The sequence below is a fragment of the Wolbachia endosymbiont of Trichogramma pretiosum genome (genome assembly GCF_001439985.1).
GTDB lineage: Bacteria > Pseudomonadota > Alphaproteobacteria > Rickettsiales > Anaplasmataceae > Wolbachia.
In genome coordinates this window covers 545,105-602,775 of the sequence record NZ_CM003641.1, presented here as the reverse complement: position 1 = coordinate 602,775, position 57,671 = coordinate 545,105, and the positions used below count along the sequence as shown (strand labels likewise).

Genomic DNA, 57,671 nt, shown 5'->3' with positions numbered 1-57,671 from the left:
TCAGAGGTAGTAACTAAAGCGAATTTGTAATTATTTCCCACCCTTTCTAGCTTTAATTGTGGCCATTCAGATAAGTCGTTTAGTATACTTGCCACGTCATACTTCAAATCCCAAATGTGAAAACTCAGATCAATATTGGTCTCGATGATAATGTAAGATACACTAGGCAGGGTAAATGTTGTTTTTGTTATTTAATTTTACTTGTGCAGGCATCCTACGACCAGTTCTATTATTACAATCTTTTTGTAGGATACCTTCCTTTTCTAGTTTAAAACGTATTTCCACCTCCCTTTGCGATTAGATATAATTAATTTATGGGTATTAATTCTTGATTAATAATGATGATTAGTAAATATAATTATATTTTACACTAATTTAATTATAAATTAACTTGTGAAAGAAAGTTATTGTTTTACAACTGGGCATAAAAATGCTTTATATTATCGAATTTCTTACTGCTCCAGCTCTTTCATCTTATAGATGATGTTGTTCCAGTGCTTGATACTGAAATCCAGTTCTTCCATAATCTCGTTGGAAACGTTTTCAGTATAGGGATAAATTTTATTAATCTACAGAAAGGTCCTCACCGTAAGCATAAAGAAGCCAGTTAAATTTATCAAGCAATTTTTTTTATGAAACAGCTACTTCTTCAATTTGATTGAAGTAAAAAACTGGTTTCCATTGCGGTAAATAAGCAACATTATTGAATCTTTGCCGTCTTTCTTTACTGCTGAATCAATTTGTTTTTGAAAATCATTAGTATTTTCAATATTGATTCCATCTAGTTGAATAATTATATCACCTTTCTTAATAACACGTAGTGTAGAATTACCACTACTATCCACACTAGTAACTACTACACCCTTTGTGGGTGCATTATTTTTTAGTTCTTTTGGCAAATTTGAAACGGTTAAACCACTTATATCACTAGATGTTGATTTACTTTCTTCTTGATCATTACCTGAATTATCGTTTGCAGATTCCTCGATTGCAACCTTGATATTGACCTCCTTACCTTTTCTAAGTAACTTAACCTGTACTTTGTTTCCGGGCTTAGTCCGTGAAACCATATGAGGTAGTTGCGTCATTCTATCAATTTTTTTGCCGTCAAACTCTAATAGTATATCACCTACTTTGATTCCTCCTTTCTCTGCAGGACTGCCCTTTACTACGCTTGCAACTAATGCACCTTTGACATCTTTTAAACTCAAGGACTCAGCAAATTCTTTTGTCATAGGCTGAACTTGCACGCCAAGCCAACCATGTTTTATTTTTTTACCACTTTTTAATGTATCAATAATTGAAATAGCTAGATTAGATGGTATAGCAAAGCCTATACCCACGTTACCGCCAGACTCAGATGGGGAATAAATAGCAGTATTAATACCTATAACTTTTCCATTAAGATGAAATAGTGGTCCCCCTGAGTTACCTCTATTAATTGCAGCATCAGTTTGAATAAATTCATTCATAGTACCAATACTAATGTCTCTAGATCTTGCAGATACAATTCCTGTACTTACAGAGCCACCCAAACCAAAAGGGTTGCCTATTGCAATAACTGTATCACCAACCCTTGCTTTATCAGAATTACCAAATTCAACAAAAGGAAGATCTTTATCAGAATTAATCTTAAGCACAGCAAGATCAGTTTTTGCATCATAGCCCAAAACTTCTGCTTTGAAATAAGTATTATCGTTCATAGTAACTGTAATATCTTGGGCATTTTTGATAACGTGATAGTTGGTCACTATGGTTCCACTTTTATCTATAATAAATCCAGAGCCAAGTAACGTCACTTCTCTATTAATGCTAGGAGCTCTATCGAAAAATTGATCAAAATGCTCGAAAAATTCTCTAAAGTCATCAAAGAAATTATTTCTTGGCATAAAGGGAATTTTAGTTCTACTGTTATTTTCTTGCTTAACTATTTGCTCACTTGAAATATTTACAACTGCTGGAATAAGTTCTTCCACTATATCAGCAAGCCCTTTATTACAACTACATACAGGATCTGCAACTGTTTTTTCAAACAGATTAGCATATGAAGAAAATGAAATTAAAAAATATGCAAATATAGATAAAATAAATGCTTTACTTTTCATAAACTATTTCCATCCCTTGTTCAAAATATCTAAGAAATTATTATTTGGTGAAAGTACAAATTTAGTATTACCCTCAGCAAATGATTTACTGTAAGCTTTCATAGAGCGATAAAAGTTAAAAAACTCTTCATCAACCTTGAATGCCTCATTATATATTCTAGTTGCTTCAGCATAACCACGGCCTCTTATTTCATGTGATTCTTTTACTGCACTAGAAACAATTCCCCTTTTTAATTTATCAGCTTTTGATCTAATTTCTTGTCCAGCTTGTTCTCCTTCTGCTCTAATTTCTTTTGCTTCCTTTTCTCTTTCAGTTTGCATGCGGCGGAATATTGCAGAACTATTTTCTTCTGGTAGATCTGCTCTCTTAATTCTTACATCTATTATCTCTATGCCAAATTTTCTGGCTTCAGAATAAACTCCACGTTGAATTAATTGCATAACTTCTGATCTCTTTTCATTTAATAAACTAATTAATGAAAATCTTCCTATATTCTCCCTTATGTGAGCTTCTATGACAGGATATAATCTTCTAACTAGCCCTGATTCATTTTTTACAGTTTGATAAAAAGTAATAGGATCTATTATTTTATATTTTGCATAAGCATCTACTATAATACGCTTTTGATCTGCAGTTATCACTTCCCTTGGAGTTTTATCAGGACTTAAATCTAAAATTCTCTTATCAAGAAATTCTACGTTATTTATAAATGGCAATTTAAAATATAAACCACTGTCCCTAACATCTTTTACTACTTTACCGAGTTGTATAACTATTGCTTGTTTTGTTTCTTGAACAACGAAGATTGAATTAGATAATGCAATCAACAACACAACAAATACAAAAGCAAAAACAATTTTAATATTACTACTCATGACTATTTTCCTAGATTTGTAAGGGGTAAATAAGAGAACATACCTTTTAGATCGTCTGTTATAACAAACTTATCTACCTTGCTAAAAATATTTTCCATAGTTTCAAGATAGATACGATTCTTAACAAGAGAAGGATTTTGTCTATATTCTTCATGGAGAGATAAAAAGCGATTTGCATTACCTTTTGCTTCATTTATTATTTCATTCTCGTATGCTTCTGCATCTAATTTTATCTTTATTGCTTCACCTTTTGCACGAGGTATAATATCATTACTGTAAGCGTATGCTTCGTTTATGGTACGCTCCTTATCTGCGCGAGCACTTTGTACATCCCTAAATGAGCTAATCACCTTTTCTGGTGGATCAATTTTTTTCATTTGAACCGATAAAATCTCTATACCCATTTGATATCCATCAAGAATCTGTTGCAATAAAATTCTAGTATCTCTAGAAATTTCAGCCCTACCTTGACCTTCGAGTGCAAAAGAGATCGTATTCTTACCTATTATTTCTCTCATAGCACTTTCAGCAGCATTTTTAACGCTAAAACCAGGTTTATAATCCCGTACTTTGAATAAATAATCTTTAGCATCCCTTACTCTCCATTGGACCTCAAAGTTAACGTTGACTATGTTCTCATCTCCGGTAAGCATCACTCCTTCACCACGATCTGTATCTCGCCCATAAGAGCTGCTTATCCCAATTTCTTCACGATTTACTTCTTTAACGTTCACTTTAAAAACCTTACCAATAGGGTAGGGGAAGTGATAACGCAAACCAGATGTTTCTGTATTGTAATATTTGCCAAAAGTAAGTTCTATACCTTCCTCACTCGGATGGACAATATAGAAACCAGTACAAAAATAAAACAACAAAACAATAAAAATGACAAAATAAGGTTTTTTACCCCTATTTCTGTTTAAGCCATTAAAAAAGTATCTTATATCAGACACAGCTTTACCTAGAATATCTTCATTACCTGGACCTGAAGGTTTATTTCCAAGGTTCCAAGGATTACGCTCATCCATAAAAATTATTAATTGTATAACTAACACGCTGATATTACTTAATCTTATCAAAAAATGCAAAACTATTTTGTTTGTAAATCAATGATCAGATTGAAGGATGTGATCATACACCTCCTTTTTTCTATATGTTATGGTCAATTCTACAGAATTTCTAGCTTTTTTTGAATTCTTTATTGTCGTTTTTGATAGGTATCGTTAGTTGTATATTAATTATCAACATAAATGAATTGTGTATCTGAGTTTTGAGATGACGAAACTAGAGTTGTATAATCTATACATATTTGTGATAACTTCTCACCTTCGCTCAAATAACTTTTCAATGTCGCGTAGTTTCATTTCTATATAGGTTGGCCTTCCGTGATTACATTGTCCAGAATAAGGTGTCTTTTCCATTTGCCTCAATAATTCATTCATCTCCTCCAATTTCATCTTTCTGCCTGCTCTTATTGATCCATAACAAGCAATTGTGGCTAGTATTTTATTCACCTTATCCTCTATAGGTAATGTATCTTCTATTTCTGTTAGTCTATCAACTATATCAATGAGTATTCTCTTTATGTCTACTGCCCCTAAGATTGCAGGAACTTCTTTTACTATGATTCTATTTTCTGATTTAATTTCAATCTCAAAACCCATCTCAAAAAGTTTATCTTTATAAGTTTTAATCATCTCCATTCCAGCTTGATTTTTGATTTCAACCATTTCAGGCAAAAGAAGTTTTTGTCTTTTTATACTTGATTTTTCCTTTAAGCACTCGTATACCAGTCTTTCATGGGCTGCATGCTGATCTACTATAATTAGTTTTTCTCTTACCTCAGCAATAATGTAAGTATTGTAGATTTGACAGTGTGCAAACCCAAGTGGATGGTCCCCTATTAGATCGGTTTGTTTCCTTTCAGAAATTGTAGTTTCTGCTCGTGGAGGAGATTTTTGCATACCAGTATAATCAAAAGATTTTGAATGCTCTGATAAGCTTTTTGTCTCTATGTTCGGAGAAGTAAATTCTCTCATTAACTGGTTTTCAAAAGGATCCGGCCTTCTTCCATAGAATTCATTTTTAAGACTAGACCTACTAGAAGGATCTGATGATAGATGATTCTTTGTTGTTCCAGTCTGGGCCAATACAGTTGCTACAAGATCTATTCTCTTTGATAGCGCTTTTATTATCCCCCTTCTCACTATTTCATATATTAGCCTCTTGCTCTGAAACCTTACCTCTGATTTATTTGGATGAACATTTACATCAACTTGATCATACGGTATCTCTAAGTGCAGCGCTGCGAAAGGATATCTATTGTTTGGAATAAGGTCATGATACGCATAACGAATTGCACCAATAAGTAGATTATCTTTAATTGGTCTACCATTAACAAATGTATAGATCTGAGTTGAATTGCTACGATTGATAGTAGGTTTACAGATGTATCCTGTAATTCTAATACCATCTTCTTCTTCATTAATTTGCAAAGAGTTTTCATGAAATTCTTTTTCTACTTCGCATAGCCTGCTAAATAATGAGGTCTGCTTAGCATACTTAAGAAGCTTCTTATTATCGGAGATAAGAGTAAACTCAATTCCATAATTGATCATTGCTAAGTTGTTTACAATATCAACAATGCTTTGTGTTTCTGCCCTTTCGGTTTTGAGAAATTTTAGTCTATTTGGTGTGGCAAAAAATAAATCTCGTACTTCAATATATGTTCCTATCGATAAAGGATAAGGAACAATCTCTCCTATTTTTTCTCCCCCCTCATACCTTATAGACCATGCTTGATCTGCTTTGCTTGCCTTAGATGATAATTTTATTCTGCTTACTGCTGCAATTGAAGGCAAAGCTTCTCCTCTAAAGCCAAGATGCTTGATCTCTATCAATTCACTGTCACTCAATTTTGAAGTAGCATGGCGCGTAAACGCAAGTTCTAAATCATCCTTTTTTACTCCGCTACCATCATCGATTACAGTAATGAGGTTACGCCCACCACTTTCTATCTTAATTTCTATCTCTGAGCTTTTTGCATCTATTGCATTTTCCACTAATTCCTTTACCACACTTGCAGGCCTTTCTATCACCTCTCCTGCTGCTATACGATTTATGGTTTTTATATCTAAAAGAACTATTGCCATTATAATATTGGTTTTTCTTTTACTGCTTGAGTTTGCTCCTCTCTCCATTTTTTTAATCTATTTGCAGTTTCACTATTAGAAATCGACAATATAGATGCAGCAGTAATAGCGGCATTGTATGCTCCACTCTCTCCTATAGACATTGTTGCAACTGGAACACCTTTTGGCATCTGCACTATAGATAATAGACTATCTAGCCCATTTAATTCTTTGCTATGCACAGGAATACCGATAACAGGTAAATAAGTAAGCGATGCAGTCATGCCAGGTAAATGAGCCGCTCCTCCTGCACCAGCTATAATAACCTTAAAGCCTTTTTCTTGAGCAGACTTAGTAAAATTAAAGAGTCTCTCTGGTGTTCTATGTGCGGATATTATAAATACATCATGTGAAATTTTCAATTCTTTTAATAGGTTAATAGCATGCACCATAGTGCCATAATCCGACTCGCTTCCCATAATTATAGCAACATCCTTTTTCATTTCTCTGTATTAGACATGACTTTATTTACTAACCAAATAGTCTTTTAGAAGCAACAGATATTTAAATTAAATTACTAATATGATATAGCATTCTCATTAAATATAAACTTTAAAAATTGAAATGAATCCCTACATTAAAATACAGAGGTACAAGCTTCGGATATTAAGGGTCTATTCATAATCTTTTTAGAAGCAAAGGGATGGAAGCAAGAAGACGATTTGTAGGCTGGTATTGATTTATCGTAATTGTCTACACTTTTATATCAGAGTGTTAGAGACTTACCTTTTGACAATAGGGCAAAGATCTCTACAGTTAATACTTTTACTTGTTTCTTTGTAACTACTTTTTTATATATGTTTCAAAACACTTTCTTTGCTTACGCTATGTTTTTTACTTCATTTATTAAAATGATCTTGCCATTTTGAAAACATTGTTGATTCACTGAAGACACTTTTTAGGACCTGTAACACTATGTAAAATACATCCTAAATATTCTTGATTTTGTTTCTTTCTACAGAACTCTACTCAGTTTTTCTCTTATTCATCTTGCTCTGTTTTCATAATTTACATACTCTATCTCCGGCTTTATTCCTTTCTTGAGATCACGCACAGTCTCTAAAACAAGTTTGTAAAATGATTATTTCTGTATTTTAAACTTTGCAATTTCAACTTATTCTCTTTAAGTAGTAAGTTTTTTACAAAATAATAATTTGAAATTACTAGTATTCTGATAAAAATTATAGTCAATTTAAAACTTTGAGTATCAGATATTTATTGACAAGTTATGTGCTATTAATATATTGGTATATTGAATGTTGTGATGTAATATTTAATAAAGCTAGTTGATACGCGAGAGTAAAAAATTATGGAAACAATATCATTAAACAATCTGGATAGTGAAGCAATAAAAACAAAGTTGCTTGGCATGATAAGTAAAATTATAGGAAGAAATACTTGGACTCAAGCTTGTGCTGCTGAGAAGCTTGGTATTGATCAACCAAAGGTGTCACAAATTAAAAGTGGTAAGACAAGTGGTTTTTCTTTGGAGAGACTGTTGGGTTTTTTGAAAAAGCTTGATCATGAAATAATAATTACAATAACAGAAAATCAATCAGTAAAAGCCAAGGAAGAAAAAGTAGAATGTAGAATTGGATCTCAATAGATCTGAAGTTGACATCTTATTTTTTGTGATATAGTATAAAGCTTATCAAGGTATTATTTTATGGTTGAGTCTATTGTAGAAAAGTGTGTAGAACGGGTACACAACCGTTTTAAATTAGTTCTGCTAGCAAGTCAAAGAACTTATGACTTGAGTACAGGGGCAAGCGATCCTGTTGAAATGGTTAAGTTTAAAGATCATAAGGATACGATAGTTTCTTTATATGAAATAGCGGAAAAGAAGGTGAGTACTCGTGAATTGTTTAACCTTTTGGTCAAAAGGTGCAAGGAGTACGTGAAAGGAAAAACAGATAATACCTATATTAATAGTCCAGGTAAGCTAGCAAATTTGTTAAATTTTTCTGATCATCAACTTGACACAAGTCTGGATGTAAGTCAAGAAAGCCACGATGATGAAATAGATGATCAAGATAGTGGTGAAGAAGTACCGATTTAGAAATCTGCAGAGGTTATAATAGTTTATAAATGATTAGTATTGCTATCTATGTGCTTTTGTTCTGTATGGGTGTAATGTTATACTGTATAGTATTTAGGTCAAGTGATGTTTGCAATAAGATTTTAGCATTCAATAATTTATCAACACAATTAGTTTTACTCATAACAGCAATATCGATTGTTCTGAATGAACTTTTTTTAATTGATATAGCATTACTATATGCTAGCATCAGCTTTATATCAACTATAGCCCTAATGAGATTAATGTTGTTTTGATAATTTATGGTAGCATCCATTCTCATATTTTTAGGTGTTTGTTTAATAGTCATTTCAAGCGTAGGAGTAGTAGTATTTCCTAATTTCTATACTAGACTACATGCTGCAGGCATTGCAGATTCTAGTGGCGCAATGTTGTTGTTGATTGGTTTTGCTTGGCAAAATCAATTTTCAATCACTACTATTAAAGTTATATTATTGATTTTTATAATATGGATAGCCAATTCAACTAACAGTTATATTTTAGCTCGTACTTATTATAAAAGTAAAGACTATTAAAGATAGGTTAAGATGCTGGAAATACTGAATCTAATATTACTTTTTCTGTTACTAACGGTTGCAGTTTTTATAGTTCTTTCGAAATATTTAGTTGTAAGTGCTGTTCTAACTTGTGTATTTAGTGCACTTATTGCACTTATGTACTTGATTATGAATGCGCCAGATGTTGCGATTACTGAAGCTTCTGTTGGTGCAGGATTGAGCACAGTCTTTACGTTTGCAGCACTCTCTTTGGTAAAGAATGACAAAGCAAATTTATCTCATAGCCCCACAACACTTTTTTTTATGTTGTTTTTGACTGCATGTTTATCATATTTTATGGTTCAATTACCAGATTTTGGCAGTCATAATGCTCCAGTTCACTTGCACGTTGCTCCTTATTATGTAGAAAATACTGAAAAAGCTATTGGTATTCCTAATATAGTGACAGCTGTTTTAGCAAGCTTTCGTGGCTATGACACATTTGGAGAAACTATAGTAGTTTTTACTGCTGCACTTTGTATAATGTTAATATTAGAAGAGAAAGAAAGTGATTAAAGATCCAGTATTAAGTGCAGTAACATTTTTGATGATACCTTTTATCATCTTGTTTGGTTTATATATACAGTTTCATGGTGACTATACTCCAGGTGGAGGTTTTCAGGCGGGGATAATTATTTCTTCTGGAATAATATTATATTCTATGTTATTTGATATACCTACAACTTTAAAAGCAATACCTTACTCTATTATCAAATTTACTAACGTACTAGGTATTTTAACCTATGGAGGAGCTGGTATTATAACAGTTTTATTTGGCCAAAATTTTTTATCCTATAGTATATTGTTAGCTGATAGTAGAACAGGTCAAAAATTGGGTATTTTCTTAGTGGAAATGGGTGTATTGCTTACTGTTTCTTCTTCCATGTTAATCATATATATAAATTTTGCTCGCAAGAAAAAACAATGACTCTATATAATTATGTAGGCATTACCATATTAATGGTGCTAGGTTTCTATATCATTGTAAATGATAAAAACTTAATCAAAAAGATGATGGGATTAAGTGTCTTACAAGCATCTGTTTTGTTGTTTTACATATCTTTAGGGTATGTAAAAAGTTCTTTACCTCCTATATTGACTTCAAATTTTCACTTATATACCAATCCTATACCTCACGTCTTAATGCTTACTGCTATAGTGGTTGGAATTGCAACATTTTCAGTTGGATTGTCCATGGTAGTAAGAATAGAGAGATTAGTTAATTAAGAAGAGTGCGAATAAATTGATGTTGTCTTAAGCTATATGAAGTAGCAAGTAACTATAAATTAAGAATAAAACTATAAACTTGCCAATTGTAAGTTTATTTGATAAATAAAGAGTAAAACTCTAAACTGTAAAGGTAATGATGTCAACTATTAATGGTACGGAAGATAGGAAAAAGATCATCAAAGATCTTGTAACCAAAAGTATAAGAAAGGGCGGTTTTATCACTTTTGATGATATAAATGATAAGTTGTCAGATGAAAATTTTTCAACTGATTTTATAGATGATACTATAGCTTTATTGCAAGACTCTGGAATTAACATACTCGAAAGTAGTGAAGATGAGGAAGAAGCTCCTTCTAATGATGATGGTAATAAGCTTGATGATGAGACATCGTTGAATGCTACCACAAACTTAGTACAAAATGATGATCCAGTAAGGATTTATTTACAGGATATGAGCTCTGTAAAGCTTTTGTCACGAGCAGATGAAATTAAGATAGCAAAAAAAATTGAATCTGAAAAGCATAACATGTTACGTGCAATAATTGAAACATCAGTGGCATTCAAAATAATCAAAACATGGCGTGATGATTTGAGTGGTGGAACTTTTTTACTGAGAGAAATTATAAATCTGGATGCAATTTATAACTCTGATTTTAATATCGTAGACAAAGAAGAAAGTGAACTTGAAGATGTTAGAGATTGTGTTAATGATGAGGAAAAAGGTAATGATGAAAAGGGAAATGAGAGTGAAGACATAAGTTCAGCTAACTTAAATATTTCTGTTCTTGAAATGGAAAGTGATTTATTGCCAAAGGTTATCACGGCATTGGATGAGATCATTGCTTTAACAAATGAAGCATTGGTATTGAAAAAAAATTCTAAAGATTTCTCTAATGAGCTAGAAAATTTATATAATCAAATATGGTCTGTAGCATTACAAATTCAGTTTAGTGATGCTGCTATTACCAGAATTACACAAAAACTTTACGAAATAAGTAGACTAATCACGTTTGAAGAAGCTAATCTTATTACTGAAGCTAGAAAATACGGTATTGATAGAGAAAGTTTGTATAATGTTTATGATGATGTGCTTTTAGAGCACGAGTTTAGTGAAATAATTTTTCTCAAGATTAATGAAAATCAATCTCTTTTAACAGGTGAATTAAAAAATAAATTCTTAAGTTTTACGAACGATAGCTATGAGTATATAGCTAGTGCCTTAAGCAACATTAAGAGTTATGTACAAGGAGATAAAGTTCGGGATTTTAAGAAGGTAATCAAGAGAATACAGAAACATGAACAAGAAGTCTCTCAAGCAAAGCAAGAAATGATTAAGGCTAATTTAAGGCTGGTAGTTTCGATTGCTAAAAAGTATTCAAAAAGAGGCCTTGATCTGCTTGATTTGATACAAGAAGGTAATATTGGTCTTATGAAGGCTGTGGATAAGTTTGATTACAAACGTGGGTATAAATTTTCGACTTATGGTACTTGGTGGGTAAAACAATCAATCACTAGGGCAATACCTGAACAGTCTAAAGTAGTTAGAATACCAGTACATATGGTGGAAATTATCAGTAAAATCAACAAGGCATTAAGAAAGATGACTCATGAAATGGGTAGAGAGCCTACATTAGAGGAATTGAGTATAGAATTGACGATGCCGCTAGAAAGAATACGTAAAGTTATGAAGATAGCAAGAGATCCGGTAAGTCTTGAAGCTCCAACAGGAAAGGATGATAGTAGTACCTTCGGTGATTGTATAGAAGATAAGCGAGTTTCTAAACCAGAGGATGCTGCAATACTTGCCGACTTGCGTGGCATTACGACCAATGTTCTTGCAACTTTAACACCAAAAGAAGAAAGAATTTTAAGGATGCGCTTTGGCCTTGGTAAAGATGGAAAGGAGCATACCTTAGAAGAAGTAGGAAAAATTTTTAATGTTACACGTGAAAGAATTAGGCAAATAGAGGCAAAAGCACTACGTAAGTTGAAACATCCAAGCCGTGCTAAAAAACTTAGAGGTTTCTTTTAAGGCAGAAGGGCTGCTCAAAAAATAGGTAAAATTCAGCTAGAGTTCTATAATTTTACCATATTTTTCTTTTTTTATAGGCTTTATAGAGCAGTATGATTAGATGTTGAATGTTATGGCAAATAAAAATAATAATTCTAATTCAAAGTATAAAAATTTTTATGTTCTGGGTGATAGTTTATCTGATATTGGTGTAATTATTGAAATTTTAATAACTTCTCCTTTGTAAGAAACGTAAAACTTAATGCCCTTTTTTATTAAGGAGGATTTTTAGCAATGGCCTTACTTTTGTTGAATACGTAGCAAAGTATTTAGGTTTAGAAGAATTTGAGTCATCATGGAGATGCTCATTTTTTGGTCGATACTATGAACAGCAAGATCATAACTATGCGGTTTTATATGCAACAGCATCTGAAATTCTTAACCCTATTTTTCTCATTTCCTCAATAAATTTCGTTTAGTTAATCAGCTAAATGCAGTAATTAAACATCATCCAGACGTAGGTAAGGGAGATTTTATTTTTCATTATAATCGAGGAATAATATTATGGGTGCCACTGCTTATAACAATGTTAAAGCAGATAAAAGTATTGAAATAAAGCGGTTAGTGAAATATGTAATGCATTTGGTTCTAAATTAATATGGTGTAAAGCACGTGATTGTTGCAAATGTGACTGAGGTTGGTTTGATACTAGCTTTAATAAAGACGAAAAGCAAGAGAGATGGCTGTAAAGCTTACATAGAGTTTCAATACAAAATTAGCTAATAATTTAGATTATATGAAGAAAGGTGCAGATCTTGAAATAAAAGCATTCGATCTTAACTCTAAAATGAAAAGTATGCTTGTTAAATATAAGAGCAAAGGGTTAAATGATCGAGATGCATACCTATCAAACATCGTAGACCAGTTTGGGGTAGGGTGATTTGGAAAAAGTATGAAGATAATCTTGTTGATCCTTAAAGGAAGGCTTGATACTTACTATAATTCTGGATGCAGCACAGAAATACTAAAGGATTATTTCTTTTTTTGATTATTTTTATCCAACTGCAGAACCTTATTGTGAAGTTGGTAATGAAATGTATGAGTTGATAAAAAATTAGATTTCTTTTAAACATCTTTACGGTTTGTAGCAACTATCTGCATACAATAGCTATTGCGATTTATACTTTTTTGTCATTTTAGCGCTAGAATGACATTCTGCTGGTGAAGTTTATTCTTTGATATATTAACTCTAAATATAGAGAAGTCTTGCTAAATAAAAAGGTAAAAGGAAGCTCTGAGTAGTGAAATTTTACTCTATATTACTGTAAGTGGTGCTGTAATAATGTTCTAACAAGCGCAACTTGGCTGAGTATAGAAAAAATTAAAAAAAACACTATAATTTTACGTAATCTACCGATAAACACTTAAGTTTTTACTGGATTTTATGATTGATCCTACAGTCAAAAACAAATTTTGAGTCATAACTACTTTTAGTGCCGTAATAAAATAAGGAGGTTTGTCAAGTAGAGTTCTTTATTTCATTAGATACGCTGCCAAATTGTTATGCAAGTAAATTTTTTTAGTTTTCGTATATCCGAAGTAATTCTTGTGCATTGGACCTGATTAGAGTCGGACATTCTCTATCATTTAATAATGAACGCAATATTTCAATTGCACCTTTAATGTCGTTACTGTGTATCTTTACTATAGCGATAGCTTCTTGGCTTGAATAAGGGTACACTGCATTTGATTCTAAATTACTAATTTTATCTCTATTTATTTTTTCACTGCTTGAGTGAAGTAAGCTCATTACTTCTAAGTATTGTGCTAACTCACGCAAAACATCAGGAGAGTTTTTATCGTCTGCCAAATCATTATAAATAATAGATGCAATGTCTGTTGGCATTGAATCTGAGATATGATTGAATGCGCGTTCAAAATTTGCTAAATACTCCCAATTTGAATCTATTTCTTCTAGCAGTGACTTATTATCTCTTTTTAAGAATAATACTTCGTAAAATTTGTCACCTGCATTTATAGATTGTTTTGTGTTATCAATGTTACACAATGAGTATAATGTGATGCCAATTAACATTGGCGCGAGTGCAAGCAGAAAGATGTATTTTTTCATGGTAATATTCCAAATAGTTATATATTTATACATTAATGCTTTTGATTTGCAAAAACATATTGACATAGTGATTATATCACACAATAATGTTCTTAGAGTTGTTTGAATAGTTGGAGATTAAGATATTTCTAAAGTAGAAATAAAGACAGCAGTATTAAGCTAAATTATTTTTGTCGGATTTATCCGGCGTACCTTCAACCTTTTATAGGTTGAAGTCTAAATTTGAGAGTTTGATCCTGGCTCAGAATGAACGCTGGCGGCAGGCCTAACACATGCAAGTCGAACGGAGTTATATTGTAGCTTGCTATGATATAGCTCAGTGGCAGACGGGTGAGTAATGTATAGGAATCTACCTAGTAGTACGGAATAATTGTTGGAAACGGCAACTAATACCGTATACGCCCTATGGGGGAAAAATTTATTGCTATTAGATGAGCCTATATTAGATTAGCTAGTTGGTGGAGTAATAGCCTACCAAGGCAATGATCTATAGCTGATCTGAGAGGATGATCAGCCACACTGGAACTGAGATACGGTCCAGACTCCTACGGGAGGCAGCAGTGGGGAATATTGGACAATGGGCGAAAGCCTGATCCAGCCATGCCGCATGAGTGAAGAAGGCCTTTGGGTTGTAAAGCTCTTTTAGTGAGGAAGATAATGACGGTACTCACAGAAGAAGTCCTGGCTAACTCCGTGCCAGCAGCCGCGGTAATACGGAGAGGGCTAGCGTTATTCGGAATTATTGGGCGTAAAGGGCGCGTAGGCTGGTTAATAAGTTAAAAGTGAAATCCCGAGGCTTAACCTTGGAATTGCTTTTAAAACTATTAGCCTAGAGATTGAAAGAGGATAGAGGAATTCCTGATGTAGAGGTAAAATTCGTAAATATTAGGAGGAACACCAGTGGCGAAGGCGTCTATCTGGTTCAAATCTGACGCTGAAGCGCGAAGGCGTGGGGAGCAAACAGGATTAGATACCCTGGTAGTCCACGCTGTAAACGATGAATGTTAAATATGGGAAGTTTACTTTCTGTATTACAGCTAACGCGTTAAACATTCCGCCTGGGGACTACGGTCGCAAGATTAAAACTCAAAGGAATTGACGGGGACCCGCACAAGCGGTGGAGCATGTGGTTTAATTCGATGCAACGCGAAAAACCTTACCACTTCTTGACATGGAAATCATACCTATTCGAAGGGATAGGGTCGGTTCGGCCGGATTTCACACAAGTGTTGCATGGCTGTCGTCAGCTCGTGTCGTGAGATGTTGGGTTAAGTCCCGCAACGAGCGCAACCCTCATCCTTAGTTGCCATCAGGTAATGCTGAGTACTTTAAGGAAACTGCCAGTGATAAGCTGGAGGAAGGTGGGGATGATGTCAAGTCATCATGGCCTTTATGGAGTGGGCTACACACGTGCTACAATGGTGTCTACAATGGGTTGCAAGGTGCGCAAGCCTAAGCTAATCCCTAAAAGACATCTCAGTTCGGATTGTACTCTGCAACTCGAGTACATGAAGTTGGAATCGCTAGTAATCGTGGATCAGCATGCCACGGTGAATACGTTCTCGGGTCTTGTACACACTGCCCGTCACGCCATGGGAATTGGTTTCACTCGAAGCTAATGGCCTAACCGCAAGGAAGGAGTTATTTAAAGTGGGATCAGTGACTGGGGTGAAGTCGTAACAAGGTAGCAGTAGGGGAATCTGCAGCTGGATTACCTCCTTAGGCTTTGTACGTAATTCACCATTTCAAATAATGGTGTCATTATGTACTATACTGCTGTCTTTACTTCTACTTTATTTTTTAATTTCTTGATAATGAAATTTTATGAGTAATAGGCCTCTTTCCCCACATTTACAGGTATACAAACTACAAGTTACTAGTTTTTTTTCTGTCATGCATAGATTGACTGGTATCTTGCTATTTCTTTTGTTAATCATACTTTCTTGGTATTTTATATTGCATGTTTACTCCCCTAATTTAATTATAGTAAGGTGCTTAAATGCATTGTTGTCCTCTCCTGTTGCTAAATTAGCTTATATCTTATGCTTTGCAAGCTTTATGTATCATTTTCTTAATGGTATCCGTCATTTATTGTGGGATGCTGGGCTTAATTTAGAAATTGCTAGTGTTTTCAAGAGTGCTATGTTATTAACAATAATGCTATTTCTTTCTACTGTGGCTTTTTTATTTGTATTTATATGAGTCAGTCTGTAAATTCAGTATATTATTGGTGGATCCAGCGTATTTCTGCGGTGATTTTGTTATTTTTATTTCCTTGGTTTATTTACTCATTTTCTTGTACGTTTTATGTTGATGCCCCTTTACCTTTTAATGAAAAATTATTTCAGTCTATTAATCACCCACTAGAGCTTTTATTTTTTGTTATACTGGTGTTTTGCATTTTTTGGCATGCAGTTCTTGGAATGCAGGTAGTGTGTGAAGATTATATAGACAGCGTACCTCTAAGGATTTTTACAATTACATGCATAAAATGCTTATCAGGCATTACTTGTATAGTCCTTGCTTTTACGACTTTTTTCTTTTATAGGCATATTTTCTTGTAAAATTGTTAGTTTTGTGTTAATATATTATTAGTTTGCTAATTTTATTATTGAACTATAGCGATTTTGGTTTGACAATATGTTCTTGGTGTTAAAAAAAGCGGTAACAGATTTTATACTTAAAGCAAAAGGTTTATTTGCTTCATCTGAATCTCAAGTTTATGTCAAGGATCTTAGAAGGGTAATGACCTATACAGATGGAAGAAAATGCAAATACCCAAACAATTACGACCAGATTGTAGAATCTGGGAAAATTATAGAAAGTAAGAATAGTGATGGTGGGACTATATATAAACTTTCATATAGTGAGAGAGGTCGAAGGCGGTCAAGCTATGAATTAGCTTTTGTCAAGGAAACGGACGACAGGTCTTATTTTACTATTGACTTTTTAGTTAATCGGGGGAAAAAAAAGGATGTTAAGCATTATGATGGCTACTATAAACCATTTGGGTTTTTGAAAGTCGATCTTGAAAAATATATTCCAATTTTTGAAGCTAAAAAAACTAACGATCCTAAATATCCGTTTGAATTAACTCACTTTTCTGTGCCAATAAAAAAGGTGAAAAATGGAGAGGGTAAAGTTCGTGGATTTGTTGATAAAAAGGGAAGAAATGGAGAATTACTATACACTAGTAATTATAAAAAATTAAGCACTCATTTTTCAGAAATTAGAGATCAAAATGGTAGTCTAGAGCTAGATAAAAGTCTGATGTCTGTTCCTATTGTTTTTGTTGCAGGTTTGGCTAAGATTTGTGCTAGAATGCTGACTTTTATTCCTATTAAATTAGGAGAGAACTTGATAGCTAGAAAAAATCGAGCTGCAAAATCTTTTGGTTATCTTTTTTTCACTCCTGCAGTGGTAGTAAAAAATTTAGTAAGTATGGGAGCTACAATACTTAAGGTTCCAATTTTATTATTTGTAGAAAATGAGAAAAAGTATGGTGATGCTTATCTTACTATGTTGAAACACCAATTGAAAGAATGTTGGAAAGAGGTAAAAAGTGACTTTAATTTTATTAAAGGTGAAGAAGGGCTAAAGCTGGAGCAGAAGGATCATAAGCCACTCAGCATAGTGGGCACATGGGATGAGCTTGACGCTAGAAGTCCATGTATTGAAAGAGACTTAGAAAAGGCGCTGAATAAAAGTAGTGAAGGTATAGATAAATCCAGAGAACCAGGTGTTAGAGAAAGCTTAAAGGAGAAGCCGCAAAACAAAACTGATAAAAAAATACCTGCAGCCTTTAATCAAAAAAGCAGCATTCCTCATATTGATAGAGAGATAGAAAGAAGGCAAGACTCATCACGAAATGTAGGGATTCCATAATACTCGTAGTCAACCATCACTTTAAATTACTTTTTACTTTAATCATCTCATAATAAAAACTTGTATGCATTTTTCCGTTAGTATAAGATATTAATCAAATATTAATATCTTAATAAATGTACCCTGTAATACTGTGTGGTGGTAGTGGCAGCAGACTTTGGCCTCTATCTAAGCCAAAGTAATTTCAGAAAATATTTAGTCAGAATACTATGTTTCACAACACTTTGTTGAGGCTAAAAAGAGATTATATGCAACCCATCATTACCACAAATATACATATGAGTCATTATTGATGCAGGAATTACATGTATTACAGGAATGTAAAGTAGTTTTTGAACCAGTTAAAATTGGGACAGCGGAAGCAGTACTAATTGCTGTGCTTCTCTTCGATAGGAACGAGACAATCTTAGTTCTTCCTTCAGACTATTTTATAGGTGATTTGAATAGTTTTTATGTTTCTATTGAGAAAGCGTCTAAGCTAGCCTCTGAAACTGACTCTATAGTCACTTTTGGGGTAAAGTCTCATGAATTCAATTCTGAATACGGCTATATAAATGCAGTATATGCTCAGAAAGAAAGATGTCATATAGTAAAAGATTTTAAAGAAAAACCCGAGCGTAAGGTAAGTAACAATCATTATTGGAACTCTCGAATATTTGTGTTTAGAGCAAAACGCTATATAGATGAGATAAAAAATTGCTCCGACTCTCTATAATTTATGTTGTAAAAGTATGAAGCATTTTGTACCACGAGAGAGATTTCTGTATTTAGAACAGCAAAATTGTGAACGAATGGGTGATACATCTATTGATCACCTAGTGATAGAAAAAGTAGAAAACATTGTAATGATAGAAGACAATTTCGATTGTATGGATGTTGGCACTTGGGGTTTAGTTTTAGAGTTAAGTAAGAGATTTAATAAGAATTTTGAGTCGTTTCAAGATGTAACCAAAGGAAGAGAGACATTTTTGATGACAGAAAATGATGAAAAATTTACTAGGTAGAGTTTATAAAAAGCCAAGTAAGAGCCTAATGTTGTTCATTAATAAAGTTAAGGAAGTAAAGCCAATAAGGAAAGAGATTAAGCCATGGGGATTTTATAGTGTAGTTTTAATGGGAAAGGATTTTCTTATAAAATATCTTTTTGTAAATCCACCAAGCTGCACTTCTAAGCAATTTCACCACTATATAGGTGAGTACCATATAATACTATCAGTAGTTGGATATGTTAGTTTAGATGATAAAACATATGCTATAACGAAAATCATGTAATAGAGATTGCAAGGAAAGTGTTTCATAAAATTGAGAATAAAAGTACAAGATTTCCTCTTGAGATAGTTGAGTTTTAGGTAGGAAAGTTTTTATCTGATCATGATATAGTAAGATTGGACGATATATGGAAGATCTTAATATAGAATATTGAATATATTCTATAAGCTTGCTAAATTTAGACAGCCCAATTTGAGGTAAAGGAAAAATTACAGTTATATGAAGCATAAAAAGTATGATATTTAAATCTTAGTATAATGTCTATTGCCTTTGAATTTACTATGGCTATTCGCTATTTGCGAGCAAAGAATTCTAGATTTTGCTCTATAATGGCCTTGTTTTCTATTGTTGGTATTGCTCTTGGAGTTGCAACGCTAATAGTAGTAATGTCTGTAATGAATGGATTCAGAGCAAAGCTGCTCGACTCTGTACTTGGCATTAATGGACATATTAATGTTTACTTTGATAGAAGTATAAATTCAGATTACCACGTAGTGTTAAAATCTATTGAGAAAATCCCAGGTGTATTAAAAGCTACTTCTATGACCAATGATCAAGTGATCGTTGCAGCAAATGGTGGAATTGTGGGTAGCGTAGTCCGTGGTGTGTCAATTAAAGACTTACTTAATAATACTACCGTTAAGAATAATGTGATTATGGGTAACGTGGAAAAATTCGATGAAGGTATCATAATAGGGGCAAGATTAGCAGAAGCTTTGAATGTTGATTATGGTGATAACATTATGCTTATATCACCTGAAGGATTTGACGCATTGTCTGGTGAAATACCAAAAATGAAAGAATATAAAGTTGTAGCAATATTTGATATGGGTATGTTTGAGTATGATAATGCTTTGGTGTATATGCCCATAAAGTCAGCTCAAGCTTTTTTTAATTATCAAGGTAATGTGAGAAGTATAGAAGTGTTTGTAGATGATATTGCTATCGCTAATAAGCTAGCAAACGCTATAGCAAAAGAAACAGGAATGAGAGCCGAAAGTTGGCAATCTCAGCAAAGCCATTATGTTAATGCTTTAAAGACTGAAAGAAATGTGATGTTTTTAATTCTCACTTTAATTATAGTTGTAGCAGCATTCAATATTGTTTCAAGTTTGATGATGATAGTACAAGAAAAGAAATCTGCAATTGCAATTATGCGTACATTTGGTGCAACAAGCGGAAGCATTATGCGCATATTTTGTGCTTGTGGATTGCTCATTGGTTTTACAGGAACTTGTCTTGGCTCTATTATAGGGGTTGTTTTTTCTCTCAATATTGAAAGTATTAGATTGTTTTTAGAAAACATCACCAACATCAAGCTATTTGATCCCATGATATACTTTTTTTCAAGTTTGCCAATGATATTAGTTTCTCAAGATGTAGTGAACATTTCTGCACTTGCATTGTTCTTATCATTTTTAGCAACAATTCCTCCTGCATTGCAGGCAGCTGCACAAGACCCATCGGAGATATTACGTTATGAATGATACTCGAAAAAAATGCATAGGTTGGTTCTTAATTGTATTGTTATTTGCCAGCTATATTACAATAAATAACATAATATTTTTTAAAATAAATCAGCAAGAAAGTGAAGAAAGTGTAAGTGTTTTAACGAAAAAGATAGATGAACTTAGAATGTTGCTTGAAATTAATCAATCTAGGGTAGAAAAAAGGATATTTGACTTAAAGAGAAATCTTCACACTCAATGTGAGCAGGATGATGGTAGTTTAAGGCATAAGAACCTCGCAAAGTTGCTGCTACTTGTGATTAAGATGAAGAATTCGTTATTGCGAGGAGCCAAGTTTGATAATCATATAAATTCAATAAAGCCTTTGATATCAGAGCTTGACGATCCAGAAATAGAAAATGCAGTAAATGAATTGGAAAATTTGAAAGAGGTAGATACTTTACGCGGGTTGAAATTGTCTTTTGCGAAGAACATGACTGCTATTAACTACAATAAAAGCAACTTGTTTAAAAAAATCATTTCAAATTGGATAAAGATAGATGATCGTAGTGATCCACTCAGGTTAAAGCTTGCGGAAATTGAAGAATTAATAAGCGATAATGATTGGCAGAACATAGCCACCGCAATAAGTGACTTAACATACCCAGAATTCAAACCATGGCTTAATAAATTGAATGGTTTTATTGTAGCTTTCAAGAATACTTCAATAATATATTGTCACTTATTACAACACATCTCATGATTTATTTTATAATTTTTGCTTTTTCGTTTTTATTTGGCATATGGATCAAGGTAAGTGGTGAAGTAATAAAATTGGAATTAGGCAATTATACTATAAGTATTGATCTATATTTCGTTATTCTTGCTTGCGTAGTCTTATTATTTTTATTGATTGCAGTTGCACGTTTTTGTTCTTCTATTTCATCAACATTTGCTAACATAAAAAATAGAAGAAGAAGTAGGGAAGAATTGCTTCTCTTTGAAGCTTTCTTTAGCTTAGACTTAGGTAATACAGAGAACACCAACAAGCTAATTAAAAATCTAAATGAAGAAAGTGATAAATTATCTTTAGTAAAGCTCTTTAATTTAGGTAAAACGGGAAATTACAGCTTTTTCAGCCATAATTTAACGAGTATTGCAAGTAAAAATCGCAACTTAGCTCTACTTCTGATCAATAAACTGATTATTCACCTAAAGCAAGAAAGGTTAGTCTTTCAAAAATTTATAGAATATTGCTCTAGTTCAATTAATGATAAAATTTTGTCTATTCCCTTTCAAATAGAGCATTGTATATTGCAAGAAGATTGGATAAATGCAATTTCAAAGTTAAAGGAAGCTATCAAATTCAATATTTTTCTTCCCTTTGATCGTAAAAAGATGTTAGCGGTTTTTTATTGCGCTTTAGCAAAGCAATACGAAAGTAAAGGAAGTTTTTACAAAGCTATAGATTATTTAGCTAAAGCACAAAGTGATTATGCAACTTTTCAGCCCATCAATTATTTAAAGGCAGAATTATATATCAAGCTTGAAAAAATCAGAAAAGCTTCCACAGTATTAGAGGAAGAGTATAGAGTAAATCCTACTCCTCAATCAGCTAGAATGTATATCAAGTTAAATAATAAAGGCGCTGAAAGACTATATAACTTGCGCCCTGATTATTATTTTAGTTATTGCTTGCTTGCTTTGTCTTCAATTAGATTGGGGAAATATGATCTTGCAAGTCAGCATTTAGATATTGCTATGAAAAAAGCTAATTACATATCAATCTACCTTGTGATGATACAGCTCAAGATTATGCTACAAGAGTATGATCAAGCAATTTACTGGCTAAATAAGATGGACTCAGAAGCTGTACCTGATCCACATTGGAAATGTGTTGATTGTAATAAAGATCTAAAGCAATGGGATTATAAGTGCTCAAGTTGCAATAGTCTTAATTGTATTTACCTTATATCATAAGACTACGTAAGGTGTGATACTTTTACATCGAGATTGCTTTAATGTAATCTTTATCTCAAAACAGTAAATCTGTGAGTTTCTTAGTTGGTTTTGACTCCAATGTCAAAAAAACTTGTTTTTAGACATTACCAGTTATATATTTTAATAAATTAGAATTATATATAAAATGAAGAGCTTAAAGGAATTATCCTTAAGAACTAAAAATATTGAGTCTGTGCAGAAAATCACGAAAATAATGCAAATGGTTTCTGCAGCAAAATTATTACAAAGCCAAAAGAAATTATCAAATTCAAAATTGCATATATCTAAGCTGCATAGCATTATTTCTTCACTAGCGCTATCAGCGGATCAAGAGTTACTAGCAAGAATTCTAAATATCAACAATGAAGATTCTTTCCTAGTATTTATTATTGCATCTGATCGTGGTTTATGTGGAAGTTTCAACTCCTCTGTTGTTAAATTAAGTCAGGATCATATAAACAAATTAATTGCAAATGATAAGAAAGTAGACATTGTTTTTTTTGGTAAGAAAGCTTTTGAGACAGGCAAAAATAGATTTAATTCTAAAAATATCTTGAAGTTTGAAAATAGTAAGGGAATCACACTAAAGCGTGTGGAAGCCTTGGTTAGTGATATAGGTCTAAGTAAATACAATAAAGTTAAGGTTTTTTACAGTAAATTCTATAATACCTTCATGCAAAAGCCAATATTAGAAACAATAAAACCATGGAGTAAAGACTCATTATTAATTGATAATTCCTTGGTTAGTTCTCTAAAAGATTACAGCTATGAGTATGAACCACAAAATATTGAGTTTATTTTAAAATCTTTGACTCAAGATTATGTTACAGCTGCTCTTTATTCTGCTTTACTTGAAAGTGCAGTAAGTGAAAATAGTGCTAGGATGGTTGCTATGGAATCAGCAAACAGAAATACAAAAGAAATGCTAAATAAGCTAGCGTTACTTTATAATCGTTCTCGTCAAGCAGCAATTACAACTGATTTAATTGAAGTGATAGGTGGTGCAGAATCTTTATAGAAACTCAAGGAATGAAAAATGAATATATTAAATATTGCAGCAGATATCACTAAACTAATAAAAAAGCAGAATCAAGACGCAGAAGTTTCAATATATGAAACTAACAAGACCTCGGTTTCTCAGCGTCTATCAAAAATTGAACAAATATCACAATCTAAAAACTGTACTGTCGGAATTAGAGCTATAGCAGGTAAGAATAAAGCTGCGTATATTTCCACAAACGATTTGAATAATCTTAGTAGTGCAGTGAGCCAAGTGGTGGAAATGGCAAAGAATGCCCAGGAAGATCCTTATATTAGTTTTGCTGTAGATGGCAGTAATTATATCTCTTCTGCAGATTTAAATATCTCAGATAATAATGTTGTAATAATTAATAAATTAAAAGAAATGACTGAAGCTACAGAAAATTCAGCTCTTGCACATAAAAATATTATTAATTCCGAAGGAGCTTCATCTTCACATACTTCAGTAAATATAGTATTATCAACCGTTTCTGGTTTTGTTGGTTCATTTAGTAAGTCAACTTTTGTTAATCAGGTTTCTGTTGTTGCTGGAAAAAAGAGTGAAATGAAAATAGGCTACGATTACGATGTAGCATGCAACTTCAGTGATTTAAAAACACCGGAGTCAATAGGGAAAGAAGCAGCAAAAAGAGCAATAGATCAATTGGATTCATGTACAATCAGGACAGGCAAATTTCCGGTTGTTTTTGAAAAAAGAGCAGCAAAAGAGCTGGTAAAGAGCTTTGCTTCTGTCATAAATGGTAGCAATATTGTAAATAATAGCTCTTTTTTGAGAAATAGTTTAAATACTCAAATTTTTAATGCTGAGATTGAAATTATTGATGACCCCTTGTTACCAAGGGGTATAGCATCAAGACCGTTTGACGGGGAAGGAATAATGAGCAGAAGAAATGAATTTGTAAAAAATGGAGTACTGCAAAACTGGATTTTAGATCTATATTCGGCTAGGAAATTAAACTTGGAAACGACCGCAAATGCAACTCGTGCAAGTAATGCTGCAATTATTCCCTCAGCTAGTAATTTCTATTTCAAAAATGGTAATAGATCATTTGAGGAATTAATTGAAGAAGTAAAAGAAGGAATATATGTAACTGATTTATTTGGTTTTGGTGTTAATTTAATCAATGGCGATTATAGTCAAGGTGCATGCGGATTTTTTATAGAAAATGGTAAAATAACGTATCCAATACACGAGATTACTGTTGCCGACAATTTGAAAAATATGTTTAGAAATTTAGTTGTTGCAAATGACCTAACTTTCTGTGGGCAGTTTAATTCACCAACGATTAAAGTTAGAGAAATGACAGTGGCAGGTTCACTTGGTAATTAAAATTTTAGTTGCATTAAGTACAATAATTGTGTACTACTACTACGTAATGTTAAGAATAGACTATGGAGTATAGGAGTTTAGTTGCAGTAACTAAGCTTAAAGCATTCTAAATCGTAATTTCAAAGTTTTTCGTCACATTAATAATATTAGTTGGTAGTTTAGGAGTTATCCGTATGGAATTTGGTAATATAAAATGGTTTAATGTTGAAAAAGGCTATGGCTTCATCAAGCCAGAAGGTAAAGGTGAGGACGTTTTTGTACATGTTAGCACATTAGAACGTTCAGGAATAAGACCTGATACACTTCGAGGAGAGGATAAAAAGAAAGGAATGAAAGGGGAAAGGGTGAGTTATGAGCTTAAAGAGGAGCGTGGTAGGAATGGGGAAGATAAAAAGTCTGCAATAAATTTAAGACTAGAAGATTAGTCTATCGTGAAGCTTTTTAATAGGGTAATGTATTGTGAGTAATTTTCATGAAATGGGGCTTCCAACTTTGCTTGGACAAGCTCTAAGTAAAAATAATCTTTGTGTTCCAACCCCGATTCAAATGCAAGCGATTCCTCTAGCTCTCCAGGGCAAAGATATCCTTGGATCTGCTCAAACCGGAACTGGAAAGACTTTGGCATTTGCTATTCCACTGGTTGCTAAATTACTGCATGAGCCAAGCATTGGTTCAGCTTTAGTCATCGTGCCAACCAGAGAGCTTGCTCATCAGGTAACAAATGAGATAAGAAAACTCTTATCTCAAAATTCTGTACTAAGGGTCGCTTTGTTGATTGGAGGTGAGCCTATTTTTAGGCAGCTAAATCAGCTTCAGAAAAAACCACAAATCATAATAGGTACTCCTGGTCGTATTATGGATCATATTGAGCGTAAAGCTTTGATTACTCGCAATGTCAGCACTCTTGTGCTTGATGAAACGGATCGTATGTTCGATATGGGCTTTGGAATTCAAATTGAAGGGATCATGAAACATCTGCCAAAAATACGTCAGACTCTTATGTTTTCTGCAACTCTTCCTAGTGATATAGTTAAACTTACTGAGAAGTACCTTAATCAGCCAGAGCGTGTTTCTGTTGATTGTCAGGCTACAACTGCTGCAAAAATTAAGCAAGAAATTGTTTATGTGTCAGAATCAGAAAAATATGGAAAACTTGTTACACAATTATGTCAGCGCAAAGGATCGATCATTATTTTTGTCAAAACAAAGCGAGGAGCGGATCAGCTGGCTGACAAGTTGTACAAAGATGACTATAGAGCTTTGGCAATTCATGGTGATTTAAGGCAGCACAAGCGTGAAAGAGTCATTAATTCTTTTCGTCGTGGCCGCAATAGAATCATGGTTGCAACAGATGTTGCTTCTCGCGGCCTTGATATTCCGCACATTCAACATGTTATCAATTATGATGTACCACAATCGCAAGCTGATTACGTTCATCGTATAGGTAGAACTGCACGTGCGGGAGCTGAAGGATTTGCATTATCTTTTATTACACCTCAAGATCAGAGAAGACTGCCTGCACTAGCAGATAAAGAAGGAGAGCCAAATTTTGATTGTAGTATGCAACCTCAAAAACGTAACGGCAAAAAGATCTTTAAAAGGCCAAGTACGTTAAAGGCTAAATATGGTAGAAAAAAGATCAATGTATTTAAGAAGAAAAGTAGAGTACTAGAAAAAGCGTATTAATGTACTTAACTATTCTTCTATTCTCTAAAATCTCCAGTAAGCTTGCTGCAAAGTGAAGTGATTGGAGGATAATAGAAAGAATATATACCTAGCCCAAATTAGATTTACCTACAATTTGATAATCTTAATTCTTCTGCTTATAATGTTTTGAGATTGTCACAACGTTATAATGTTAGGCTGTGTGGAATATAATCTGTAGCTTCATTCGATTTGGCTAAAACGAGCTGCTAGATTTCAGTTTTTTTAATAATTGTGTGCTACTGATCATATATAAATTTACACTTTTAAAGAGAATAGATGATTTCTAAAAATTTAGAGGCAAGTTTAAATAGAGCGTTACAGATTGCTTCTCATTGTAAGCTTAAATATGCAAAAGTGGAACATTTGTTGCTAGCATTAACCAAAGATGTGGATGTAAATTACGTTTTATCAAGATGCAACATCATAGCTGGTGAAATCATAAATGTAGATAATATCATATTAAGGAACGATTATGGTAATAATACAAAAGATTTTTTACAAGACAACTCCGAATTAACTGTCAATAAAGTTGAGCCTGATGTGCTATTTCAACGCATAATACATAAAGCCGTGATACGAGCTCATCGTTTAGGAAGAAAAGAAATAGATGGAGCAAGTGTTCTATTAGAGATTCTGTCTGAGCAAGATTTATACATTGAAGAGCTATTACGCAAACAGAATGCAAAGGATTCTAATTTGATTTATAACATATCCAATATAAAATATTCAGGTGATACAGAAGAATATGTAACTAATCGCAAGATAAAACTTGATAAGAATAACGATATCTCTACTGTAGCAAATAAAGGTGAATTATTAAGAGATGAAGAAATTCTACAAAATTATTGTAGAAATTTAAATGCTTATGCAAGAAGCAAAAAAATAGATCATGTCATTGGTCGTGATTATGAATTAAATCGCACTATAGAAATCTTGCTAAGACGAACAAAAAATAACCCTTTATATGTTGGAGAACCAGGTGTTGGTAAAACAACAATAGTTGAAGGCTTGGTATTGAAAATTATTGAAGGTAGTGTTCCTAGTGCACTGAGATCCAGCATAATTTATGCTTTGGATTTAGGATCACTTCTTGCAGGAACACGCTATAGAGGTGACTTCGAAGAGAGAATAAAATCTATAATAAAAGTAATTGAGGCAAAACCTGGCGCTATTCTTTTCATTGATGAAATACACACTATTATTGGAGCAGGTTCAACAAGTGGCAGCTTTCTTGATGCTGGCAATCTGCTCAAACCTGCACTTGCAAGAGGTGCGTTGCGCTGTATAGGTGCAACTACATATAGAGAATATAGCAATAGCTTTGAAAATGATAAAGCATTAGCAAGGAGGTTTCAAAAAATTAATGTAAAAGAGTCTTCTATTAATGATACAGTAAAGATACTAGATGGTATAAAGCATTACTATGAAAGGCATCATGGAGTATATTACACGAAACATGCCATTAAATCTGCAGCTGAACTTTCACACAAGTATATTACTGGGCGAATATTACCTGATAAAGCAGTTGATGTTATAGATGAAGCAGGGGCATATTGTAAGTTACAAAAAAGAAGACGAAAAATTATAAACAGTAGAGACATTAAGAGTACTATCGCTAGGATTACAAACGTACCTTGCGGGTTTGATGATATGCAAAGAGTAAAATCTTTGAAAGAAAATCTCAATAGGGCCATTTTTGGTCAAGAGCAAGCGATAGAGTTTCTCGTTAATTCTATTAAAATTGCTAAATCTGGTCTGAGAGGTTACAATAAACCCTTGGCAAAGTATCTTTTTGCAGGACCAACTGGTGTAGGTAAGACTGAGCTTGCGAAACAACTAGCACAAAATATGGGTATGAACCTTATTCGGTTTGATATGTCTGAGTATATGGAACCCCACACAATATCTAGAATGATTGGTTCCCCTCCTGGATATGTGGGTTACGAACAAGGTGGATTGCTTACAGAAGCTGTATCTAATAATCAATATAGCATAGTACTTCTTGATGAAATTGAGAAAGCTCATAGTGATATTTATAATATATTACTACAAATCATGGATTATGGTTGTGTTACAGACACTTACGGACGTAAGGTTAATTTTTCCAATACGATTTTAATTATGACAACCAATGCAGGGGCATTTGAACGCAACAAAAGTTCTATTGGCTTTGGGTATAAAAACTTTAACATCAGTGACAGCGAAAAAGCAATGGAACGGTTTTTTAGCCCTGAATTTCGTAACCGTCTTGATGCAGTCATTTCCTTTTCTGATTTGGGTGAAGATGTCATTTTGCACATTGTGGATAAATTTATTCAGGAATTAAAAAAACAACTTGTTCAAAAGGGTATAAGCTGCTCAGTGGAAGAAGAAGTAAAGTCTTATCTTGCTCAAACAGGTTATAGCAAAGAAATGGGAGCACGCCCAATAGAGAGGCTGATTGAAAAAGAGATAAAAAGTCATTTGGCTGAAGAAATACTGAATCGTCGATTAATTAAAGGAAAGAAATTAAGGATTTATATTGGTAAAAACGGAATTGCTTTTGATATAGTTTAGGTTCTTGCTTGAGTGTTAAATTTGTAGTATACTAGCTATTTTATAAATAGGTTACAATGACAATTTTAACCAGAGATCAATATTGCAGTGATCAATATTTACAGAACTTGTTTTCAAGTCTGGGAATAAAAGCAGAAGAAGTAATAAGCCATGAGTTTGATGATGTACTTAAGTTAGTTGAGCGGCACTTTAGAAGAGCTTCATTAAAATGTCACCCTGATAAAGTAGTAGCAGGAGAGAAAGAGAAAAAAATAGCTGAAGAAAAGTTTAAAAAACTTAGTGCAGATAAAGATGAGCTAGAGGAATATCTTAACTACTTAAAAGCAGTAGGAACTGGCGGCATATCTATAACATTACAGCCACAAGTGAATGAAAAACAAAGGAGAATCTATGAGATTCTATTGCGTAGACAGGAAGCTTTAGATGCATCATTTTTATTTTTTATATTAGCAGATCTGGTACTTAGTCCGTCGCTTAGAGTCGAATATTGCTTATCACAACTTGCTAACAGTGGCAAAGTGCAAAATATTGCTTATAAATTTTATGCATTCAGTATCGGATCTTGGGTATGGCTGTTTACTATATCCTCTTTTATTATTATCTATGCAGTGAATAAACAAAGAGGCTCAATAGAAGTGAATATAGATAGGTTGGATAGAACATACCATCTACTTTTTGTTGCTAATAATTGTGTGATGTCTGTAGGGGCAGCGTTTGCTGTGTGCAGTTTAGTATCGGAAACTGCACAAAATGGCTGGCCTGTTCACCATGGAATGGTACTTATTACTAATTTAGTATTAGATTTATTACTTATTGCTTTACTTATGACTTTTATAAAAGCTTCTGAACTGTATAGTGAATACTGTAACCAGTGTGTATATGAAGAAGATGCGGAATTTAGTTATAAAGAAAAATTTGCATGGTATGACTACAAATTAGTACTTATGCCTCTCGTTCTTCCTATTGTTAAAATGTGTTTTAAAGATTTAGTTCAAGAAAAGCCACAACATCATACTACTGATCCTAAAGTTACACCTTTAAATACAGGCGTAGGAACAAGAGCATAAAAAGGTCTTTGCTTCAACTATAGTTTTTGCTACACTTTGAGTAAATTTGAAGATATTAATGAGTGAAGAAGTAAAACAAATCCTAAGTTACTACGAAAGTGAAAATCCTGGAGTAAAAGCGAATCTTACTCGCATTCTTATGCATGGGAAACTTGGTGGAACTGGCAAGTTAGTAGTTCTCCCTGTAGACCAGGGGTTTGAGCACGGACCAATAAAAAGTTTTGAAGTTAACCCTGATGCTTACGATCCACATTATCATTTTCAGCTTGCAGTTGATTCAGGAGTAAGTGCATACGCTGCTCCACTTGGTATGATCGAAGCTGGTGCTTCAACTTATGCTGGAATGCTGCCACTTATTTTGAAGCTTAATAGCGCTAACTCTTTGCACTCAAAAAGCTTAACTTTAGATCAAGCAATAACTTCCTCTGTAAAAGATGCTCTACGTTTGGGCTGCGTTGCTGTTGGGTTTACTATATATCCTGGTTCTGCTAAGTGTTTTGATATGATGGAAGAAGCTCGCAAAATTATAGCTGAGGCTAAATCTTGTGGCCTTGCTGTAGTGTTATGGTCTTATCCACGTGGTGAAGGGATTTCCAAAGAAGGTGAGACAGCAGTTGATGTCATTGCTTATGCTGCGCATATAGCGGCTTTGCTCGGTGCCAACATAATAAAAGTAAAACTTCCAACCAACCATATGGAAAGAGAAAAAATAGAAAATATTGAATCATTATTCAAAAGAATTGAATATATTAAAAAGTCTTGCTTTGCAGGAAAAAGAATAGTAGTTTTCTCTGGTGGTGAGTCAAAGTCGGTGGGTGATATAAGTAGTGAGGTAAAAGAAATTAAGCAAGGCGGTGGTAATGGTTCAATAATTGGGCGTAATACTTTTCAACGCAAAAGAGAAGAGGCTTTATCTATGCTAAAAGATATAATTAATATCTACACATAAAAAATGGCTGGGTGGCAGAATGGCTTATGCGGAGGACTGCAAATCCTTTTATACCGGTTCAATTCCGGTCCCGGCCTCTTACTCCAATTAGATCATTGATTTTATTTAAATCGAAATAAGGTTCCTACACTAATAAAATCTCAAATTAGTAAATTTGGCTACCTAGAATTACTAGACAAAAATACTAATCAAGTTGTTGTTTCCCTTCAGAAAATTAGTTTTTTCTTTGCATAGAAAATATATACTTACTATTTAGATAAACCTCAATCTTTCTAAGTTATTCTTGTTGCATGGTAAAAAATAAACTAAAAATGAGCAAAGTGTTTTACAAAATGATATTGCGTAATTTACTATTTTTGCTACCACCTGAAATTGCTCACTTCTTGGTAATAACGGCGTTAAAAAAAATACCCTTTCAGAAACCTATAGAGCTACCAGAGTCTTTAAATGTAAACTTTTTTGGTAATAAACTTAGAAGTCCTGTGGGTCTTGCCGCAGGTTTTGATAAGAATGCAGAAGTTCTAAGGCCTATGCTCTCATTTGGTTTTGGATTTATTGAGGTTGGTACTGTAACTAAATATCCCCAATATGGAAACAAAAAACCGAGAATTTTTCGTTTAATTAAAGATGAAGGAATAATTAATAGATTGGGATTCAATAATAAAGGGGTGGACTATTTTCTTAAGCAGATAAGTGAAACTGAGCTTGATAATTGCGTTTTTGGCATCAATATAGGAAAGAACAGTACATCAAAGAACCAAATCAGCGATTATGTTGACTTGATAAAGATAGTATATGGAAAGAGTAATTATATAGTACTGAACATCTCATCCCCAAATACACCTAACTTGCGTGATTTACACAACAAACAAGAATTATCCAAGTTGTTGAAGTCTATTACTCTAACCAAAAAATCAATTGATAGCTCTCAATCGATACCGATAATATTAAAAATTTCTCCAGATATAGATCAGCAAACAAAAGAAAATATCGCTGAGCTTGCACTAGAATATAAAATTGACGGCTTAATAGTGAGCAACACTACGATAAGTCGAGATTCTTACTATAATGAGAGTGGTGGGTTGAGCGGCAGGCCATTATTTCAACTTTCAACCAAATTATTGAGTGACATGTACAAGCTTACTAAAAGTAGAATTCTATTAATAGGATGCGGAGGAATTTCAAGTGGTGTTGATGCATATGAAAAAATAAAGGCAGGAGCTTCTTTAGTACAACTGTATACTGCTCTTGTATACCAGGGGCATCAAGTTGTGAACAAAATCAACCTGGAACTTGCGGAATTAGTGAGAAGAGATGGATTTAGTAATGTTACTGAAGCGGTGGGTTGTATACATTAGACTGTACATTTTGGAAGTTATGGATATTGTCTTAGTGAAATAGAGATAACTTTTTAGTGTAGAGGTATGATAGAGAGTACTTTTCTATTGAATGATTAATATGAGAGTTTTGAACGATAAAATATCTAAAGTTATTAATTATAAATTTACAGATTATGCAATATTAGAAGAGGCATTAACCCACCCAAGTGTAAATAAGAGAAATAGCGAAGACCAGGTTTTAAGCTACGAAAGGCTAGAGTTTTTGGGCGATAGTATTTTGAATATGGTTGTGTCTGTTATGCTGTTTAAAATGTTTCCTGAAGAAAAAGAAGGAGCATTGGCAAAAAGAAAAACGGATTTAGTTTGTGGCAGTACCATTGCTAATGTTGCTAAAGAAATAGAGTTAGGTAACTTTATTATCATGAATAATAGTGAACGTTGTAACGGAGGGAAATGTAACTTAAAAAATTTAGAAAATTCGCTTGAAGCACTAATAGGTGCAATTTATATTGACGGCGGACTTGAGAGTGTTGAGAAATTTATTATCCGACATTGGGAGAAGCTAGCTAAGGACATTATCGATCCTCCTCAAGATCCTAAAACTTCACTGCAAGAATGGACTCAGAGAAATAAATTACCTTTACCTAGGTATGAGCTTGTAAAACAAACTGGACCAGCACACAATCCTGAATTTACTATATCAGTTTGCATAGAGAGCTATGGCAAAGTTTCTGCATGCGCTCCTAGTAAGAAAATTGCTGAACAAAAAGCTGCTGAGTTGATCCTAGAAAAAATTAAAAAAAACGACTTAGTTTAATCAAAATAGCTGTTAGCATAAATTTAAAGTAAGCCAAGCTCTTTAGTTCAGCTTACATATTTTTTTATCTCAGCCAGAATCTTATCAGATTGACTTTCATCTGAATTTAAATCAGCTACAAAGTGTGTGACATATTTTCCTTCAGGGCTAATAAGGTATATCACTGAAGAATGGTTGATTTCCTCTTCTCCATCTACTTTACTTGCATATACTTTATACTTTGCAACTACTTCATCTATTTTTTGTCTTTCACCAGTTAGCATTTGTATTCTATGGTCAAATTGCTGCTGAAATTCTTTAAGCCTTTCTGTGTTATCGCGCTCAGGATCAACTGTGATGAAAAATGTTTGTAGCTTATTGTCAGTTTTCTTATCTAACTTTGCAAGTGCTTCTGAAATTATGCCAAGATTCATAGGGCAAATTCTTTTGCACGAGGAAAATCCGAAAAAAATCATCATATACTTATTTTTAAAATCACTACTGCGTACTGTTTGTCCGTCTTGATTGATCAAAGAAAAATCTCCACCCACCTTAATTTCTGTATTTTGTGAAACAAATATGCCTTGCTTGGTAAAATAACAATAACCTAAGAAGATAGCTGCTACTGTTATTAGCAAACTAGACAATAACCTTACAAAGTTTATCATTAAAGCGTTTCCAATAAAGTTAAATCATATATTGATTAGTTGATTGATTCAATATGTTCCTTCCAAAGTGGGTTGTTAATTTTATCTAACAATTTCTTATGCTCATCAATTTCTTTAATACTTGGTGAATGTTCTCTGCGGGCTAAATTACGCACTTTATGCTGAATAAACGTAAAGTTATTTTCCCGAGCACATTCATTATTAAATAAAAAGGTTTGCAATCCTCCTGTAAGCTCAACATAGACCTTTGCAAGCAATTGAGCATCAACTAATGCTCCGTGTAACTCTCTACCTTCTAGCGATATATCAAAACGCTTGCATAATGCATTTAAAGAGGCAGGTGATCCTACAAACTTTTTTCTTGCAAGTGGTAATGTATCTAGCACTCTATCTGAGGAAATTAACCCGGCATTCAATTTGTTTAACTCCATATTAAGGAACTTAATATCAAACTCAGCATTATGAATTACCAAGATGTCATTAGATATGAAGTCAAGAAATTCAAGTGCAACATCTGAAAATAGTGGCTTATCTTCCAAAAACTCCTCACTAATACCATGAATCTTAAATGAGTGGTAAGGTATATCTCTCTTTGGATTAAGATATCGATGAAATGTTTTACCTGTTGGAATACGGTTAATTAGTTCTACACATCCTATCTCAATAATTCGATGGCCAGACTCAGTGTCAAGACCTGTTGTTTCGGTATCAAGTACTATTTCTCGTAGCCTGCTTTCCATTGGTGTAACTAATTTACTTGTCATTTGCTGTTAAGTTTTTATCGGTACTTGCCTTCTTGTAGTTAATGGAAACAAGCAACCAGGTTGGATCTGATGAATTAATATTTTTTTTGAATTGCCATACATCCTCAACTTTGTTAATAGTAGATGTACTACCTGATATGATGTCTCCTTCACTATTCTTAACGAAGTTAATTTGCTCTGAAAGGAAGTATACTGCAATAAATACTACGTTTTTTACTAGCTTTATTTCTAAGATCTTTCGTGAAACGATAGAAACAATTATGGACTCATGTTTCTCTTTACGATGTTTAATCTTATCCACAAAACTGTTATATAAGTCTTTATCCAGAAGGGATTTTAATCGAGGTAAATTTCCTTGGTTATAATATTTTATTATTAGTTCAAAGGCTATGCTTGAACCTTCTATAAAATTGGAAATAGAGAACTCTCTGTTTTTTTGTAATATTTGTTTATAAGTAGCTTCTATTGAACTTTTGTTATTGCTATAAGTATAATCTTCGACATTTTCTACCACATCCTCTTTATTTGGACTTACATCTAATACACCTGCTAGCTTTTTTAGATTGAGACTGGATGATCTCCCTAAAGAATTATATAAGCGTGAAAAAATAAAAGCCGCTAGTAAAGCATATATTACAAGCTCTATCATGGTAACTTACTCCTTGACATATAAAGTATCTTAATATTATTAATTACTGATAAAAATATGTTTTTCATATTAACCTATAGTTAGGTTTACTACTCATCTGTAAATCGATATATTGTATAGGAAAGTATTAAATATCTCAACTTAATTAAAGGAGACGCAAGAAATGTCACAACACAAAATGAAAATTCATGTTCAGTATGTCAAAGATTTTTCGTTTGAGAATCCAAATTCGCCATTCCTTCCTTCTAGTAGAACTCCTGATATTAATGTAATGGTTAATATTAATTCAGCAAAATTAGAAGGAACAGAAAATAAAAAAGGAATAAGTGAAGAAAAGCCTTTTCATGAAATTACCTTGCATATAGAAGTCAAAGCAACGGTAAAAGATGAAGATGTAAAAGATGATATAGCTTTCATTTGCGAGGTGAAGTATTGCGGTATTTTCTCAATAGAAAACTTTACAGAGCTAAGCGAAGAAGAGGTGAGACAAGCTCTATTTATTGGTGGACCTACTTTTCTTTTCCCTTTTGCAAGAGAAATAATTGCAAGAACTACAAGTAGTGGTGGGTTTCCTCCACTTATGCTAGATCCTATAGATTTTGAAACTATGTATCAGCAGCAAAGTCAACAACAAAAAAGTAGCGCTAGTAATTCCAATTTTAACTAATACAGGATGAACAATTCTTTAAATGCAAGGACGACTTTAAATATTGATGGAAGGTTATATAACTACTTTAACCTAAGTAACGCTGGTAAATTCTTAGGAGTAAATTTAACCAAATTGCCTTGTTCACTCAAGGTGTTGCTTGAAAATTTATTGCGCAACGAAGATGGAGTAAGCGTTAAATTAGATGACATAAAGATATTAGCAAATTGCGTTAAGAAACACGTTAGTCACGAAATTAGCTACAAGCCAGCAAGGGTTTTGATGCAGGATTTCACAGGAGTTCCTGCTGTCGTTGACTTAGCTTCAATGCGTAATTATGTGAAGAAAAAAGGAGGTAACCCAAGTAAAATAAATCCATCTCTAACTGTTGATCTTGTGATCGATCACTCTGTTCAAGTAGATAGTTACGGAAACACTTCTGCATTTGGTAAAAACGTTGCACTGGAAGTAAAAAGAAATTTGGAGAGATATCAATTCTTAAAATGGGGAGAGTCGTCCTTCACAAATTTTAGAGTAGTGCCACCAGGTACTGGAATTTGCCACCAAGTGAATCTTGAATATTTAGCGCAAGTTGTATGTAACGATAGCGGAGTTCTATATCCAGATACCTTGGTCGGTACAGATAGTCACACTACTATGGTAAATGGTTTGTCGGTTCTTGGTTGGGGTGTTGGTGGAATAGAAGCTGAGTCTGTGATGCTTGGTCAACCAATTAGTATGGTAATTCCAGAAGTAGTAGGATTTAAATTAATAGGAAGACTTTTAGAGGGAGTAACAGCAACTGATCTAGTGCTAACGATTACTAATATCCTGAGAACAAAAGGCGTTGTTGGCAGATTTGTGGAATTTTATGGTGATGGCTTAGATTGTTTATCTTTGGCAGATAGAGCAACCATAGCTAATATGGCTCCAGAGTATGGTGCAACTTGTGGATTCTTTCCAATTGATCAGAAGACACTAGATTATTTAAACTTAACCGGAAGGCCAAAAGAGTTGGTTAAATTGGTTGAAGTCTATGCGAAAGAGCAAGGGCTGTGGCGTGGTAATGACGAATTGGCGTTTTTTGACACACTGGAGCTTGATTTATCGAGCGTAGAGCCAGTAATGGCCGGTCCAAAAAGACCGCAAGATAAGGTTTTTCTTTCGCAAGTGGCAGAATCTTTTTCTAAATCATTTCCAGTGAATGAGTCAGAGGAAAGCGATAAACTCCAAGATGGAAGTGTAGTTATTGCAGCAATAACAAGCTGCACTAATACTTCAAACCCAAGTGTAATGATTGCTGCTGGACTTGTAGCGCGTAATGCAGTCAACCTTGGATTAAAATCAAAGCCTTGGGTTAAAACTTCTCTTGCTCCAGGGTCACAAGTTGTAACAGAATATTTAGAAAAGTCAGGGTTAAAGGAAGATCTCAATGCTTTGGGTTTTAATTTGGTTGGGTATGGCTGTACAACTTGTATTGGAAACTCCGGCCCGCTTAATGAAGATATAGAAAGTTATATTAAGGATAAAAACTTGACTGTTGCAGCAGTTTTATCCGGTAATCGTAACTTTGAAGGAAGAATCCATCCTTTAGTCAAAGCTAATTACTTGGCATCTCCGCCACTTGTTGTTGTGTATGCACTTGCAGGTGCTGTAAAAATTGACCTGACAAAAGATCCTATATGCAAAGATAGGAATGGAAGTGATGTTTATCTCAAAGATATATGGCCAACAAATAGTGAAGTTGAGAGCTGTGCTAAAAGTGTTGTGACGCGTGAAATGTTCATACAAAAGTATAAGGATGTTTTTTCTGGTGATGAGCATTGGCAAAAGATAAAGTGTGAGAAAAGCGAAATCTATGATTGGGACGCGAAAAGCACTTATATACAAAACCCTCCCTATTTTGATAATTTATCTATTAAGAACAATAAAAGCAACATAGTTGATATAAAGAATGCGCAAATACTAGCGATATTTGGCGATAGCCTCACTACCGACCATATTTCCCCTGCTGGAAATATTTCCTCAAATAGTCCTGCAGGCATATATTTAAAAGGTCTTGGAGTTAAACCGCAAGATTTCAATTCATATGGATCTCGCCGCGGTAACCACAACGTAATGATGCGTGGAACCTTTGCTAATATCAGAATAAGAAATGAAATGGTGAGTGCTGAGGGTGGATATACAAAACATATTCCTTCTCAAGAAACTATGTCAATTTTTGATGCAGCAATGCAATATAAAAGAGAAGCTGTTCCATTAGTTGTCATTGCAGGAAAAGAATATGGTACGGGTTCAAGTAGGGATTGGGCAGCAAAGGGTACTGCATTGCTGGGAATTAAAGCTCTAATTGCAGAAAGTTTTGAACGCATACATAGGTCCAATTTGGTCGGTATGGGTGTTCTTCCACTTGCATTTCAGGATGGAGTAACAAGAAAGATATTTGATGGTAGTGAGATGGTGAGCATAAAAGGTGAAGTAGTACCAAGTGGAAATCTAGAATGTATCATTAAAAGAAAGGATGATTCAGAGCAATCCATTCAACTCAAGTGCTGTGTACAAACTGCAACTGAGGTTAAGTACTGGATGAGTGGTGGGGTGTTGAGCTATATACTTGCGCAGTCCTTTTGAGCTATCACAGTTATCAACTAGGTTTTTTGAATCGATTCTGGCTCTTTGTTTAAATAATAATTTATTCGATGTAAAGTTATGATATAATCTCACCTTATATATGGTAAAGGGTGTTTTATAGATAATTATGATCAGTTCTATACAAGAGCCTAACGCATTACGAAAACGATTGCAGGCATTTTATCGTGCTGATGAAAAAAGTCACGTACGCTATCTTGTAGAAAAATCAGAACTTTCTGCTGATTCAAAAAACATAATTTACAATATTGCAAAACAAATTGTCGAAAAGATTAGAGGTGGTAAATTAGGCATTATAGATTCTTTTATACAACAGTACTCACTTTCTAACGACGAAGGAGTAGCGCTAATGTGTCTTGCTGAATCATTGCTTAGAATACCAGACGATTACACAATAGATGAGCTGATCAAAGATAAAATTGCCAACCAAGAATGGGGTAAACACCTGGGGCGTTCCTCTTCTTTGTTTGTTCATGCTTCTACATGGAGTTTAATTGTAGGAAGCAGTATATTGAGAAATAATGAAGAGGATTCAAAATTCTATCACATAATTTCCAGGTTATTGAAAAATTTAGGAGAGCCAATAATACGCAAAGCGGTGAAACAAGCAATATCCATTCTTGGCAAGCATTTTATTGTTGGAGAAACTATAGAAAAAGCATTGGAAAGTGTTAAGTCAGATGACTACAGTAAGTATTTATGCTCTTTTGATATGCTTGGTGAATCTGCTTGCACAGTTGAGGATGCGGAAGAGTATTTTAATTTATACATGCATGCAATAAAAGCCATAGGTGAATCTGCTGACATAAATGATTGCTTTAAATCTCAAGGGGTTTCAATCAAATTGTCTTCACTGCACTCACGTTATGAATTTAGCCAATTTGGTAATATAGCTGAAGAGCTGAGAGCTAAGTTGCTGGAACTGTGTCATGAAGCGAAGAAATATAACATTTCACTTTGTATAGATGCAGAAGAATCAGAAAGACTTGAGATGTCATTAGTTTTATTTGAGCAATTGCGTCTTGATGATTCACTTTCTAAGTGGGAGGGGCTTGGCTTGGCTGTGCAAGCGTATCAAAAACGTGCTTTATCTGTTCTTGATTTTGTTGAAGATGTTGCCATCCGATCAAAGCATAAAATTATGGTGAGGCTTGTAAAAGGAGCATATTGGGACTCAGAAATCAAGCGCACACAAGAATTAGGGTTAATTGGTTATCCGGTGTTTACTAGAAAAAGCTACACAGATGTATGCTATCTTGCCTGTGCACAGAAACTTTTGAGCAAAGAGAATCACTTTTATCCATGTTTTGGAACTCATAATGCTTATACTTTTGCTACTATAATAGAGCTTGCCGATAAAAATCATCCTGGGTTTGAGTTTCAGCGCTTACATGGAATGGGTAAAAGTTTGTATGATTATGCAATTTCAGAACTTGCAACAAGCATCAATTGTCGTATATATGTACCAGTTGGTAAACATAGTGATTTATTGCCATACCTTATTAAGCGCCTTCTTGAAAATGGAGCTAATAGCTCATTTGTCAATCAAGCAAATGATTCTGACGTAAAAATTGAAGAATTAGTCTCAGATCCATTAGAAAAAGTAAAAAGCTTAGAGTATGAGCCTCATCCAAGCATTCCGTTGCCACGAGATATTTTTGGAGAGGAAAGAAAAAACTCCTTGGGAATGGATATTAGCGATTCAATTGCGGTTTCACAATTTGCAAATGATGTAAGGGAATTTAGTGAAAAAAAATGGCAAGTTGGCCCAATAATTGATGGAGAATCGTTTCTTGACAGTGCGAAATTTACCGAAGTAGTGAATCCTGCACATTTGGAAAATGTAATTGGAGAAGTGTCAAGTGCAACAAGTGCTCAGGCTTTAAATGCTCTTGAAATAGCACATAGTGCTTTTACTAAGTGGCAGGATGTTTCAGCAGAAGAGCGCGCTGAATGCCTTCAAAAAGCTGCAGATTTGCTTGAGGAAAGGATGAAAGAGTTAATTTATATTCTGATTGTAGAAGCAGGAAAAATTTTATCCGATGCAATAGCAGAAGTAAGAGAGGCAATCGACTTTTTGCGCTATTATGCAATGATAGCAAAAAATGAACTGAATGACTGGAAAAAATTACCAGGTCCAACAGGTGAAGATAACTTCATCTTTTTTGAAGGTAGAGGAGTTTTCTTATGCATATCACCGTGGAATTTTCCACTCGCTATCTTCATTGGACAGGTTTCAGCTGCACTTGCAGCAGGTAATGCAGTGCTGGCAAAACCGGCAGAGCAAACGCCGATTATTGCCTATGAAGCTGTTAAGATACTACACGAAGCTGGAGTACCAAAAAATGTGCTACACCTTATTCCAGGGGATGGTTGGTATTTAGGTAAAATATTAGTACCAGATAATAGAATTTCCGGTGTAGCTTTTACTGGTTCAACACAAACTGCTCAAGTAATTAATCGAATGCTTGCTAGTAGAAATGGTCCTATTGTGCCACTTATCGCTGAGACTGATGGATTAAATGCTATGATTGTTGATAGTTCTGCTCTTTTAGAGCAGGTAACTAAGGATGTTTTAATCTCTGCATTTCGCAGTGGCGGTCAACGTTGTTCTGCTCTCAGAGTGCTATTTATTCAAGAAGATATAGCAGAAAAACAGATAAAAATGATATGCAATGCAGCTCAAGAACTAAAGATAGGTGACCCAATACAACTTAGCACAGATATTGGTCCAATAATTGACAAAGCATCTATTGATATGCTCACTAAACATACGGAAAAAATATCAAGGGATGAAGATTCAAACCTTTTGTCCAAGGTACCCATGGATACAAATTCTTATAATGGTTATTTTTTTCCTCCGTATATTTATGAGATACAAAAAATTTCGCAATTAAAGCAAGAAGTGTTTGGGCCTATTTTACATATCATACGTTTTAATAAGTTGCAGTTAAATGAAGTTATAAGTGATATAAACAATACAGGATATGGACTTACGTTTTCTTTGCAAAGCCGTATACAAAGTCAGATCGATTTAATAAGTAAGAAAATATCAGTTGGAAATGTATACATCAATCGCAATCAAATAGGTGCAGCAGTTGGAACACAACCATTTGGCGGTAGAGGACTGTCAGGTACCGGACCAAAAGCTGGTGGTCCCAATTATCTGCAACGTTTTTCTATAGAAAAGGTTGTAAGTGTCAACACTACAGCATGTGGAGGTAACATTACACTTGCGTGTTTGGATTGATTTGCAATTTCTAAATTGGAAGTACGTGCAGTTGTGTATGCAGTACTAAAACCTAAAACTCATACACTGAAAGGATGGTTGTGATTCTAAGGAGGCTTCAAAGGAAGTCTTGTCTTTAATAAAAGAAAAAGGTTGCTATAATTCTGATAAAGGCACTATAAACAAAATGAATGTAAAAAATATCTTATTAGCGTTTTTAGTACAATTTATATTCGATTTGTCATTATCTGCAGCTGATCCTATTTTGCTCAATTGTATTGAAACTCCAGGGATTTATGATCTTGAAACAAGGCCAAAAAGCTTTAACTCTTCAAATAATTTAAGAAGAAAACCTGGCTCTCCGAATAATGCAGCAGGAGAATTAATAAATGTAGTGGGTAGAGTTACTGATGTAAATTGCTTACCGATACAAAATGCTGTGGTTTCTATATGGCACGCAGACTCACTTGGCATGAGCTATTATGATGAAAATGTGGAGCTTGATCCAAATTTTTCTGGATCAGGAAGATTTGTAGTAAATAACCTTGGCTATTATAGTTTTATTACAATAGTACCAGGTAAAATTGGTGATAGGGCTCCACACATCAACTTTTTGGTCCAACATCCAGATTTTCCAGAATTCACAACACAAATGTTTTTTGCTGATCATAATTGCGATAACTGTGATGATCTTCTTTTTGGTAATCTTATTGAGAGTGGACTTGCAAGCCTTCTGATAGCACCATTTACTGATAACAATCAGGCCATCAAGACCTACACATTTAATATAACCCTAGGTGGGTATAACAAATTTTCTGATAAAAGATAAAGCCCTTGCATATCAGGGGAGTTCATAGTAGCCTTAAGCGCTGTTATACTTAAAGTGTATATGAAAAATATCTTACTAATGTTTTTTACTATGTTTTATGTGCAGCTTACAATTATTTGCAACGGAGGTGTAAACGATGAAGATAACAATTTCTAAAGCTTTACCCGATTTTGAGACGCTAGTGGTAGGTTTGTTTGAGGGTGATAAGTTCATAACTAATGTTCTACAAGATAAGCAAGCTATAGATAATATCAAGAAATTTAGTGGTTTTAATGGAGGTTTTGGTGAATTTTTCTCCGTTACTTCATCAGAGGGAAAAAATATTATAGTTGCTGGTCTTGGGATGAGAGATGAATGGGATGAAAGCAAAGGATTAAATATTGGTGGTAAAATATATTGTGAGCTAAGCAGATTAAGAATCAAGCGAGCAGCTATTTCAATCGAGGGCAGTACAGCAAATGTTGCATATGGAGCATTTCTGCGCAATTTTAAGTTTGATAAGTACAAAACTAAAAAGGATGAAAAAGTTACGGAAGTAGAGGAAATTACATTATTAGTAAAAGATGAACAGTTAAGTAGCGTTGAAAAATCGTTTGAGCGTTTAAAACACGAAGGTGAAGGCATCTTTCTTGCACGTGCTTTTACTACTGAGCCACCTAATATTTTATATCCAGAGTCTTACGCTAATCGTATAAAAGCTGAACTTACTAAATTTGGTCTTGAGGTTGAAGTGCTTGATAAAAAGCAAATGGAAGAGAAAAAAATGGGAGCCCTGCTTGGAGTAGCACAAGGAAGTAGTAAAGAGCCAAAGTTAGTGGTGATAAAATGGAATGGGGCTTCCCAAGAACAAAAACCAATAGCTTTTATAGGCAAGGGTATAACGTTTGACACTGGTGGAGTGTCACTCAAACCCTCACGCGGTATGGAGTCAATGAAATATGACATGGCAGGTTCTGCTACTGTAGTTGGAGTGATGCGTACTCTAGCTGGGCGGAAAGCAAAAGTAAATGCAATTGGTGTGGTTGCACTTGCAGAAAATGCAGTGGATGGTAATGCTCAAAGACCGAGCGATGTAGTCACTTCAATGTCTGGACAAACAATAGAAATATTAAATACCGATGCAGAGGGAAGACTAATACTTGCGGATGCTTTATGGTATACACAAGATAGATTTGCACCGAAATTTATGATCGACCTTGCAACTTTAACTGGTGCTATAGTGGTTGCACTGGGAAATAATGAATATGCTGGTCTTTTTTCAAATGACGCTGAATTAGCGAATCATCTGATTGATGCAGGAAATGAAGTAAATGAAAAATTATGGCGCTTTCCTATGAATGAAACTTATAACAAAATTATTGATTCGCCGATTGCTGATATGCAAAATATAGCTCCTGCAGGTTCTGGTGGAGATAGTATAATGGCTGCACAGTTTCTACAGCGTTTTGTAAACGACACTTGTTGGGCACATTTAGACATTGCAGGCACTGCTTGGCACGAAAAAGGTACTGATATTTCTTCAAGAGGGGCAGTAGGTTTCGGTGTAAGGTTACTAAACAAGTTGGTTGAGAAGTACTATGAGATCGATTATTAAGGATCTTTGTATTGAGTTTATAACTTAATTTACGGTTACATGAATGTCTGTTTATAAGACGTAGAAAATGATATCATCAAAGTAACTTACATTTTCTTTTTGGGGGATTCTAAAGTTACACACTTGAGCAGCATCAAGAGAAAGTATTTTGTTCAAATGATGATTGCAATAATGGAATATTAAAACTTTAAAGCTATTTAGCATTGACAGTATATACCTAAATGTTAAAATAAAATAAGAGGTTTTTAGGAATTTGTATGGCAGCAGGCGGGAAAGCGAAAACAGCTAGTAAAAATAACCCTACTCAGCGTAAGAAAGCTGAGCAAAAAATGTATAGAGATAAACCAGTAAAGCCTGTTAGATATATAGATCGTGACTCGCGCATGAATTATATGTCTGCTCAATATGACAACGGCAATCTGGTTGAAGATGAGATAAGCTGCAATCCTATAAAGTGGGAAGATCTATAATAGTTATGGTTAAAGTTACTATTAATTCTAAGGAATGTGAAGTAGAGCGTGGGCTCACTATAATTCAAGCTTGTGAAGTTGTGGGCGTTGAAATTCCACGTTTCTGTTATCATGAGCGTTTAGCAATTGCTGGTAACTGTAGAATGTGTTTGGTTGAAGTGGAGGGTGGACCTCCAAAACCAGTAGCTTCTTGTGCAATGCCAGTTGCAGAAGGGATGGTTATTCACACTGATACCCCTGAGGTTAAAAAAGCACGTGAAGGTGTGCTTGAGTTTTTGCTAATTAACCACCCGCTTGATTGCCCAATTTGCGATCAAGGTGGTGAATGTGATTTGCAAGATATCACGATGGCTTATGGGAAAGGAACCAGCAGACTTGATGGGCATAAGAGGGCTGTGCCAAAAAAACACTTCGGACCACTGATTGAAACTGAGATGAATCGATGCATTCATTGCACTCGGTGTGTTAGATTTTTGTCTGATGTTGCAGGTACAAATGAACTTGGAGGAATCGGAAGGGGAGAAAATGTAGAGATTAGCACTTACATAAAAAGGCATATTAGTTCTGAATTATCTGGAAATATCATAGATCTCTGCCCGGTAGGCGCTTTAACTTCAAAGCCTTACTCCTTTACAGCGCGTCCTTGGGAGCTATCACATTGTGAGACTATAGATGTGCTAGATGCTGTGGGAAGTAGCATTAGAGTTGATTATCGTGGCCTGGAGGTTATGCGAATATTACCAAGGCTGAGCGAAGAGGTAAATGAAGAATGGATATCAGATAAAACGCGTTTTGCCTATGATGGACTAAAAGTTCAGCGTCTTGATCAACCTTATGTAAAAAAAGATGGTAAATTAGCCCCAGTTGATTGGAATGAAGCACTAACTGTTGCTGCAAAGAAATTAAAGAATACAAAATCAAATAAAATAGCTGCAATTGCAGGTGATTTAGCAGATTGTGAGTCTATGCTTCTACTCAAAGAAGTGATGCGGAAGCTCGGCTCCTGGAATATAGATTGTAGGCAAGATGGAGCAAAGCTTATACCAAATAATCGTGGGTCATATGTATTCAACACCACTATTGAGGGTATAGAAAATGCAGATTTATGTCTGCTTATAAATACAAATCCAAGAATAGAAGCGCCAATAATCAACGCAAGATTGAGAAAGAGATATTTACAAGGCAATTTCACTATTGCAAATATTGGTCCTAATCTTGAATATCTATATAATGTTGAAAGATTAGGTGATGGTCCAAACGTTCTAAAAGAAATAGAAGAGGGAAATCACAAACTCTGCGAGTTACTGAGTGCGGCTCAGAACCCCATGCTAATTATCGGTCAAGATGCATTAATAAGAGGTGATTCTAAATCAGTTTTAGCTATAGCTGGCAAAATTGCAGAAAAATTTAACATGATCAGAGATGACTGGAATGGCTTTAATGTACTGCATAAGGCTGCAGCAAGGGTTGGTGGACTCGATATCGGATTTGTTCCTAGCGAAGGTGGAAAAGACATTAATCAGATACTAAAACAGGCAGAAAGTGGTGCGATAGAAGTAGTTTATCTTCTTGGTGCAGATGAAATTGATATATCAAAGTTAGAAAGTACATTTGTAATTTATCAAGGCCATCATGGTGATAGTGGAGCACACATAGCAGATGTTATTCTACCTGGAGCTGCTTACACAGAGAAATATGCAACTTATGTAAATACTGAAGGGCGAGTACAGAGAACAAATTTAGCTGTTTTTCCTCCTGGTGAAGCAAAGGAAGATTGGTTGATTATAAAAAATTTATCCCAATATTTGGGCCTTTCCTTACTATACGATAATTTATTTGATGTGAGGAAGAAATTATACACTATTGGTCCACAGTTTAGAGATGCTGATCGAGTGGTGAAAAACAAATGGGTACCAATTACCTGTGATGAAATAAAATTAAGTAATGTCTCTTTTACTCTGAAAAAGTGTAATTTTTATATGACAGATCCAATAAGTCGCGCTTCAAAAATAATGGCAGATTGTACTAGGGATTTTTATGAACACTCCACTTAATATTTTATTTATTCTAACACCATTATTACTAATAATTCTGGTGCATTTTCAACGAAAATTAAACTCTGTTTTTTTATGTAAAGAACTAAATGCATTAGAAAAACAGTTCCTTTATAAGCTAGTTGGTTTTATCAATGATATTGTTGCACTATTTACGGAAGGATGTGTATGGATGGCAATAACATTTATTATAGTTAGCAAGGGAAGAGGGGATTATTTGCCTCTCACAATTATCTTAATTATAATGTCGCTAGTGTCATTCATATCCACATCATTTTACTATTCTATTAAGCTAAATGCTGTACAGACAAATTTTGTCCTATTGATTTCAATAGGGACATTGTCTGTTGTGTCTAGAGCACTTGCTGTATTTTTTATTGCCACAATTATGAACTATTTTTTTGATTTACGGTTGCATGTACTTGATGTTTAATATTCTTTTTTTTCTTGTTGCATTTTTGCTTTCAGTAGCATATTTAGTATACTTTGAGCGTAAAGTTATTGGTGCAATTCAACTAAGGCATGGTCCAAGTGTAGTAGGGCCATTTGGTCTACTACAGCCATTTGCAGATGCTATCAAGTTGATAATTAAAGAGCCGATAATACCATTTAGAGCGAACACCATGCTGTTTATTATGGCTCCAATGCTCACCTTTATTTTAGCATTAATTTCCTGGGCAGTTATACCATTTGGAGCTGAAATAATTACAGAAGATGGACAGCAGGTAATAATCCCTAAGGTAATAGCAAATATTAATGTTGGAGTGCTTTATGTGCTAGCTATATCCTCTTTGGGAATATATGGCGTTATTATTGCAGGCTGGTCTAGTAATTCTAATTATGCATTTCTTGGCGCTATAAGGTCAGCTGCTCAAATGATTTCATATGAAGTTTCAATAGGTCTAATAGTTGCTACAGTTGTTATTACAACTGGTACATTAAATCTTGGAGAGATGGTGGTAGCGAAACATAATATGCCCTTTTGGATTGATTTATTACTAATGCCTATAGGAATGATATTTTTTATTTCTTTGCTTGCCGAAACTAATCGTCACCCATTTGACTTACCAGAAGCTGAAGCAGAGCTCGTCTCTGGGTATAACGTCGAGTATTCATCAACACCTTTTGCTCTCTTTTTCTTGGGAGAATATGCAAATATGATTTTAGCAAGCGCTATGATGACAATATTCTTTCTAGGAGGGTGGTATCCTCCATTAGAGCTTAGTTTGCTGTATAAAATTCCTAGTTTAATCTGGTTTATTTTGAAGATAGTTGTACTTTTGTTGATATTCGTTTGGATTAGAGCTACAATACCTCGTTATCGTTATGATCAATTAATGCGTCTTGGTTGGAAAGTATTTTTGCCAATATCGTTACTTTGGGTAATACTCATTTCAGGAGTGTTGCTTTTTACTGGGAATTTTCCTGGATACAATGTTTAGTTTCCCAAGTACAAGGTTAAGGCGTAGGCGCTCAGGTAAGTGGATTCGCAATTTAATAAGTGAAAGCACGTTATCAGTAAATGATTTGATTTTCCCCTTATTTGTTCGTGAAGGGGAAGAAACAATTGAGCCGATTTCTGGCTTACCTGATATCAAATGTTATTCAATAGATGGATTGATTTCTATAATTCAGAAAGCTAAGGACTCGGGGATTAATGCTGTTGCAATTTTTCCTGTAGTTGATAGTAAACTAAAATCTGAAAACGCAGAGGAAGCGTACAATCCTGACAATTTAATCTGTAAAGCAATTTGTGCTATAAAATCAAATGTACTGGATATTGGTATTATTGCAGACATTGCACTAGACCCATACACTACTCACGGTCATGATGGCATTTTAAAAAGCAGTAGGATAGCTGTAGAAAATGAAGAGACTGTGTCAGCATTATGTAAGCAAGCACTTGTTTTAGCAAAAGCAGGATGCGATATAGTTGCTCCTTCTGATATGATGGATGGCAGGATAGGAAAAATAAGAAAAACATTGGATGATCATAACTTTCAGAATGTGTCAATATTGTCCTATGCAGTAAAGTACTGTTCTAGCTTCTATGCGCCGTTCAGGCAAGTTGTAGGTTCGTGCGCATCATCAAATTTCATCGACAAAAGTGGTTATCAAATGGATTATAGAAATGCACGTGAAGCAATCTGCGAAATCGAAATGGATATAGATGAAGGTGCAGATTTTGTTATGATAAAGCCAGGTATGCCATACTTAGATGTAATAAAAACAGCAAGTGAAAAGTTTAATTTTCCCATTTTTGCTTACCAAGTAAGCGGTGAATGCGCAATGATAAAAGCTGCAGCAAATAATGGCTGGCTGGATTATAACAGAGTGATTTATGAGTCCTTAATTGGTTTTAAACGTGCAGGTGCAAGTGCAATATTTACCTATGCTGCACTTGATGTTGCAAAAAATTTGGTATCTACTTAGCAGTGTGGAACATCTAAGTAGGTGGCTGGCCGAAGTGACTTGACAAACCTTTCCACTTTCCTTATCTTCTCAACAATAGAATTTATCCTTGTTTTTGATCTCTGCAGATTTAACAACAAAAATTCAGTAAAAAACTCAGGTATAAGTTGGCGGATTACACAAAATTATAGCGGCTGCATGTCTTCTTTGTTTTGTCTACATTCAGCCAAAACATGCCTATCTTAGGCGTTAGCACATTATTACAATGCCAATTACATTATTATAGGGTCAACCCACTACTTGGGGATTCTTTTCCCTTTTTTTTCACCTGGTAAATTTTAATACTTATAGTTAAAGCTTCAGGCCAGATCGTGACCAGTTCTTATTACCTGTTCTGGATCCCAGTACTGGGATGATGCCATCATAGAGATCAGCTGCTTGAATGATGCCCATATTCCAGTACGTATAACGGTGTTATTCCATAGTTTAAAATCAGATGTAAGAATATTGAAGATCTCATTCCAGTAATGGAATCTAGAAAAAAAGAGCCAATCTATGGGCACTGGGATGACGATAGAAGGGGCAACGGTTATTGCTAAACTTAGAGTTTTTAACTATTTGCCTTGTTTCTATGTAAGAAGTGTATTGATAAGTCCATTACAATTAAGTATTATGAAAAATATAAGTCAAGTATTAGTTAGGACATGGGAATTTTTTTTCAATTTTTGGGTGAGGTGCTAGGCAAGGTTTTTCCTGCCAAAATAGTAAGCTCTTTTTTAGGAGTAGGGTATTTACCGGGTTGGCAGCATTACTGGTCTTCTTTTCTAATATTATTTATTACCGACATTATATTAATGCTTACATACGGAGGTGATTTTATACTATATAAAATGCCGAATACAGGCATAGTTGTAGCTGCCACTTTTACCAGGATAGCAGTAGTTATGTTAGTGCTGCAATTAGTTGCAATATCCATTTTTCACATTCAAGATCCTTCAGCCAGTAGTGATGAGAATATAGTGATACAAATAGCATCAGGACAGGTGCTGACTGTTGCGCTTTCGATGCCGGCAATAATGTCAATTTATTGTACTGTAAGTAAATTCTATCTAAGTATATGTAAAGCAATACTTAAATGTCCATTTTGGTTTAATGATCTTATGCATTTGTTCTTTTTCTTTATGATACCTTATTTATTTTTTAATATTGTAGAAGTAATAAAACCATGGCCGATAAGTACGATACAGCTTAGTTATAACAATGCAATATCAATCACATTTGAAGGGATTTTTCATGTGTTTTATGCAGTGATTTTATTGTACTTGACTGCATTTATATTCTGCGATCTGACTATGCATGATGCGATTGTTTTAAACAAAAGCATATTTGAGTATGTAAAAGAAAGTTCAATAGCCTTGAGTGACTATTTTCATGGCACTATTAAAAAAATAAGTATAGAATAGTACTTATTTGCTTATGTATTCAGTTTAAAAGATATACAGTTTGCGTGAATCTACAGGATATAATAAAGGGATTACAGGATTTTTGGGTAGATGAAGGGTGTACTATACTTCATCCATATACGTCTGAAGTTGGAGCTGGAACACTACATCCCGCAACAATCATGTCAGCGATTGACGAAAAATCAACAAAAATTGCGTATCTACAACCAGTAATTAGACCTGCAGATGGACGCTATGGCGATAACCCTAATCGTTTATATCAGCATCATCAATACCAAGTTATAATAAAACCATCTGGCAGCAATTTGCAAGATATTTACTTAAATAGCTTAAAAGCTCTTGGTGTATCGACAAAAGAATATGATATTAAGTTTATTGAAGATGATTGGGAAAACCCAAGTGTTGGTGCATCCGGTCTTGGTTGGGAGGTTACATGCAACGGAATGGAAGTAACACAACTTACTTATATACAGCAAGTGGGAGGTGTTGACTGCAGAATAATTCCTGGTGAAGTAGCATATGGGTTAGAGCGTTTAGCAATGTGCATACAGGGTGTAGATAATGTTTACGATATAATGTGGAATGGTAGCGGTGCAACTTATGGAGATATTTTTAAACAAAGAGAGCGAGAGTTTTCTTACCTGGCACTTGATTATTATGATACTAAAGTAGTACAACAGCAGTTTGAGGATACAGAAAAACTGTGTAAGTTCCTTGTTGAAAAAGAATTGCCGATAGCAGCTTATGACCAATGTATTAAAACGAGCCATCTACTTAATCTACTTGATGCAAGAGGTGTACTTGGTGTGAATGAACGTACATCCTATATTAGTAGAGTGAGAGAATTAACAAAAAAATGCTGTGAATTATATAGAGCAAAGTAGAATATGTTGTCACAATTATTGCTTGAATGTATTTCAGAAGAAATTCCATCAAGAATGCAGAATTCATCTGCAGCTCAGGTTAAGAGCTATATCACTAATACTTTTAGTAAAAATAATTTGAAATTTGCATCTATAGAAGTTTATGTGACTGCACGTCGCATTGCTCTTTTTATTGATGGTATAAGTGCTTTGGAGCTAAAAGATTCTAACAATGATATTAAAGGACCAAGAATTAATGCACCAAAAAGTGCTATCGAAGGTTTTTTGAGAAAAAATCGGAAAGGTGAAGAAGATTTACTCATTCGCAAAGTAAATGATGAAGATTTTTACTTTATTAAGAGAGAAAGCTGCCTATTTAACATCAACGGGTTTCTTAAAAATCAAATGGAGGAAATGCTAAAAAACTTTTCTTGGCCAAAGAGTATGAGATGGAGTGAAAGAAAAGAGAGATGGGTTAGGCCAATTAAAAATATTCTATGTATTTTAAATGACGAAATAATACCTATATCTTTTGCAGGGGTTACAGCATGTAACTTGACGTATGGTCATAGGTTTCTTTCAGGTGATGCAGTACTTACTGTTAACACACCCAAAGACTATTTTGAATTGTTAGAAAAAAATAATGTCATTCTCCAGTTGGACAAAAGAAAGCAATTTATACTAGATCAGATTAATAAGTTTACAAAAGAGGAGAACTTAAAACTTGAAAAAAATGATTATTTACTCAATGAATTGGCGGGGCTTATAGAGTGGCCAATAGTATTACTTGGTAAAGTAAAATCATCAGAATTACCGAAGGAAATAATACTTAGCATAATTAATATGCAGCAAAAGTATCTTGCTTTAAGTGACGGACAGAAAATATCACATTTTGTTACTGTTGTAAATGTTAACAACAATGAAGTTGTCAAAGGCCATGAAAGAATATTAGAAGCACGTCTTGCTGATGCCCAGTTTTTGATATCTCAAGACAAGAAGGAAAACCTAGATTACTATGTCAAAAAATTGAGCTCTATTTCATTTCATGCTTCGCTTGGTAGCGTAGAAGAAAAAGTGAAGCGTATTATCGCTCTTTCAAAGTATATAGCGATATTTGTTCCACATGCTTCATTAATTAAAGTCGAACGTGCTGCATATTTAGCAAAGGCAGATCTTGCAACGTTGATAGTGAAAGAATTTCCGGGATTGCAAGGAGTAATGAGTGGATACTACGCTTCTTATTTTCAAGAGGATAAAGAAGTAGTGGAAGCTATAACTGAGCACTATAAGCCAGTTGGATCCGACCAAGAATGCCCTAAATCTCCTACTACGATTGCTGTAGCTATTGCAGACAAAATGGATAGTTTGGTTGGCTTAATTGCAGCAGGTGAGAAACTCTCTGGTTCGTATGATCAGTTTGGTTTGCGGAGAATGACAATTGGTATAATTAGAACAATACTTGAAAATAATTTGCATATTCCAATTAGATTGCTGATAGATAAGTCAGTATCTTTATGTTCAAGGCTTCTATTGAATACAAATATAACTCCAGTTGATAAGCCAAGTGAAAAACAAATTTCAAAACTAGTATTTAAATACTGCTTAGAAAGGTTCAGGATTATTTTAAAAAATAGAAATATAAGGCAAGATGTTGTAGATTCAATACTATACAAAGTAGATATTAATGATCTGCTGAAAGCGGAAAAGCAAACTGTGATATTCGATCGTTATCTTAGTACAAAAGAAGGTGAACAGGTTCTAAGCACTTATAAAAGAGCCAGTAACATGATGAGCAAAGTGAGAAAAAGTGATGGCACTACTTATAATGCATCTTACAGTAAGAAGTTTTTGATTGAAGATGAGGAGATTGAGCTATCAAATTGTGCTATAGCTGCTTGTAAAAGCATCAAACAAGCGATAGAAAATAACGACTTTAATACAGCGCTTGATGAACTTGCTCGTTTTGCTCCATTTATCAATCGATTTATGGACAGTGTAAAGATTAACTGTGATTCTAATGAGCTTAGAATAAACAGGTTATCTTTGCTTGCAAATATTGTTTCTACCTTTCATTTAGTAGCAGAGTTTAACCTTATACAGGTTAAACAATTGATAAATGCTCAGGCAATATAAGGAACAAATCAAATCATCTCCACAATCCTGTGGCGTTTATAAGATGGTTGGAGATAAGAATAAGGTTTTATACATTGGTAAAGCAAAAAACTTGAAGTCGAGATTATCCGACTACCTTCAATTCGAAAACCTTTCTGAACGAATCGGAGTAATGATCTCTCAGGTTATTAAGGTTGAAATATTCATCACTGAGAATGAAATCGAAGCATTGCTTCTTGAAGCACAGTTAATAAAATCGTTAAAACCATCTTATAATATTTTGCTTAGGGATGGAAAATCTTATCCTTATATAACAATTTCTAAGCATGATTATCCAAGAATAGCGAAATATAGAGGTAAGTTTAAGAAGAATGAGTTTCATTACTACGGCCCTTTTCCATCTGCCGCTGCTGTTAAGAACACTATATTATCATTACAAAAAGCTTTTCTCTTAAGAGTATGTTCAGCTCAATATTTCTCTTCAACAAAAAGACCATGTCTTGAGTATCAAGTTAAGCGCTGTTCAGCACCATGCGTAGATAAAATTACAAAAGATGATTACTGCAAATCAGTAAAACAAGCACAAGATACTCTGCTAGGAAGGAATAAAGAAGTGCAAAGACAGCTATTTTCTACAATGGAAAAGTGCAGTAGGGAGATGAACTACGAGCTTGCTGCTGTCTATAGAGATCGATTGAAATTTCTTCAGCAAATTCAAATGCAGCCAATGGATTTTTCTTTTGAAGAAGATGCAGATTTCTTCAGCATTGTACGTGAGGCAGACTTAGCATGCATTGGTGTACTATCTTTCAGAGATAAAGGTAACTATGGAAGCATTCCTTACTTCATTGAGAATTGTAGTGATCATCCAAATGATGAAATTTTATCCACCTTTTTGGTCAATTTGTATAATCCAGTTAATACACCACCGGTGCAAATTTACGTTCACGATTTTATTAAGGATAAGGAAATTATAGAACAAGCACTTTATGCTCTTACTCAAAAATCAATAAAAGTTTTATATGCGAAAAATAGTAAAGAGCGTGATTTGTTGAATTTTATTTACAATAATTCTAAGCATAGCCTAGAGCAGAAGCTTACTGATTATAGAAATAACCTGGAAAAGCTCGAAGAGCTTAGGAAGATCTTCTCGTTACCAAATATTCCAAAGCGTATCGAGGTTTATGATAATAGCCATATATCTGGAAATCAACAAGTTGGTGTGATGATTGTTGCAGGGCAGGAAGGTTTTTTAAAAAGTGAATACAAAAAATTTACTATAAAAGAAGAAATTTTAGGTGATGACTATAAAATGATGAGAGAAGTGCTGACTAGACGTTTCTCTGGCAGTATAAAAGACATAATCCCTGATTTTTTACTGATTGATGGCGGTCCAGGACATGTTTCCATAGTGCAGAATGTATTGGAAATATTCGATATAAAAGTTCCTTTTGCTTGTATGGCGAAAGGTCATGATCGTAATGCAGGAAATGAAAGATTTTATGTGCCGGACAGAGAAGAATTTACTCTAGCAAGTGACAGCAAGGTCATGCTTTATTTACAATTTCTGCGTAATGAAGCTCACCGTTTTGCAATAACTTCGCACAGAAAAAAACGCGATAAACAGTTTTTTGCTGCACAATTAAGCAAAATATCTGGTGTTGGCAGTAAAAGAAAGAAGGCACTCATGTCTCATTTTGGTTCGGTAGAAAACATAAGCAAAGCTTCTATAGCTGAAATTCAAAACGTACCTGGAATTAGTAAAGGTTTAGCAGAAATCATTCTTCAATACGTTAATTCTAAGAAAGGTACTCTAAAATTAACCTTTGTTTCTTCTTAATAAGACATAAAAAGCTCCTTTGCCACCATGTTTTTTTATGGCTTGCTGATAGTATAAGATCATATTCTGAACTTTTGTGTCATTCAACCACTTATTTAAGCTATTCTTTATAGTGTCTATTTTATCTGTACTATTACCATGCCCAGTGATTACCAATAAGCACCTATTCCCTGCTTGATAATTTTTGATAATAAAATCTATCAATTTACAATAAGCATTATCTATACTATAGCCATGTAAATCGAGTTTATCGCTTATAAAATATTTGCCCCTATCGATCTTTAATTTTGTATTGTAGTCAAGACAAAATGATGAATCACCATTATCAGTATTAAGAAAATTTTCTTGTAAACTATAGGCACCTTTATCAATCATAGATTTTATATTTACTTTGTGATTAACTTTCAAAGTAAATTTTCCACATTCTATTGGCTTAACATTTTTTTGCCAATCTAACTCATCGTCTGACATAAATTCATTAATTGAACTCCATAATTTTACAATAATATATAAACACAGTAAAATATTGCTTACTCTATAAAAATCTGATTTTTAATAATGAGATGAAATCATCAAAGGCTAATGAAAACTGTTGGATATATGGAAAGCACACTTGTATTTCAGCATTAAGAAACAAAAATAGGCGGTGTGTAGAACTGTTAGTGACACAAAATTTCTACAGAGAATTTGAGAAAGAAATTAAACAATGTGCAGATAGTAAGGGAATTAAAGCTCGACTGGTAGAGAACAAAATGTTTAATGATGTTTTACCCAAAGGTGTAAATCACCAAGGAATTGCTTTAAAAGTTACTTCTATTTTTCACAGCTTAAATATTGAAGAAATAGCTGAAAGATCAGGTGAAAAGTCTACTATAGTCATTTTAGATCAAATTACTGATACACACAATATAGGGTCGATTTTAAGAACCTCAGCTTGTTTCAACATTGATGCATTGGTTTTACCTTATCACCATTCACCAAGCGAAAATGCATCTATCGCAAAAACAGCAAGTGGTGCATTAGACATTGTTCCCCTAATATACGTTACAAACATAGTAAAGACGATGGAATCTTTAAAAAAGATAGGCTACTGGTGTTATGGGTTTGATTGCAATGCAAAGGAAAATATAGATGAAATAAAGAATTTTGGGCAAAAAAGAGTAATTGTTTTTGGTTCTGAAGAGAAAGGAATGCGGAGATTAGTGAAAGAAAGTTGTGATTATCTTTTAAAAATCCCAATTTCAAACGTAATTGATAGCCTAAATGTTTCAAATGCAGCAGCAATAGGACTATATTCCATCTATATTAAAACAAAAATCACTGCAAATTAGTTGCAATGAAAAATATACTTCTTGCCTGCTATCAAGACCTTTGGAATCTAGAAAAAAGAATGCCATTTTAGCTTCACATGCACAGCTGGAAGATGTCATGCACTGGCATGACATCTTCCTACATAATAATGTTCGTACAGCTGTGTATCACATGCTGGAATGACAACGGTGCATGACATAGCGAGATATCATCTACTGGCACTTACGTTACCAATCCCAAGAAAGTGGTTCACTTGGATCTATTGGAATCTCAAAGGATGGCTGCGAAATTAATGTCTTTACATCTGCTTGAAATTCTGGGTTTTTTGCTAGCTCGGCGGCTACATCTTCAGGCATTGGTTTTAATCCTTTATCAGCTAAGAAATCTTTTGATATCTTTTCACTACCTTTAGCACCATACACTTTATCGGCAGATTTATCATCTGCAACCCTATCCAAAGCTTCACCAAGTTCATTTATTAAGATTGATTTTTGGCCATCTTTAGCAGGAAGAATAGCTTCTGCAAAAGCTTTTTGATTTGCTTCTGTAAG

The 57,671-nt window shown here is 34.1% G+C and carries 51 protein-coding genes, 1 tRNA gene, 1 rRNA gene and 1 pseudogene (2 of these 54 running past the window's edge); 42 read left to right on the top strand and 12 right to left on the bottom strand.

The genetic code is table 11. The annotated features are described in order from the left end of the window. The 6 genes from wTpre_RS06560 to purE all read right to left on the bottom strand — a co-directional run. Positions 1-95 carry the 5' portion of a hypothetical protein gene (locus tag wTpre_RS06560; protein WP_245609320.1) on the bottom strand. The gene continues 313 nt to the left of window position 1, outside the view, so the window shows 95 of its 408 coding nt (coding positions 1-95); its start codon is at positions 93-95; the stop codon falls past the left edge of the window. A 546-nt stretch (positions 96-641) separates the two neighbouring features. Then, a complete protein-coding gene (locus wTpre_RS02890) occupies positions 642-2,105 on the bottom strand; it encodes a DegQ family serine endoprotease (protein ID WP_068651843.1) in 1,464 nt (487 codons plus the stop codon). Positions 2,106-2,108: 3 nt separating this feature from the next. Then, complete coding sequence (gene hflC, locus wTpre_RS02885; RefSeq protein WP_068651841.1) at positions 2,109-2,981, bottom strand: protease modulator HflC; 873 nt, start codon at positions 2,979-2,981, stop codon at positions 2,109-2,111. Positions 2,982-2,983: 2 nt separating this feature from the next. Next, on the bottom strand, positions 2,984-4,009 hold the full coding sequence (gene hflK / locus wTpre_RS02880) for an FtsH protease activity modulator HflK (RefSeq protein ID WP_068651839.1): 1,026 nt from the start codon (positions 4,007-4,009) through the stop codon (positions 2,984-2,986). 294 nt (positions 4,010-4,303) lie between these two features. Next, positions 4,304-6,133, bottom strand: a complete 1,830-nt coding sequence (gene mutL / locus wTpre_RS02875) for a DNA mismatch repair endonuclease MutL (protein ID WP_068652616.1) — start codon at positions 6,131-6,133, stop codon at positions 4,304-4,306. Then, on the bottom strand, positions 6,133-6,591 hold the full coding sequence (gene purE, locus wTpre_RS02870; RefSeq protein WP_245609319.1) for a 5-(carboxyamino)imidazole ribonucleotide mutase: 459 nt from the start codon (positions 6,589-6,591) through the stop codon (positions 6,133-6,135). Before purE ends, mutL begins: the two co-directional genes overlap by 1 nt. Positions 6,592-7,481: 890 nt before the next feature. Between purE and wTpre_RS02865 the strand changes: the two genes are divergently transcribed. From wTpre_RS02865 to wTpre_RS02820, 9 genes are all read left to right on the top strand, one after another. Then, a complete protein-coding gene (locus wTpre_RS02865) occupies positions 7,482-7,778 on the top strand; it encodes a helix-turn-helix domain-containing protein (RefSeq protein ID WP_068651832.1) in 297 nt (98 codons plus the stop codon). A gap of 60 nt (positions 7,779-7,838) precedes the next feature. Further along, complete coding sequence (rpoZ, locus tag wTpre_RS02860; RefSeq protein WP_068651830.1) at positions 7,839-8,231, top strand: DNA-directed RNA polymerase subunit omega; 393 nt, start codon at positions 7,839-7,841, stop codon at positions 8,229-8,231. Between the two features lie 29 nt (positions 8,232-8,260). Next, positions 8,261-8,506: a monovalent cation/H+ antiporter complex subunit F gene (locus wTpre_RS02855; protein WP_083495762.1), complete on the top strand. Its 246-nt coding sequence runs from the start codon at positions 8,261-8,263 to the stop codon at positions 8,504-8,506. Positions 8,507-8,512: 6 nt separating this feature from the next. Next, complete coding sequence (locus tag wTpre_RS02850) at positions 8,513-8,785, top strand: monovalent cation/H(+) antiporter subunit G (protein ID WP_068651826.1); 273 nt, start codon at positions 8,513-8,515, stop codon at positions 8,783-8,785. Between the two features lie 12 nt (positions 8,786-8,797). Then, complete coding sequence (locus wTpre_RS02845; RefSeq protein WP_068651824.1) at positions 8,798-9,322, top strand: DUF4040 domain-containing protein; 525 nt, start codon at positions 8,798-8,800, stop codon at positions 9,320-9,322. After that, the gene (locus wTpre_RS02840; protein ID WP_068651822.1) at positions 9,315-9,734 is read left to right on the top strand and encodes a Na(+)/H(+) antiporter subunit B; all 420 of its coding nucleotides are present in this window, start codon (positions 9,315-9,317) and stop codon (positions 9,732-9,734) included. Before wTpre_RS02845 ends, wTpre_RS02840 begins: the two co-directional genes overlap by 8 nt. Next, positions 9,731-10,033, top strand: coding sequence for a cation:proton antiporter subunit C (locus wTpre_RS02835; RefSeq protein WP_068651820.1), 303 nt, complete (start codon positions 9,731-9,733; stop codon positions 10,031-10,033). Before wTpre_RS02840 ends, wTpre_RS02835 begins: the two co-directional genes overlap by 4 nt. A 139-nt stretch (positions 10,034-10,172) precedes the next feature. Then, positions 10,173-12,068 (top strand): RNA polymerase sigma factor RpoD, encoded by a 1,896-nt coding sequence (gene rpoD, locus wTpre_RS02830; protein WP_068651818.1) that lies wholly within the window; start codon positions 10,173-10,175, stop codon positions 12,066-12,068. A gap of 775 nt (positions 12,069-12,843) precedes the next feature. Further along, complete coding sequence (locus wTpre_RS02820; RefSeq protein WP_068651816.1) at positions 12,844-12,987, top strand: GDSL family lipase; 144 nt, start codon at positions 12,844-12,846, stop codon at positions 12,985-12,987. Between the two features lie 639 nt (positions 12,988-13,626). Here wTpre_RS02820 and wTpre_RS02810 read toward each other — a convergent pair. Next, positions 13,627-14,244, bottom strand: coding sequence for a hypothetical protein (locus tag wTpre_RS02810; protein WP_068651814.1), 618 nt, complete (start codon positions 14,242-14,244; stop codon positions 13,627-13,629). Positions 14,245-14,396: 152 nt separating this feature from the next. Here wTpre_RS02810 and wTpre_RS02805 point away from each other — a divergent pair. From wTpre_RS02805 to rnc, 18 genes and pseudogenes are all read left to right on the top strand, one after another. Then, positions 14,397-15,900: ribosomal RNA gene (locus wTpre_RS02805) — 16S ribosomal RNA — on the top strand. A 102-nt stretch (positions 15,901-16,002) separates the two neighbouring features. Next, positions 16,003-16,380, top strand: coding sequence for a succinate dehydrogenase, cytochrome b556 subunit (sdhC, locus tag wTpre_RS02800; RefSeq protein WP_068651812.1), 378 nt, complete (start codon positions 16,003-16,005; stop codon positions 16,378-16,380). Then, positions 16,377-16,742 (top strand): succinate dehydrogenase, hydrophobic membrane anchor protein, encoded by a 366-nt coding sequence (gene sdhD, locus wTpre_RS02795; RefSeq protein ID WP_068651810.1) that lies wholly within the window; start codon positions 16,377-16,379, stop codon positions 16,740-16,742. Before sdhC ends, sdhD begins: the two co-directional genes overlap by 4 nt. A 76-nt stretch (positions 16,743-16,818) precedes the next feature. After that, entirely contained in the window at positions 16,819-18,063 is a 1,245-nt protein-coding gene (locus wTpre_RS02790; protein WP_068651808.1) for a hypothetical protein, read from the top strand. Positions 18,064-18,179: 116 nt separating this feature from the next. Then, positions 18,180-19,409 (top strand): annotated as a pseudogene (locus wTpre_RS07480) (sugar phosphate nucleotidyltransferase); the annotation flags it as partial. 180 nt (positions 19,410-19,589) lie between these two features. Next, on the top strand, positions 19,590-20,819 hold the full coding sequence (locus tag wTpre_RS02770) for a lipoprotein-releasing ABC transporter permease subunit (protein WP_068651806.1): 1,230 nt from the start codon (positions 19,590-19,592) through the stop codon (positions 20,817-20,819). Continuing rightward, positions 20,812-21,543, top strand: a complete 732-nt coding sequence (locus wTpre_RS02765) for a hypothetical protein (RefSeq protein ID WP_068651804.1) — start codon at positions 20,812-20,814, stop codon at positions 21,541-21,543. Before wTpre_RS02770 ends, wTpre_RS02765 begins: the two co-directional genes overlap by 8 nt. After that, positions 21,540-22,760 (top strand): tetratricopeptide repeat protein, encoded by a 1,221-nt coding sequence (locus tag wTpre_RS02760; protein WP_068651802.1) that lies wholly within the window; start codon positions 21,540-21,542, stop codon positions 22,758-22,760. The genes wTpre_RS02765 and wTpre_RS02760 overlap by 4 nt, the downstream gene beginning before the upstream one ends. Positions 22,761-22,926: 166 nt before the next feature. Continuing rightward, positions 22,927-23,799: an ATP synthase F1 subunit gamma gene (gene atpG, locus wTpre_RS02755; protein ID WP_068651800.1), complete on the top strand. Its 873-nt coding sequence runs from the start codon at positions 22,927-22,929 to the stop codon at positions 23,797-23,799. An 18-nt stretch (positions 23,800-23,817) separates the two neighbouring features. Further along, positions 23,818-25,152: a TldD/PmbA family protein gene (locus wTpre_RS02750; RefSeq protein WP_068651798.1), complete on the top strand. Its 1,335-nt coding sequence runs from the start codon at positions 23,818-23,820 to the stop codon at positions 25,150-25,152. Between the two features lie 173 nt (positions 25,153-25,325). After that, positions 25,326-25,577, top strand: coding sequence for a cold-shock protein (locus wTpre_RS02745; RefSeq protein ID WP_068651796.1), 252 nt, complete (start codon positions 25,326-25,328; stop codon positions 25,575-25,577). Between the two features lie 34 nt (positions 25,578-25,611). Continuing rightward, positions 25,612-26,838 carry a DEAD/DEAH box helicase gene (locus tag wTpre_RS02740; RefSeq protein ID WP_068651794.1) on the top strand — a complete coding sequence of 409 codons (1,227 nt, stop codon included), beginning with the start codon at positions 25,612-25,614 and terminating at the stop codon, positions 26,836-26,838. A gap of 297 nt (positions 26,839-27,135) precedes the next feature. After that, entirely contained in the window at positions 27,136-29,415 is a 2,280-nt protein-coding gene (locus wTpre_RS02735) for an AAA family ATPase (RefSeq protein ID WP_068651792.1), read from the top strand. A 56-nt stretch (positions 29,416-29,471) separates the two neighbouring features. Continuing rightward, positions 29,472-30,482: a molecular chaperone DnaJ gene (locus tag wTpre_RS02730; protein WP_068651790.1), complete on the top strand. Its 1,011-nt coding sequence runs from the start codon at positions 29,472-29,474 to the stop codon at positions 30,480-30,482. Positions 30,483-30,540: 58 nt separating this feature from the next. Next, positions 30,541-31,431: a class I fructose-bisphosphate aldolase gene (locus tag wTpre_RS02725; protein ID WP_068651788.1), complete on the top strand. Its 891-nt coding sequence runs from the start codon at positions 30,541-30,543 to the stop codon at positions 31,429-31,431. 5 nt (positions 31,432-31,436) lie between these two features. Continuing rightward, positions 31,437-31,508, top strand: a tRNA-Cys gene (locus wTpre_RS02720). Between the two features lie 213 nt (positions 31,509-31,721). Then, a complete protein-coding gene (locus tag wTpre_RS02715) occupies positions 31,722-32,789 on the top strand; it encodes a quinone-dependent dihydroorotate dehydrogenase (protein WP_068651786.1) in 1,068 nt (355 codons plus the stop codon). 100 nt (positions 32,790-32,889) lie between these two features. Continuing rightward, positions 32,890-33,588: a ribonuclease III gene (rnc, locus tag wTpre_RS02710; protein WP_068652614.1), complete on the top strand. Its 699-nt coding sequence runs from the start codon at positions 32,890-32,892 to the stop codon at positions 33,586-33,588. A gap of 47 nt (positions 33,589-33,635) precedes the next feature. On the opposite strand, the gene wTpre_RS02705 is transcribed toward rnc, so the two are convergent. The 3 genes from wTpre_RS02705 to wTpre_RS02695 are packed head-to-tail and all read right to left on the bottom strand — an operon-like array spanning position 33,636 to position 35,648. After that, positions 33,636-34,235, bottom strand: a complete 600-nt coding sequence (locus wTpre_RS02705) for an SCO family protein (protein ID WP_068651784.1) — start codon at positions 34,233-34,235, stop codon at positions 33,636-33,638. A 35-nt stretch (positions 34,236-34,270) separates the two neighbouring features. Then, entirely contained in the window at positions 34,271-34,975 is a 705-nt protein-coding gene (gene dnaQ / locus wTpre_RS02700; RefSeq protein ID WP_068652612.1) for a DNA polymerase III subunit epsilon, read from the bottom strand. Between the two features lie 13 nt (positions 34,976-34,988). Then, positions 34,989-35,648 (bottom strand): Tim44/TimA family putative adaptor protein, encoded by a 660-nt coding sequence (locus wTpre_RS02695; protein ID WP_068651783.1) that lies wholly within the window; start codon positions 35,646-35,648, stop codon positions 34,989-34,991. Between the two features lie 163 nt (positions 35,649-35,811). Here wTpre_RS02695 and secB point away from each other — a divergent pair, with 163 nt between their 5' ends. From secB to uvrC, 14 genes are all read left to right on the top strand, one after another. Then, positions 35,812-36,315: a protein-export chaperone SecB gene (secB, locus tag wTpre_RS02690; RefSeq protein ID WP_068651781.1), complete on the top strand. Its 504-nt coding sequence runs from the start codon at positions 35,812-35,814 to the stop codon at positions 36,313-36,315. Positions 36,316-36,321: 6 nt separating this feature from the next. Next, a complete protein-coding gene (acnA, locus tag wTpre_RS02685; protein ID WP_068651779.1) occupies positions 36,322-38,925 on the top strand; it encodes an aconitate hydratase AcnA in 2,604 nt (867 codons plus the stop codon). A gap of 127 nt (positions 38,926-39,052) precedes the next feature. Beyond that, positions 39,053-42,193, top strand: a complete 3,141-nt coding sequence (putA, locus tag wTpre_RS02680) for a bifunctional proline dehydrogenase/L-glutamate gamma-semialdehyde dehydrogenase PutA (RefSeq protein WP_068651777.1) — start codon at positions 39,053-39,055, stop codon at positions 42,191-42,193. A 166-nt stretch (positions 42,194-42,359) separates the two neighbouring features. Then, positions 42,360-43,001, top strand: a complete 642-nt coding sequence (locus wTpre_RS02675) for a protocatechuate 3,4-dioxygenase (protein ID WP_068652610.1) — start codon at positions 42,360-42,362, stop codon at positions 42,999-43,001. Between the two features lie 136 nt (positions 43,002-43,137). Beyond that, a complete protein-coding gene (locus tag wTpre_RS02670; RefSeq protein WP_068651776.1) occupies positions 43,138-44,595 on the top strand; it encodes a leucyl aminopeptidase in 1,458 nt (485 codons plus the stop codon). Positions 44,596-44,852: 257 nt separating this feature from the next. Continuing rightward, positions 44,853-45,065, top strand: coding sequence for a hypothetical protein (locus tag wTpre_RS02665; RefSeq protein WP_068651775.1), 213 nt, complete (start codon positions 44,853-44,855; stop codon positions 45,063-45,065). Between the two features lie 5 nt (positions 45,066-45,070). Then, entirely contained in the window at positions 45,071-47,119 is a 2,049-nt protein-coding gene (gene nuoG / locus wTpre_RS02660) for an NADH-quinone oxidoreductase subunit NuoG (protein ID WP_068652608.1), read from the top strand. Next, on the top strand, positions 47,103-47,552 hold the full coding sequence (locus wTpre_RS02655) for a hypothetical protein (protein ID WP_068651774.1): 450 nt from the start codon (positions 47,103-47,105) through the stop codon (positions 47,550-47,552). Before nuoG ends, wTpre_RS02655 begins: the two co-directional genes overlap by 17 nt. Continuing rightward, positions 47,536-48,561 (top strand): NADH-quinone oxidoreductase subunit NuoH, encoded by a 1,026-nt coding sequence (nuoH, locus tag wTpre_RS02650; RefSeq protein WP_068651773.1) that lies wholly within the window; start codon positions 47,536-47,538, stop codon positions 48,559-48,561. Before wTpre_RS02655 ends, nuoH begins: the two co-directional genes overlap by 17 nt. Then, entirely contained in the window at positions 48,554-49,552 is a 999-nt protein-coding gene (gene hemB, locus wTpre_RS02645) for a porphobilinogen synthase (protein WP_068651772.1), read from the top strand. Before nuoH ends, hemB begins: the two co-directional genes overlap by 8 nt. A gap of 683 nt (positions 49,553-50,235) precedes the next feature. Next, positions 50,236-50,994 carry a phosphatidylglycerophosphatase gene (locus wTpre_RS02640; protein ID WP_068651771.1) on the top strand — a complete coding sequence of 253 codons (759 nt, stop codon included), beginning with the start codon at positions 50,236-50,238 and terminating at the stop codon, positions 50,992-50,994. 44 nt (positions 50,995-51,038) lie between these two features. Beyond that, a complete protein-coding gene (locus wTpre_RS02635) occupies positions 51,039-51,878 on the top strand; it encodes a glycine--tRNA ligase subunit alpha (RefSeq protein ID WP_068651770.1) in 840 nt (279 codons plus the stop codon). Positions 51,879-51,881: 3 nt separating this feature from the next. Then, positions 51,882-53,990 carry a glycine--tRNA ligase subunit beta gene (gene glyS, locus wTpre_RS02630; protein WP_068651768.1) on the top strand — a complete coding sequence of 703 codons (2,109 nt, stop codon included), beginning with the start codon at positions 51,882-51,884 and terminating at the stop codon, positions 53,988-53,990. Further along, complete coding sequence (gene uvrC / locus wTpre_RS02625) at positions 53,974-55,809, top strand: excinuclease ABC subunit UvrC (RefSeq protein ID WP_068651766.1); 1,836 nt, start codon at positions 53,974-53,976, stop codon at positions 55,807-55,809. The genes glyS and uvrC overlap by 17 nt, the downstream gene beginning before the upstream one ends. Here uvrC and wTpre_RS02620 read toward each other — a convergent pair. Further along, a complete protein-coding gene (locus tag wTpre_RS02620) occupies positions 55,789-56,280 on the bottom strand; it encodes a Smr/MutS family protein (RefSeq protein WP_068651764.1) in 492 nt (163 codons plus the stop codon). The genes uvrC and wTpre_RS02620 overlap by 21 nt on opposite strands. Positions 56,281-56,372: 92 nt before the next feature. On the opposite strand from wTpre_RS02620, the gene rlmB reads away from it, so the two are divergent. Beyond that, positions 56,373-57,140, top strand: coding sequence for a 23S rRNA (guanosine(2251)-2'-O)-methyltransferase RlmB (rlmB, locus tag wTpre_RS02615; protein WP_068651761.1), 768 nt, complete (start codon positions 56,373-56,375; stop codon positions 57,138-57,140). A 207-nt stretch (positions 57,141-57,347) separates the two neighbouring features. Here the strand turns inward: rlmB and wTpre_RS02610 are convergent, their stop codons facing one another. Beyond that, positions 57,348-57,671: the 3' portion of a hypothetical protein gene (locus tag wTpre_RS02610; RefSeq protein ID WP_068651759.1), read on the bottom strand. Its footprint extends 297 nt past the window's final position; 324 of the gene's 621 nt are visible here — the last part of the coding sequence; its start codon lies beyond the right edge, outside the window; its stop codon occupies positions 57,348-57,350.

Coding starts and splice junctions, on each gene's coding strand:
- wTpre_RS02655 (WP_068651774.1), top strand. CDS start 47,103: ATGAACACTCCACTTAATATTTTATTTATTCTAACACCATTATTACTA.
- purE (WP_245609319.1), bottom strand. CDS start 6,591: ATGGGAAGCGAGTCGGATTATGGCACTATGGTGCATGCTATTAACCTA.
- wTpre_RS02750 (WP_068651798.1), top strand. CDS start 23,818: ATGAATATATTAAATATTGCAGCAGATATCACTAAACTAATAAAAAAG.
- wTpre_RS02745 (WP_068651796.1), top strand. CDS start 25,326: ATGGAATTTGGTAATATAAAATGGTTTAATGTTGAAAAAGGCTATGGC.
- rnc (WP_068652614.1), top strand. CDS start 32,890: ATGAGAGTTTTGAACGATAAAATATCTAAAGTTATTAATTATAAATTT.
- hflC (WP_068651841.1), bottom strand. CDS start 2,981: ATGAGTAGTAATATTAAAATTGTTTTTGCTTTTGTATTTGTTGTGTTG.
- wTpre_RS02810 (WP_068651814.1), bottom strand. CDS start 14,244: ATGTCAATATGTTTTTGCAAATCAAAAGCATTAATGTATAAATATATA.
- wTpre_RS02665 (WP_068651775.1), top strand. CDS start 44,853: ATGGCAGCAGGCGGGAAAGCGAAAACAGCTAGTAAAAATAACCCTACT.
- uvrC (WP_068651766.1), top strand. CDS start 53,974: ATGCTCAGGCAATATAAGGAACAAATCAAATCATCTCCACAATCCTGT.
- wTpre_RS02695 (WP_068651783.1), bottom strand. CDS start 35,648: ATGATAGAGCTTGTAATATATGCTTTACTAGCGGCTTTTATTTTTTCA.
- nuoH (WP_068651773.1), top strand. CDS start 47,536: ATGTACTTGATGTTTAATATTCTTTTTTTTCTTGTTGCATTTTTGCTT.
- mutL (WP_068652616.1), bottom strand. CDS start 6,133: ATGGCAATAGTTCTTTTAGATATAAAAACCATAAATCGTATAGCAGCA.
- hemB (WP_068651772.1), top strand. CDS start 48,554: ATGTTTAGTTTCCCAAGTACAAGGTTAAGGCGTAGGCGCTCAGGTAAG.
- wTpre_RS02820 (WP_068651816.1), top strand. CDS start 12,844: ATGAAGAAAGGTGCAGATCTTGAAATAAAAGCATTCGATCTTAACTCT.
- dnaQ (WP_068652612.1), bottom strand. CDS start 34,975: ATGGAAAGCAGGCTACGAGAAATAGTACTTGATACCGAAACAACAGGT.
- wTpre_RS02845 (WP_068651824.1), top strand. CDS start 8,798: ATGCTGGAAATACTGAATCTAATATTACTTTTTCTGTTACTAACGGTT.
- wTpre_RS02620 (WP_068651764.1), bottom strand. CDS start 56,280: ATGTCAGACGATGAGTTAGATTGGCAAAAAAATGTTAAGCCAATAGAA.
- sdhC (WP_068651812.1), top strand. CDS start 16,003: ATGAGTAATAGGCCTCTTTCCCCACATTTACAGGTATACAAACTACAA.
- wTpre_RS02865 (WP_068651832.1), top strand. CDS start 7,482: ATGGAAACAATATCATTAAACAATCTGGATAGTGAAGCAATAAAAACA.
- wTpre_RS02670 (WP_068651776.1), top strand. CDS start 43,138: ATGAAGATAACAATTTCTAAAGCTTTACCCGATTTTGAGACGCTAGTG.
- wTpre_RS02790 (WP_068651808.1), top strand. CDS start 16,819: ATGTTCTTGGTGTTAAAAAAAGCGGTAACAGATTTTATACTTAAAGCA.
- wTpre_RS02850 (WP_068651826.1), top strand. CDS start 8,513: ATGGTAGCATCCATTCTCATATTTTTAGGTGTTTGTTTAATAGTCATT.
- wTpre_RS02760 (WP_068651802.1), top strand. CDS start 21,540: ATGATTTATTTTATAATTTTTGCTTTTTCGTTTTTATTTGGCATATGG.
- nuoG (WP_068652608.1), top strand. CDS start 45,071: ATGGTTAAAGTTACTATTAATTCTAAGGAATGTGAAGTAGAGCGTGGG.
- hflK (WP_068651839.1), bottom strand. CDS start 4,009: ATGGATGAGCGTAATCCTTGGAACCTTGGAAATAAACCTTCAGGTCCA.
- rpoD (WP_068651818.1), top strand. CDS start 10,173: ATGTCAACTATTAATGGTACGGAAGATAGGAAAAAGATCATCAAAGAT.
- glyS (WP_068651768.1), top strand. CDS start 51,882: ATGTTGTCACAATTATTGCTTGAATGTATTTCAGAAGAAATTCCATCA.
- acnA (WP_068651779.1), top strand. CDS start 36,322: ATGAACAATTCTTTAAATGCAAGGACGACTTTAAATATTGATGGAAGG.
- sdhD (WP_068651810.1), top strand. CDS start 16,377: ATGAGTCAGTCTGTAAATTCAGTATATTATTGGTGGATCCAGCGTATT.
- wTpre_RS02770 (WP_068651806.1), top strand. CDS start 19,590: ATGTCTATTGCCTTTGAATTTACTATGGCTATTCGCTATTTGCGAGCA.
- wTpre_RS02725 (WP_068651788.1), top strand. CDS start 30,541: ATGAGTGAAGAAGTAAAACAAATCCTAAGTTACTACGAAAGTGAAAAT.
- wTpre_RS02890 (WP_068651843.1), bottom strand. CDS start 2,105: ATGAAAAGTAAAGCATTTATTTTATCTATATTTGCATATTTTTTAATT.
- wTpre_RS02730 (WP_068651790.1), top strand. CDS start 29,472: ATGACAATTTTAACCAGAGATCAATATTGCAGTGATCAATATTTACAG.
- atpG (WP_068651800.1), top strand. CDS start 22,927: ATGAAGAGCTTAAAGGAATTATCCTTAAGAACTAAAAATATTGAGTCT.
- putA (WP_068651777.1), top strand. CDS start 39,053: ATGATCAGTTCTATACAAGAGCCTAACGCATTACGAAAACGATTGCAG.
- wTpre_RS02855 (WP_083495762.1), top strand. CDS start 8,261: ATGATTAGTATTGCTATCTATGTGCTTTTGTTCTGTATGGGTGTAATG.
- wTpre_RS02715 (WP_068651786.1), top strand. CDS start 31,722: ATGGTAAAAAATAAACTAAAAATGAGCAAAGTGTTTTACAAAATGATA.
- rpoZ (WP_068651830.1), top strand. CDS start 7,839: ATGGTTGAGTCTATTGTAGAAAAGTGTGTAGAACGGGTACACAACCGT.
- rlmB (WP_068651761.1), top strand. CDS start 56,373: ATGAAATCATCAAAGGCTAATGAAAACTGTTGGATATATGGAAAGCAC.
- wTpre_RS02675 (WP_068652610.1), top strand. CDS start 42,360: ATGAATGTAAAAAATATCTTATTAGCGTTTTTAGTACAATTTATATTC.
- wTpre_RS02765 (WP_068651804.1), top strand. CDS start 20,812: ATGAATGATACTCGAAAAAAATGCATAGGTTGGTTCTTAATTGTATTG.
- wTpre_RS02735 (WP_068651792.1), top strand. CDS start 27,136: ATGATTTCTAAAAATTTAGAGGCAAGTTTAAATAGAGCGTTACAGATT.
- wTpre_RS02705 (WP_068651784.1), bottom strand. CDS start 34,235: ATGATAAACTTTGTAAGGTTATTGTCTAGTTTGCTAATAACAGTAGCA.
- secB (WP_068651781.1), top strand. CDS start 35,812: ATGTCACAACACAAAATGAAAATTCATGTTCAGTATGTCAAAGATTTT.
- wTpre_RS02640 (WP_068651771.1), top strand. CDS start 50,236: ATGGGAATTTTTTTTCAATTTTTGGGTGAGGTGCTAGGCAAGGTTTTT.
- wTpre_RS02835 (WP_068651820.1), top strand. CDS start 9,731: ATGACTCTATATAATTATGTAGGCATTACCATATTAATGGTGCTAGGT.